At 66.0% G+C, this 56,339-nt stretch carries 54 protein-coding genes; 28 read left to right on the forward strand and 26 right to left on the reverse strand.

The window, feature by feature from the left end; genetic code table 11:
- Window positions 1-178 precede the first annotated feature (178 nt).
- The 9 genes from parE to VGI62_RS01865 all read left to right on the forward strand — a co-directional run bounded on the left by parE (window position 179) and on the right by VGI62_RS01865 (window position 10,943).
- Window positions 179-2,227, forward strand: coding sequence for a DNA topoisomerase IV subunit B (gene parE / locus VGI62_RS01825; protein WP_331502682.1), 2,049 nt, complete (start codon window positions 179-181; stop codon window positions 2,225-2,227).
- Window positions 2,228-2,414: 187 nt separating this feature from the next.
- Entirely contained in the window at window positions 2,415-2,579 is a 165-nt protein-coding gene (locus tag VGI62_RS01830) for a Flp family type IVb pilin (protein ID WP_331502683.1), read from the forward strand.
- Between the two features lie 195 nt (window positions 2,580-2,774).
- Window positions 2,775-4,088 (forward strand): pilus assembly protein TadG-related protein, encoded by a 1,314-nt coding sequence (locus tag VGI62_RS01835; protein WP_331502684.1) that lies wholly within the window; start codon window positions 2,775-2,777, stop codon window positions 4,086-4,088.
- Window positions 4,085-4,612, forward strand: a complete 528-nt coding sequence (locus VGI62_RS01840) for a hypothetical protein (RefSeq protein ID WP_331502685.1) — start codon at window positions 4,085-4,087, stop codon at window positions 4,610-4,612. The genes VGI62_RS01835 and VGI62_RS01840 overlap by 4 nt, the downstream gene beginning before the upstream one ends.
- Window positions 4,612-4,992 carry a TadE/TadG family type IV pilus assembly protein gene (locus tag VGI62_RS01845; protein WP_331502686.1) on the forward strand — a complete coding sequence of 127 codons (381 nt, stop codon included), beginning with the start codon at window positions 4,612-4,614 and terminating at the stop codon, window positions 4,990-4,992. Before VGI62_RS01840 ends, VGI62_RS01845 begins: the two co-directional genes overlap by 1 nt.
- A 122-nt stretch (window positions 4,993-5,114) precedes the next feature.
- Window positions 5,115-7,028: a PQQ-binding-like beta-propeller repeat protein gene (locus VGI62_RS01850; protein WP_331502687.1), complete on the forward strand. Its 1,914-nt coding sequence runs from the start codon at window positions 5,115-5,117 to the stop codon at window positions 7,026-7,028.
- Window positions 7,029-7,204: 176 nt separating this feature from the next.
- Window positions 7,205-8,896 carry a DEAD/DEAH box helicase gene (locus VGI62_RS01855; protein WP_331502688.1) on the forward strand — a complete coding sequence of 564 codons (1,692 nt, stop codon included), beginning with the start codon at window positions 7,205-7,207 and terminating at the stop codon, window positions 8,894-8,896.
- Between the two features lie 115 nt (window positions 8,897-9,011).
- Window positions 9,012-10,070, forward strand: coding sequence for a GGDEF domain-containing protein (locus VGI62_RS01860; RefSeq protein ID WP_331502689.1), 1,059 nt, complete (start codon window positions 9,012-9,014; stop codon window positions 10,068-10,070).
- Window positions 10,071-10,142: 72 nt separating this feature from the next.
- Window positions 10,143-10,943, forward strand: a complete 801-nt coding sequence (locus VGI62_RS01865) for an enoyl-CoA hydratase/isomerase (RefSeq protein ID WP_331502690.1) — start codon at window positions 10,143-10,145, stop codon at window positions 10,941-10,943.
- A gap of 145 nt (window positions 10,944-11,088) precedes the next feature.
- Here VGI62_RS01865 and VGI62_RS01870 read toward each other — a convergent pair whose 3' ends face one another.
- Window positions 11,089-11,265, reverse strand: a complete 177-nt coding sequence (locus VGI62_RS01870) for a hypothetical protein (protein WP_331502691.1) — start codon at window positions 11,263-11,265, stop codon at window positions 11,089-11,091.
- 165 nt (window positions 11,266-11,430) lie between these two features.
- Between VGI62_RS01870 and VGI62_RS01875 the strand changes: the two genes are divergently transcribed.
- The 3 genes from VGI62_RS01875 (at window position 11,431) to VGI62_RS01885 (ending at window position 14,651) form a co-directional block, all read left to right on the forward strand.
- Window positions 11,431-11,796 (forward strand): response regulator, encoded by a 366-nt coding sequence (locus VGI62_RS01875; RefSeq protein ID WP_331502692.1) that lies wholly within the window; start codon window positions 11,431-11,433, stop codon window positions 11,794-11,796.
- A gap of 67 nt (window positions 11,797-11,863) precedes the next feature.
- The gene (locus tag VGI62_RS01880) at window positions 11,864-12,274 is read left to right on the forward strand and encodes a GFA family protein (protein ID WP_331502693.1); all 411 of its coding nucleotides are present in this window, start codon (window positions 11,864-11,866) and stop codon (window positions 12,272-12,274) included.
- Between the two features lie 199 nt (window positions 12,275-12,473).
- The gene (locus tag VGI62_RS01885; RefSeq protein WP_331502694.1) at window positions 12,474-14,651 is read left to right on the forward strand and encodes a PAS domain-containing protein; all 2,178 of its coding nucleotides are present in this window, start codon (window positions 12,474-12,476) and stop codon (window positions 14,649-14,651) included.
- Window positions 14,652-14,663: 12 nt separating this feature from the next.
- Here the strand turns inward: VGI62_RS01885 and gmk are convergent, their stop codons facing one another.
- From gmk to fabD, 7 genes are all read right to left on the reverse strand, one after another.
- Window positions 14,664-15,317, reverse strand: coding sequence for a guanylate kinase (gmk, locus tag VGI62_RS01890; protein WP_331502734.1), 654 nt, complete (start codon window positions 15,315-15,317; stop codon window positions 14,664-14,666).
- Window positions 15,318-15,329: 12 nt separating this feature from the next.
- Window positions 15,330-16,211, reverse strand: coding sequence for a YicC/YloC family endoribonuclease (locus VGI62_RS01895; RefSeq protein WP_331502695.1), 882 nt, complete (start codon window positions 16,209-16,211; stop codon window positions 15,330-15,332).
- On the reverse strand, window positions 16,208-17,266 hold the full coding sequence (gene mltG / locus VGI62_RS01900) for an endolytic transglycosylase MltG (RefSeq protein ID WP_331502696.1): 1,059 nt from the start codon (window positions 17,264-17,266) through the stop codon (window positions 16,208-16,210). The genes VGI62_RS01895 and mltG overlap by 4 nt, the downstream gene beginning before the upstream one ends.
- Entirely contained in the window at window positions 17,263-18,546 is a 1,284-nt protein-coding gene (gene fabF, locus VGI62_RS01905) for a beta-ketoacyl-ACP synthase II (RefSeq protein WP_331502697.1), read from the reverse strand. The genes mltG and fabF overlap by 4 nt, the downstream gene beginning before the upstream one ends.
- A 95-nt stretch (window positions 18,547-18,641) precedes the next feature.
- The gene (locus VGI62_RS01910) at window positions 18,642-18,881 is read right to left on the reverse strand and encodes an acyl carrier protein (RefSeq protein WP_012522113.1); all 240 of its coding nucleotides are present in this window, start codon (window positions 18,879-18,881) and stop codon (window positions 18,642-18,644) included.
- Window positions 18,882-19,006: 125 nt separating this feature from the next.
- Window positions 19,007-19,747, reverse strand: a complete 741-nt coding sequence (gene fabG / locus VGI62_RS01915; RefSeq protein WP_331502698.1) for a 3-oxoacyl-[acyl-carrier-protein] reductase — start codon at window positions 19,745-19,747, stop codon at window positions 19,007-19,009.
- An 11-nt stretch (window positions 19,748-19,758) separates the two neighbouring features.
- A complete protein-coding gene (gene fabD / locus VGI62_RS01920; RefSeq protein WP_331502699.1) occupies window positions 19,759-20,703 on the reverse strand; it encodes an ACP S-malonyltransferase in 945 nt (314 codons plus the stop codon).
- A 98-nt stretch (window positions 20,704-20,801) separates the two neighbouring features.
- Between fabD and VGI62_RS01925 the strand changes: the two genes are divergently transcribed.
- Entirely contained in the window at window positions 20,802-21,884 is a 1,083-nt protein-coding gene (locus VGI62_RS01925) for a zinc-binding dehydrogenase (protein WP_331502700.1), read from the forward strand.
- A gap of 107 nt (window positions 21,885-21,991) precedes the next feature.
- Complete coding sequence (locus tag VGI62_RS01930; RefSeq protein ID WP_331502701.1) at window positions 21,992-22,537, forward strand: peroxiredoxin; 546 nt, start codon at window positions 21,992-21,994, stop codon at window positions 22,535-22,537.
- 39 nt (window positions 22,538-22,576) lie between these two features.
- Here the strand turns inward: VGI62_RS01930 and VGI62_RS01935 are convergent, their stop codons facing one another.
- Window positions 22,577-23,107: a DUF2059 domain-containing protein gene (locus VGI62_RS01935; protein ID WP_331502702.1), complete on the reverse strand. Its 531-nt coding sequence runs from the start codon at window positions 23,105-23,107 to the stop codon at window positions 22,577-22,579.
- 239 nt (window positions 23,108-23,346) lie between these two features.
- On the opposite strand from VGI62_RS01935, the gene rpsF reads away from it, so the two are divergent.
- The 7 genes from rpsF to alr all read left to right on the forward strand — a co-directional run bounded on the left by rpsF (window position 23,347) and on the right by alr (window position 32,850).
- A complete protein-coding gene (gene rpsF / locus VGI62_RS01940) occupies window positions 23,347-23,721 on the forward strand; it encodes a 30S ribosomal protein S6 (RefSeq protein ID WP_331502703.1) in 375 nt (124 codons plus the stop codon).
- Window positions 23,721-23,999, forward strand: coding sequence for a 30S ribosomal protein S18 (rpsR, locus tag VGI62_RS01945; RefSeq protein ID WP_331502704.1), 279 nt, complete (start codon window positions 23,721-23,723; stop codon window positions 23,997-23,999). The genes rpsF and rpsR overlap by 1 nt, the downstream gene beginning before the upstream one ends.
- 14 nt (window positions 24,000-24,013) lie before the next feature.
- Window positions 24,014-24,601 (forward strand): 50S ribosomal protein L9, encoded by a 588-nt coding sequence (gene rplI, locus VGI62_RS01950; protein WP_331502705.1) that lies wholly within the window; start codon window positions 24,014-24,016, stop codon window positions 24,599-24,601.
- Window positions 24,602-24,766: 165 nt separating this feature from the next.
- Window positions 24,767-27,199: a TonB-dependent receptor gene (locus tag VGI62_RS01955; protein ID WP_331502706.1), complete on the forward strand. Its 2,433-nt coding sequence runs from the start codon at window positions 24,767-24,769 to the stop codon at window positions 27,197-27,199.
- A gap of 422 nt (window positions 27,200-27,621) precedes the next feature.
- Window positions 27,622-30,117 (forward strand): TonB-dependent receptor, encoded by a 2,496-nt coding sequence (locus VGI62_RS01960; RefSeq protein ID WP_331502707.1) that lies wholly within the window; start codon window positions 27,622-27,624, stop codon window positions 30,115-30,117.
- A 142-nt stretch (window positions 30,118-30,259) separates the two neighbouring features.
- Window positions 30,260-31,753 carry a replicative DNA helicase gene (locus tag VGI62_RS01965; RefSeq protein ID WP_331502708.1) on the forward strand — a complete coding sequence of 498 codons (1,494 nt, stop codon included), beginning with the start codon at window positions 30,260-30,262 and terminating at the stop codon, window positions 31,751-31,753.
- A gap of 2 nt (window positions 31,754-31,755) precedes the next feature.
- A complete protein-coding gene (gene alr / locus VGI62_RS01970; RefSeq protein WP_331502709.1) occupies window positions 31,756-32,850 on the forward strand; it encodes an alanine racemase in 1,095 nt (364 codons plus the stop codon).
- Window positions 32,851-32,993: 143 nt separating this feature from the next.
- On the opposite strand, the gene VGI62_RS01975 is transcribed toward alr, so the two are convergent.
- Window positions 32,994-36,038 (reverse strand): TonB-dependent receptor domain-containing protein, encoded by a 3,045-nt coding sequence (locus VGI62_RS01975; protein ID WP_331502710.1) that lies wholly within the window; start codon window positions 36,036-36,038, stop codon window positions 32,994-32,996.
- A 610-nt stretch (window positions 36,039-36,648) separates the two neighbouring features.
- The gene (locus VGI62_RS01980; RefSeq protein WP_331502711.1) at window positions 36,649-37,365 is read right to left on the reverse strand and encodes a Yip1 family protein; all 717 of its coding nucleotides are present in this window, start codon (window positions 37,363-37,365) and stop codon (window positions 36,649-36,651) included.
- A gap of 134 nt (window positions 37,366-37,499) precedes the next feature.
- Between VGI62_RS01980 and radA the strand changes: the two genes are divergently transcribed.
- The 5 genes from radA to VGI62_RS02005 are packed head-to-tail and all read left to right on the forward strand — an operon-like array spanning window position 37,500 to window position 42,739.
- Window positions 37,500-38,870, forward strand: coding sequence for a DNA repair protein RadA (gene radA, locus VGI62_RS01985; protein WP_331502712.1), 1,371 nt, complete (start codon window positions 37,500-37,502; stop codon window positions 38,868-38,870).
- Window positions 38,867-39,487 (forward strand): CvpA family protein, encoded by a 621-nt coding sequence (locus VGI62_RS01990; protein WP_331502713.1) that lies wholly within the window; start codon window positions 38,867-38,869, stop codon window positions 39,485-39,487. The genes radA and VGI62_RS01990 overlap by 4 nt, the downstream gene beginning before the upstream one ends.
- Window positions 39,484-40,968, forward strand: a complete 1,485-nt coding sequence (gene purF, locus VGI62_RS01995; protein ID WP_331502714.1) for an amidophosphoribosyltransferase — start codon at window positions 39,484-39,486, stop codon at window positions 40,966-40,968. Before VGI62_RS01990 ends, purF begins: the two co-directional genes overlap by 4 nt.
- On the forward strand, window positions 40,965-41,963 hold the full coding sequence (locus VGI62_RS02000) for a bile acid:sodium symporter family protein (RefSeq protein WP_331502715.1): 999 nt from the start codon (window positions 40,965-40,967) through the stop codon (window positions 41,961-41,963). Before purF ends, VGI62_RS02000 begins: the two co-directional genes overlap by 4 nt.
- Before the next feature lie 11 nt (window positions 41,964-41,974).
- Window positions 41,975-42,739, forward strand: coding sequence for an SDR family NAD(P)-dependent oxidoreductase (locus tag VGI62_RS02005; RefSeq protein ID WP_331502716.1), 765 nt, complete (start codon window positions 41,975-41,977; stop codon window positions 42,737-42,739).
- Here the strand turns inward: VGI62_RS02005 and der are convergent.
- The 14 genes from der to VGI62_RS02075 form a co-directional block, all read right to left on the reverse strand.
- The gene (gene der, locus VGI62_RS02010; protein ID WP_331502717.1) at window positions 42,687-44,276 is read right to left on the reverse strand and encodes a ribosome biogenesis GTPase Der; all 1,590 of its coding nucleotides are present in this window, start codon (window positions 44,274-44,276) and stop codon (window positions 42,687-42,689) included. The two genes, VGI62_RS02005 and der, sit on opposite strands and share 53 nt — an antisense overlap.
- Before the next feature lie 22 nt (window positions 44,277-44,298).
- The gene (locus tag VGI62_RS02015) at window positions 44,299-45,684 is read right to left on the reverse strand and encodes a PQQ-like beta-propeller repeat protein (protein WP_331502718.1); all 1,386 of its coding nucleotides are present in this window, start codon (window positions 45,682-45,684) and stop codon (window positions 44,299-44,301) included.
- Window positions 45,681-46,460, reverse strand: a complete 780-nt coding sequence (locus VGI62_RS02020) for a tetratricopeptide repeat protein (protein ID WP_331502719.1) — start codon at window positions 46,458-46,460, stop codon at window positions 45,681-45,683. The genes VGI62_RS02015 and VGI62_RS02020 overlap by 4 nt, the downstream gene beginning before the upstream one ends.
- A 124-nt stretch (window positions 46,461-46,584) precedes the next feature.
- The gene (locus tag VGI62_RS02025; protein WP_331502720.1) at window positions 46,585-46,962 is read right to left on the reverse strand and encodes a hypothetical protein; all 378 of its coding nucleotides are present in this window, start codon (window positions 46,960-46,962) and stop codon (window positions 46,585-46,587) included.
- The gene (locus VGI62_RS02030; RefSeq protein ID WP_331502721.1) at window positions 46,955-47,536 is read right to left on the reverse strand and encodes an RNA polymerase sigma factor; all 582 of its coding nucleotides are present in this window, start codon (window positions 47,534-47,536) and stop codon (window positions 46,955-46,957) included. The genes VGI62_RS02025 and VGI62_RS02030 overlap by 8 nt, the downstream gene beginning before the upstream one ends.
- A gap of 27 nt (window positions 47,537-47,563) precedes the next feature.
- Window positions 47,564-47,932, reverse strand: a complete 369-nt coding sequence (locus VGI62_RS02035; protein ID WP_331502735.1) for a DUF6249 domain-containing protein — start codon at window positions 47,930-47,932, stop codon at window positions 47,564-47,566.
- A 125-nt stretch (window positions 47,933-48,057) separates the two neighbouring features.
- The gene (locus VGI62_RS02040; RefSeq protein WP_331502722.1) at window positions 48,058-48,366 is read right to left on the reverse strand and encodes a hypothetical protein; all 309 of its coding nucleotides are present in this window, start codon (window positions 48,364-48,366) and stop codon (window positions 48,058-48,060) included.
- The gene (locus VGI62_RS02045) at window positions 48,353-48,892 is read right to left on the reverse strand and encodes an RNA polymerase sigma factor (RefSeq protein WP_331502723.1); all 540 of its coding nucleotides are present in this window, start codon (window positions 48,890-48,892) and stop codon (window positions 48,353-48,355) included. Before VGI62_RS02045 ends, VGI62_RS02040 begins: the two co-directional genes overlap by 14 nt.
- Complete coding sequence (locus VGI62_RS02050) at window positions 48,889-49,359, reverse strand: hypothetical protein (protein WP_331502724.1); 471 nt, start codon at window positions 49,357-49,359, stop codon at window positions 48,889-48,891. The genes VGI62_RS02045 and VGI62_RS02050 overlap by 4 nt, the downstream gene beginning before the upstream one ends.
- 115 nt (window positions 49,360-49,474) lie before the next feature.
- Window positions 49,475-49,693, reverse strand: a complete 219-nt coding sequence (locus tag VGI62_RS02055; RefSeq protein WP_331502725.1) for a hypothetical protein — start codon at window positions 49,691-49,693, stop codon at window positions 49,475-49,477.
- A 134-nt stretch (window positions 49,694-49,827) separates the two neighbouring features.
- Window positions 49,828-50,688: a PEPxxWA-CTERM sorting domain-containing protein gene (locus VGI62_RS02060; protein ID WP_331502726.1), complete on the reverse strand. Its 861-nt coding sequence runs from the start codon at window positions 50,686-50,688 to the stop codon at window positions 49,828-49,830.
- Between the two features lie 313 nt (window positions 50,689-51,001).
- The gene (locus tag VGI62_RS02065) at window positions 51,002-51,349 is read right to left on the reverse strand and encodes an ArsC family reductase (RefSeq protein WP_331502727.1); all 348 of its coding nucleotides are present in this window, start codon (window positions 51,347-51,349) and stop codon (window positions 51,002-51,004) included.
- A gap of 30 nt (window positions 51,350-51,379) precedes the next feature.
- A complete protein-coding gene (locus tag VGI62_RS02070; RefSeq protein ID WP_331502728.1) occupies window positions 51,380-52,330 on the reverse strand; it encodes an alpha/beta hydrolase in 951 nt (316 codons plus the stop codon).
- Window positions 52,331-52,536: 206 nt separating this feature from the next.
- Window positions 52,537-53,838 (reverse strand): dipeptidase, encoded by a 1,302-nt coding sequence (locus tag VGI62_RS02075; protein ID WP_331502729.1) that lies wholly within the window; start codon window positions 53,836-53,838, stop codon window positions 52,537-52,539.
- A 520-nt stretch (window positions 53,839-54,358) separates the two neighbouring features.
- On the opposite strand from VGI62_RS02075, the gene VGI62_RS02080 reads away from it, so the two are divergent.
- The gene (locus tag VGI62_RS02080; protein WP_331502730.1) at window positions 54,359-54,694 is read left to right on the forward strand and encodes a hypothetical protein; all 336 of its coding nucleotides are present in this window, start codon (window positions 54,359-54,361) and stop codon (window positions 54,692-54,694) included.
- Entirely contained in the window at window positions 54,687-54,956 is a 270-nt protein-coding gene (locus VGI62_RS02085) for a hypothetical protein (protein WP_331502731.1), read from the forward strand. Before VGI62_RS02080 ends, VGI62_RS02085 begins: the two co-directional genes overlap by 8 nt.
- Here VGI62_RS02085 and VGI62_RS02090 read toward each other — a convergent pair.
- Window positions 54,945-56,111 carry a serine hydrolase domain-containing protein gene (locus tag VGI62_RS02090; protein WP_331502732.1) on the reverse strand — a complete coding sequence of 389 codons (1,167 nt, stop codon included), beginning with the start codon at window positions 56,109-56,111 and terminating at the stop codon, window positions 54,945-54,947. The genes VGI62_RS02085 and VGI62_RS02090 overlap by 12 nt on opposite strands.
- Window positions 56,112-56,339: the final 228 nt, after the last annotated feature.

Below are 56,339 nucleotides of genomic sequence, written 5' to 3' on the forward strand. Positions count from 1 at the left end.
ACGCCGGGACCGGCGTCCGGCGGTGGAACACACCGTCGCTGCGCGTGGAGGGTGGCCGTCAGGCGCCCGATGAAGCGCGAACTCCTCAGTGGATTTCCTCCCTGGGAAATCCCCCGGCTTCAGCCGGGGGAAGATGTTAAATCGGGCGCAGGCAGAATCGCCCCACCCTTGCCGGTCCATGTCCAAGTCCGCCGCCCAACCCTTGCCCGACCTCTTCGACAGCGCGCTGAACCCGGCGCCGGCTGCGCCGCTGGCTGAGCCACACGAGCCACGGCCCGAGCGCCCGGCCGTGGGGGGCGGCTATTCCGCCAAGGACATCGAGGTCCTCGAAGGCCTCGAGCCCGTGCGCAAGCGGCCAGGCATGTACATCGGCGGCACCGACGAGCGCGCCTTGCACCACCTCTTCGCCGAGGTGCTGGACAACGCCATGGACGAGGCGGTGGCCGGCCACGCCAAGGTGATCTCGGTGCGCCTCGACGCCGACGGCCAGCTTATCGTCACCGACGACGGCCGCGGCATCCCCGTCGACCCGCACCCCAAGCACCCCGGCAAGTCGGCGCTGGAGGTCATCATGACCGTCCTGCACTCCGGCGGGAAATTCTCCGGCAAGGCCTACGAGACCTCCGGCGGCCTGCACGGCGTCGGCGTCAGCGTCGTCAACGCCCTCTCCGAACGCGTCGAGGTCACGGCCTGGAAGGACGGCTTTGAGTGGCGTCAGGCCTTCACGCGCGGCAAGCCCCTGGGCGGCATCGAAAAACTCGGCCCGACCCGCAAGCACGGCACGGCCATCGCCTTTACGCCCGACCCGGTGATCTTCGGGGAGGCTGCGAGCTTCAAGCCGGCGCGGCTCTATCGCATGGCCCGCTCGAAGGCCTACCTGTTCGGCGGCGTCGAGATCCGCTGGTCGTGCGATCCGTCACGTATCCACGACCAGACCCCGGCCGAGGCCACCTTCCGCTTTCCTAACGGCCTTGCCGACTTCCTCGCCGAGCGGGTGAAGGATATCGAGACCGTGACACCGGAGCCCTTTGCCGGCCGCTATTCCCGTCCGGGCGAGAGCGGCAAGGTGGAGTGGGCCATCGCCTGGACGCCGGCAGGATTCGGCGAGGCGGACGGCTTCCTGCAGTCCTACTGCAACACCGTCCCGACGCCTGAGGGCGGCACCCACGAGGCGGGCCTGCGCGCAGCCCTCACCCGCGGCCTGAAGGCCTATGCCGAACTCACCGGCGAGAAACGCGGGACGATCCTCACCGCCGATGATGTCATCGCCCAGGCGGGTTCGTTGGTCAGCGTCTTCATCCGGGACCCTGAATTCCAGGGCCAGACAAAGGAGCGCCTGTCGTCCGCCGACGCACAGCGCCTCGTCGAGACGGCTATTCGCGATCCCTTCGACCACTGGCTGACCGCCCAGCCGAAGGCCGCCACGGCCCTGCTCGAGTTCGTCATCGAGCGGGCCGAGGAGCGGCTGAAGCGCCGCAAGGACAAGGAGGTCGCCCGCGCATCGGCGACCCGCAAGCTGCGCTTGCCCGGCAAACTCGCCGACTGTTCGGGCAACGCGATCGACGGCACCGAGATCTTCCTCGTCGAAGGCGACAGCGCGGGCGGCTCGGCCAAGCAGGCCCGCGACCGCAAGAGCCAGGCGATCCTGCCGCTGCGCGGCAAGATCCTGAACGTGGCTTCGGCGACCCTCGACAAGCTCGGCGCCAACAAGGAACTCACCGATCTCCTCCTGGCCCTCGGCGTTCAGGGCGGCTCGAAGTTCAAGGAAGAGGACCTGCGCTACGACCGCGTGGTCATCATGACGGACGCCGACGTCGACGGCGCCCACATCGCAAGCCTGCTGATCACCTTCTTCTACCGGACCATGCCGCAGATGATCCGCTCCGGCCGACTCTATTTGGCGCTGCCACCGCTCTACCGTCTGAGCCACGGGACCAAGGTGGTCTATGCGCGCGATGACGCCCATCGCGACGAACTGCTGTCCGGTGAGTTCAAGGGCAAGAAACCGGAGATCAGCCGGTTCAAGGGCCTTGGCGAAATGATGCCGGCGCAGCTGAAGGAGACGACCATGGATCCTTCGAAAAGAACCCTCGCCCGTGTCACCCTGCCGCGCGCAGAGGAACTGGTCGAGGCGCTCGTGGAACAACTCATGGGCCGCAAGCCCGAGCTGCGCTTCCAGTTCATCCAGGAGAACGCCGAGTTCGCCGCTGCCGATCTCGACGTCTAACCGTCTCGGCTGAAAGTCTTTCTCTAGGCGCTTGGCGATATGGTGAACGCCTTGTCAGTATTAACGCGAAATCTTGAATAGCTTTACTCGGCGTTATTCGCGTTGTGACACACTCGCTTCGAAATTGGCTCAATCGGAGACGCGCCCCTCGCTCGCGCCCGCCGGCCAGATTTGGAGGAGCTGAACCATGCCTGGGTTTCTGACGCGTTTTGCAAAAGACGAGTCCGGCGCCACCGCCATCGAATACGGGCTCATCGCCGCGCTTTGCGCCGCCATCCTGGTCACCGCGCTGACCAGTCTCGGCAACAAGATGGTCGGGACCTATTCAACGATCAGCAACGCCATCCCCTAGGCGCGAGGCGCACGCCTCGTTGAGAGCCACCTCGACCGAGGCGTTCGCCGCCCTCACCCCGTCCGCCCGGTCGTTATGGCAAATCGAAATAAACCAACGATTTCAGGACGGGCTTAACCGAAGCCGTGTGAACGTCTTACCAAAGCATGCAACCCAGGTGATTTCGCTATGACCTTCAGTCTGCGAGCCTCTCTTTTGAGATTCCTGCGTAGCAAACGCGGCAATGTCGCGATCATCGCCGCACTTTCCTTGCCGGCCCTGGCGGGATCCTTGGGTCTCGGCGCCGAGACCGCCACTTGGTACGTCAACACCAAGCAGATGCAGAACGCCGCCGACGCCGCCGCCATAGCCGCGGCGACCAACGCGGCTTCCAGCTATGTCGCCGAGGCGCGAGCGATCACGGCCCACTACGGTTTCACCGACGGTGTCGGGCTGGTCAGCGTCGCGGTGTCGAATACGGCCACCTGCCCCGCCGGCGGCTCCAACTGCTACAGCGTCACCATCAGCAGGCCCCAACCCCTGCTGCTGGCGCAGATCGTCGGCTACCACGGCGACACGACCATCGGAAAAGCGCCCGCGAAGCTCATCACAGCCACCGCGGTCGCGCTCCAGTCGATGGTGGCCCGCCCCTACTGCCTCCTGGCGCTCGGCGACAACGGCGTTAACACCGCGCTGGTCGCCAACGGCGGCCCGAAGGCGGACCTCTCCGGCTGCAACGTGATGTCCAACACCGGCGCCATCTGCAACGGCCACGACCTTGGCGCCGACAATGGCGACGCCCACACCACCAACAACGGCTGCGGCGTCGTCGAGCATTCAAACGTCGCGGTCGTACCCGATCCCTACGCGGCCCTCGCGGTGAATATCCCGCCGGACCCCTGCAACGGAAACTATCCGCAGGAGCCCCAGCAGAAGAAAGACCCCTCCCTTCCGTCGCAGAACCAGCTTGCCGGGATAGAAAACTGGAGCGGCCCCATCCAGATGTGTGGAGACGTCCAGTTGGCCGGCCCGGTTACGGTCAACACCAGCGGCCCGACGACCCTGATCATCTACAACGGCCAGCTCGACACCAATAATCAGATCCTGCAGACCACCTCCGGCTCGGCGCTGACCATCATCTACGCCGGGACCAACGGTTCGGGGCCGAACGGGCCTTACATTCACGCCCCCACCGGTGGCGGCACGCTCGACGTGGCTGCGCCCACGAGCGGTCCCTGGTCAGGCGTGGTCATGTACCAGGATCCGGGCCTGACGTCGGGGGTCGATATCTCGGCGGCCGGCAACTCGCCGACCTGGGACCTGACGGGCGCAGTCTACCTCCCTCATTCCTCGGTCACCTTCTCAGGGATCGTGAACAAGGCGAGCAATGGGAAGTCCTGCTTCGCCATGGTGGTCGACAACATCACCATCAACGGCACCGCCAGCATCCTGGAGCACGGCCAGTGCGCGCAGGCCGGCCTGGCGATGCCGACCGGCCAGGTGCCCAGCCGCGGGAAGCTCGTGCTATGATCGGGATCGCAAGCAAGCTCGCAGCCTGGCGCGCAGAGCGCAGCGGCAGCGCCGCAATCGAGTTGGCGGTCATCGGCAGCATACTGGCGGTCGCGGCCATGAACGCCGCCGAGGTCGGTCGCTACGCGGTCTATTCCAACGCCGTCGGCTCGGCGACACAGGCCGGCGCGGAGGCCGCTCTCGTGACCTGTGATCCCGCACATACGCCGGCGACGACCAACTGTCCGACCCTGACCACTGCGGTCACCACGGCCATTCAGGGCACTGCGCTGGGCACGCAGGTGAGCCTGTCTGGTATCACCGAGGGCTTTTACTGCCTGAACGGCTCCAACCAGCTCATCTACATGGCCGACGTCAACAACCAGCCGGCCGACTGCTCGTCCGTCGGCCAGCCCACCTTGCGCTCGGTGCTCTATCTCCAGGTCAGCACGACCTACGCCTACCAGGCGATGTTCCCCCAACTGACAATGGTGAGAGCGTTTCCCCAGGCGATCACGCGCACGTCCTGGATGAGGATGCTGTGATGGGCGCGTTCCCAATCAGGCGCTTCGGGGGCCATCGCTCGGGCGCAAGTGCGGTCGAATTCGCGCTCGTCATGCCTGCCTTCATCGCCATGCTGGCCGGCGCCATCTGGGCGGGGCAGCTCGCATTCGCCTCCAACAGCATGCACTACGCGGTCGAGGCCGGTGCGCGGTGCGCGGCAGTCAACGCCGTAACCTGTCCTGACGCGACGACCACGCTCGCCTATACCCGCAGCCACTATTCCGGCCCGCAGATCTCACCGGTCTTCACCTATGGGGCGACCGGATGCGGCCATACGGTCAGCGCCAGCGCGACCTTCAACCTCAACATTGTGCCCGGCATCAAAAGCGTCCCGCTTACGGCTGCGGCTTGCTACCCCTGAGCGCTCGAAGGCGAACATCCCGCCTCGAGACGTGAGACGGCCCGAAGCGGAGATTCGGGTCTTGCGTCCGTCCGTGACGCGCCTCACAAGCAAAGAAAAACGCTCGGGGATACGGACCCAGGATGAAACTGCGTATCTGGATGGCGGCGGTCGCCGCGATGTTTTTTGCCGCCCCGATCGCGGCTCAGGCCCAGACGCCCGACGGGGGCGAAGCGGTGTTCAACACCCGCTGCAAGGCTTGCCATGACCCCGCCATAGAGCGCGCCCCGAACCGCGCGACCCTGGCGACGATGCCGGCGGACACGATTATCGAGGCCCTGACCAGCGGCGTCATGAAGCCGATGGCTTCGGGCCTGTCGGAGACCGACAAGCAGGCGGTCGCCGCCTACCTCACCGCCGCCCGCCCCGGCCAGACCGCGCGGGGACGTAGCCCCGCCGGTCCCATCGGGATCGACGTGAAGTGTCAGGTCAATCCGCCGATCAAGCCGACGGCTTCCGATTGGACCAGCGTTGGCCTTGAGACCTCCCATCGCTTCCAGGCCAACCCGGGCCTTAAGGCCGCCGATGTCCCGAAGCTGCAGGTGAAGTGGGCCTTCTCCATGACGGGCGGCTCGATGCCGACGGTCATCGGAGAGTGGCTGTTCATCACCAACCGCTCGGGCAAATTCTATGCGCTCGATCCTGCGACGGGTTGCGTCCGCTGGGTCATCGAGGGCGTCGTCTCGCGCACCACCCCGGTGATCGTGAAGTCTGAAATCTCCCCAAGCGGTTGGGCGACATTCGTCGGCGAACGCAATCGCACCGTGCGGGCCTTCGACGCCCAGAACGGCAAGGAGATCTGGCGTTCGGCTCAGCTTGACGCCAATCCGATCGCCGGCATCACCGGCGCCCCAGTGGTCGCCGGCGACCAGCTTTTCGTGCCGCTCACCTCAGGAGAAGAGGGCGCAGCCCACCAGCCTACCTATCGGTGCTGCAGTTTCCAGGGCGCGCTAGTTGCGCTCGACCTGAAGAGCGGCAAGACGCTTTGGAAGACAGTGATTATCCCCGAGCCGCTGCACGACACCCACAAGAACTCCGCAGGCATTATGCAGCAGGGCCCGGCCGGGGGCGCGATCTGGTCGGCCCCGACGGTCGATTTGAAGCGCGGGCTGGTCTACGTCGCCACCGGCGACAGCTACACCGATGTCGACACCAAGGGCGCCGACGCAATTGTCGCCATTGAGACCAAGACGGGCAGGATCCGCTGGTCTAACCAGGTCACCGAAAAGGACAATTTCATCGTCGGCTGCGAGGACGTCCAAAAGCCGGCCAACTGCCCCAGCCCCTATGGCCCGGACTACGATTTCGGCGCCTCGCCGATCATCTTCAAGCTGGCGAACGGCAAAGACATTCTGCTGGCCGGCCAGAAGTCCGGATCGGTCTACGGCATGGACCCGGATACCGGTCGCTTGCTCTGGACAACAAAGGTCGGCGGCGGCTCGGCCCTGGGCGGTATCGAATGGGGTATGGCGGCCGACCTGAAGCGGCTCTATGTCGCCAACGCCGACACGATGAACCTGATGGACGATGTCCTTCGGCCGCTCGGCAAATCGACTTTCGAAAAACTGCCGCCCGCCGCGCCCGGCCTCTACGCGCTGGATCCGGCTACCGGAAAGGTGCTTTGGCGCACGCCTGCGCCTGTCGCGCCCTGCCACTACGCCGGCGACCGCTCCCGCGACCGCACCGGCGGCGCCTGCCTCCGCGCCCAGTCGGCCGCGCCCTCGGTAATGCCGGGCGTGGTGTTCTCCGGCACCATGGACGGCTGGCTGCGCGCCTATGACGCGGCCACCGGAAAGATCCTTTGGGCCAACTCCACGACCGAGCGGACCTATGACACCGTCAATCAGGTCAAGGGGCAACCGGGCGGCAGTCTCGACGGCCTCGGTGCGGCCATCGCCGGCGGACGGGTCTTCGTGATGAGTGGCTTCAACGGCGCCGCGGGCACCGGCGGAAACGGCGTGAACGTGCTCCTGGCGTTCACGGTGGACGGAAAATAGCCTCGGAAAACGGCGCCGCCGGCGGTCACGCCAACCCGCTGAGCCGCCAGCGCGTTGACTTGCCGCTGGCGGGCCGTATCTTCCGCCGCGCGCAACGATCTCCGTCCGCGCCGCCGCGGCCCGCCGGCCCAGGTCCTTTCAAGGTCCCGGGCGGCCTCCCGCACCTATCGTAACGAATGACCGAATTTTCCGACCTTGGACTCTCGCCTGCCACGCTGCAGGCCGTCGCCGACACCGGCTACACCACCGCGACCCCCATCCAGGCCGAGGCGATTCCACACGCCTTGCATGGTCAGGACGTGCTGGGCATCGCCCAGACCGGCACCGGCAAGACCGCGGCCTTTACGCTGCCCATGATCGACCGCCTGGCGGCGGGGCGCGCACGCGCCCGGATGCCGCGCGCGCTGGTCATCGAGCCTACGCGCGAGTTGGCTGATCAGGTCGCCGCCTCGTTCGAGAAATACGCCAAAGGACAGAAGCTCACCTGGGCGCTCCTGATCGGCGGCGTTTCCTTCTCCGACCAGGAACTCAAGCTCGACCGCGGCGTCGATGTCCTGATCGCCACGCCCGGCCGGTTGCTCGACCATTTCGAGCGCGGCAAACTCCTGATGACCGGCGTCCAGATGCTGGTGGTCGACGAAGCCGACCGCATGCTCGACATGGGCTTCATTCCCGACCTCGAGCGCATCTTCAAGCTGACGCCGGCCAAGAAGCAGACGCTGTTCTTCTCCGCGACCATGCCCCCGGAGATCACCCGGCTCACCAAGCAGTTCCTGAAGGACCCGGTGCGCATCGAGGCCTCGCGGCCGGCGACGACCGCAGAGACGATCACCCAGTACCTGGTCCGGATCCCGACCACCGATCAGAAGGCCAAGCGCACGGCGCTGCGCGAGTTGATCGGCCGGGCCGACGTGAAGAACGGCATCATCTTCTGCAATCGGAAGTCCGAGGTCGATATCGTCGCCAAGTCGCTGAAGACGCACGGACTCGACGCCGCGCCGATCCATGGCGACCTCGACCAGCAGACCCGCATGCGCACGCTGGAGAGCTTTCGCAACGGCTCGCTGAAGCTACTCTGCGCCTCCGATGTCGCCGCCCGCGGCCTGGACATCCCCGACGTCAGCCACGTCTTCAATTTCGATGTGCCGCACCACGCTGACGACTATGTCCACCGCATCGGCCGCACCGGCCGCGCCGGTCGCTCGGGCCAGGCCTTCATGATCGCCACGCCCGCCGACACCCGTAACCTCGACAAGGTCCTGAAGCTGATCGGCAAGGCGCCCGAAGAGATCAATCTCGACCTGGATTGGGCGAACATCAAGGACGAGCCGCGCAGCCCCCGAGGCGGCGAGCGCGGCAGGAGCGGACGTGGGACCGCCGCAGGGCGTGATCGCGACCGTCGCCCCCGCCCGGTTCCGGCGCACGGCGAAGTCGCGGCGATGGCGCCCTTTGATCCTGCAAGCGCCCCCAGCGCGCCCGAGGCGCCGCCGCGTCCTGAGCGCACCGAGCGTCCGCCCGAGCGCACGGGACGCACCCGGGGCCGCCGCGGCGCCCCGGAGGCTCGCGTCGCATCGGAGGCTCGCGTCGCATCGGAGCCGACGTCTGCGCAGCCCGCGCAGCAAGCGCCGGCTCGTGAAGCTCAACAGGCCCTGCCGGAACGCGCGGAACGCAGCCGCCAGCCCAGAAACGCGCCGGATCGCGCCAAACAGGATCGGGCTGAGCCCGGCCGGCCCCGCCAGGACCGCGCCGCAGCCGAGCGGACCCGCGGCGGCCGTGAGCGCGACGACAATGATGACGCAGTGGTGGGATTTGGCCGGGACGTCCCGGCCTTCCTATCGAAGCCCCCGCCGCCGCGCTCCAGCGGTTAGGGGACGCAGCCGGACCGTCGGCCGAACCTTAACTCGCCGTTGGTTTTGTCTGTTTAGCTTGCTGTCCCACGTAGGGTAGGTCGCATGGCGCGATCTCCCGGTGGGAGGCCTGAACATGGCCGCGGACATCCAGGCCTCGCTGCGCAGCGCCAAAGGCTACGACGTGGCTCGCCGTGCGCTGGAGCTCATGGAAACCCGGGGCGTCTGGCCGACGCCTCGCAACTTCGAACTCTGGGTGCGCTATCTCGTCGACGGCGAGGGCCCGCTGGCCAAGGAGATCGACCGCTTGGTTGCTGCGGGGCACGCGGTCACCGAGAGCGTTGGCGAGGCCTTGGCCGCCCAATACCTGCCCGACTCCCGCCTGGACGGCGGCATACGCGAGGCCGGCGAAGTGCTGTCGAAGGAATTGAAATCGGTCACGCGCGCGATCGAGACAGCCCAGAAATCCAGCGAGGAATACGGCCAGGAGCTGGCCAGCGCTTCCCAACGCCTAGGGGTGGAGGACACCGGCGCCACCAAGGAGATCGTCGAAGGGCTGGCGAGCGCCACCCGGAAGGTGCAGGGCAAGAACGCGATGTTGGAGAGCCAACTCGCCGAGACCACCGCCGAGCTCGACCGCCTGCGACAGAACCTCGAGCAGGTCCGCCGCGACGCCATGATCGACGGCCTGACCAACCTCACCAACCGCAAGGCCTTCGATGAGCGGTTGGCGGAAATCTGCCAACACGCCGACGCGGAGGGCGAGACGCTCACCCTGGCGCTGATCGACATCGATCACTTCAAGACCTTCAACGACACCTGGGGCCACCAGATCGGCGACCAGGTGTTGCGCTATGTCGCCAGCGTCATCGGTAGGCTGGGCGCCGCGCCGCGGGTCGCCGCGCGCTACGGCGGCGAAGAGTTTGCGATCATATTCCCGGCGGAGAGCGGCCTGACCGCCGTCGCCGTGCTCGAGCAGATGCGGCTCGAAATCTCCTCGCGCTCCCTGAAGCGTCGCTCCACCAACGAGGACATGGGCGCGGTCACCGTCTCTGCGGGCTACGCCGAGCGCCTGAGCGGCGAAGCGATCACGAGCCTGATTGAACGCGCCGACGCTGCGCTCTACGCCTCAAAGCATGCCGGCCGGAACCGAACCAGCGCAGCTTCGCCCATGGCCGCTGTCGCTGCCGCTTAAGCGTTTTCCACTAGGCTGACGCCGGGTAGAGTTCTTTAGATCGAGCGATAGTCTCGAACTGGAGGACATCCCATGGACGGCGCCGCTACGCCTGCGAAGGTCAAGACCGAGGTCCAAGGCAGCATCGGGATCATAACGCTCAATGATCCGGCGACACTGAACGCTGCTGGCATCGAGCTCATGGACGGACTGAACGCGAGCCTCGAGGCCTTCATCGCCGACCCGCAGGTGCGCGCCATCGTGATCACCGGCGAAGGCCGCGGCTTCTGCTCGGGAGCCAATCTGTCGGGCGGCGGTAGTCGGGTGTCCCAGGGCGCTACGGGACCCAACCAGGCCCTGCTGAAGGTCTACAACCCCTTCGTCAGCGCTGTACGCAAGTCGCCCAAGCCGCTCGTCGCTGCGGTCAACGGCGTGGCCGCCGGAGTCGGCGCCTCGATCGCGCTGGTCTGCGACCTGATCGTCGCGGGCGAGAGCGCCTATTTCTTGCAGGCTTTTCGCCGGATCGGCCTCGTCCCGGACGGAGGAGCGACCTATCTGCTGCCGCGGCTGGTCGGCAAGGCGCGCGCCATGGAGCTCACCCTGCTGGGCGAGAAATTGCCGGCCAGCACAGCCCTGGACTGGGGCATGATCAACCGCTGCGTCCCGGATGCCGAACTGATGCCCGCCGCCCTTGCGCTCGCGACCCAGCTCGCTGAGGGGCCAATCTCACTAGGCTATACCCGCAACCTGATCTGGGCCTCCCTGGACGCGGCCTGGCACGACCAGGTCGAGCATGAAGCCTACGTGCAGGGCGATGCGGGGCGCACCGAGGATGCGCGAGAAGGCATCATGGCCTTCGTCGAGAAGCGGCCGGCGGCGTTCAAGGGCCGCTAGCGCCGTTGAGTAGGCGGAGCGACCAAGTCTCCGCCCATGACGTTCGATCGGCAATTCGCCTAAGGCCGTGCTCAGCGAAATGGCCGCCCGCTCTCCCGCGCCGGCGCATGGTCGGACGCGCCGAAGGGCGCTGCTGAGCTTTCGATCACCGCCGAGCCAGAAACACGACGGCGATCAGCGCCGCGGCGATCAAAAGCAGCGCCACGACACCGGCGGCGCGCAAGGCGAGTTTCAGCAGGCTGAGCTGCAGGGCCCATCGCGGCCAGGGACCACGGATGACCCGGTACTCAACGTCGATGTCCGGCGGACGCTCGTAGTCCATGCCGCATGATGCATTTCAACCCGACGCGGGCCACAGCATCGTCAATTAAACGCCTAAGATTCGATATTCCGTTGCGAAACCTATCCGCGCCATGACAATGGCCCAGTTTTCGCAGGTCGACGCAGCTCCCCGCACCCCCTGTCCTCACCCCACGATGGTCGTGTCATGAGCCTGCCCTGCACCTGCAAGCATGCCCTCATCATTGAAGATGAGATGCTGATCGCCCTGGAAGTCGAAGCCCTGCTGAACGACTTCGGTTTTGAAACCTGCGACATCGTCGACAATCCCGACGACGCTATGAAGAGCGCCCTCGCCCGCCGTCCGGACCTGGTGACCGCCGATATCCGCATCCTGGGAGGCACCGGGATCGAAGCGATATTGGCGATCACCGCCAGGCTCGGGCCGATCCCGCATATCTATGTGACCGGCAACGCCGACATGCTCTCCGGGCTGACCGCAGCGCCGGTGGTCGACAAGCCGCTGACGCGCCGAGCCCTGGCGGACGCCTGCGAACGGGCCTGCGCGGCCTGACGACGTCCCTAGTCTCGGCCCCCGACCCGGCTTGTCCCTCGACCGGCCCCCGCCTACCGTGGCTGAGATGAGCGGAAAACGCTTCTCCGGCGGGTGCCTCTGCGGCGGGGTGCGCTACGAAGCGACGGGCGAACCGACGCTTGCGGGTTATTGCTGCTGCGTCGACTGCCGAAAGGCCTCAGGCTCCGGATTCATGCCGTTCATGGGATTTCCGGCCTCGGCCGTGCGCTTCACCGGCGAGACTGCGACCTACGCCTCAATGTCCGCCCGCGGCGGCGAGGCGTTGCGGAACTTCTGTCCGAGCTGCGGCGGGCTCGTCTTCGGAGGAAAGGTCGGCGAGGCGACCTCTCACACGATCTATGCAGGTTCGCTGGACGAGCCCTCCAGGTTTCGGCCTACTGTGGCGATCTTCAGTCGCGATCGCCCGGCCTGGGTAATTCTCCCGCCCGGCCTCACGGTGTTCGACACCCTGCCTTAGTCCCAGAGGGATCAGATACAGTCGATCTGAGCCCCAGACAGGGCTCGATGCCTTTGAATTGCACGCCTGATTCGTCCGGTCAGGCGATTTCGCCTGGCGCCCCCCCGGCTCAGGCGGCGCCCTAGCTGGCCATACGCCGAGCCTTGACCGTAGGCCGATGCCACGACCACATGATCCATCCGTCGCGTGCGAGACTAATTTGCTCAAAAAGCTGGGCCGGATCGAACTGTTTCGTCGCCCGGACGCTGCGGGGCCCGGACGGCTGCTGCAGGTTGGGGTAGCTGTGACGCTCCTGGCGGTCGCCGGCCTGCTGCAGGTGCTTGTCGACAAGCTTTCCCCCGGCGTGACGCCCTTCGCCCTCCTGTTTCCTGCGGTCCTGGTGGCGACGCTGATCGCCGGCTGGGAATGCGGCGCGATGGTGACCGGGCTGGGCGGCCTGTTCGGCTGGACCATGGCCATGCACCATCCGCTGATCTTCCCGCGGCTTGGGACGCCGGCGACACCGGCCGATGCGGTCGATCTTGGGCTCTACCTGGTCTCCGCCGCAGCGATCATCGTCCTGGCTGAGGCGCAGCGGCGCAGCGCCGGCAGCCTGGCGAAGGAAAGCGCGCGCCGCCTCGACGCACGCGAGAGGATGCTTGCCGAACAACGGGAGCTCTTCGAGCACACTCGCGGTTTCATGGCGTTGGTCAGCGGCCCAGACTACGTTTTCGAATTCGCCAACGAGTCCTATCGCCGACTGGTCGGCGGACGAAACGTCGACGGGCTCCCGCTAATGCAGGCCCTCCCCGAGTTCCCGGATTCGCTCGTAGCGTTGCTTGATGACGTGCGTGCGAACGGCCGCCCCCATGTCGGCAAAGCCGTTTCGGTCGCATTCCAGCGCAAGCGACGTGAACCGCCTGAAGAACGGTTCTTGGATTTCGTCCTGCAGCCGATCCGCGACCCGGACGGAAAGGTGGATCGCGTGTTCCTGGAGGGCGTCGACGTCACCGACGCCGTGCGCAGTCAGACCGCCCTGATGGAGAGCGAGGCGCGACTGTGGCTGGCCACCACCGCGGCCGGCATGGGCGTATTCGAATGGCGGATAAAGACCAACAAGATGATCTTTTCCGACCAAGCGAAGACAATCTGCGGTTTCCCGCTCGGTAAGCCCGTCAATCACGAGATGATGCTGTCGGTTTTGCACCCTGAAGAGAGGGAAGCGGCCGTCATGCAGGTCTACAGCGCCCTGGATCCAGCCCAGCGCCAATCAGCGCACGGCGAGCATCGCATCATCACGCCGCAAGGCGAGGAACGCTGGGTGGCGGCCAATGGCCAGGCGCTCTTCGAAGAGATCGACGGCATAGCGAGCGCAAATCGTTATGTCGGCACGTTGCAGGACATCACCGCGCGCAAGACCGCCGAAGCCGAGATGGCGACTGCGATGCGACGCCTTCGGCTGGTCAGCGAGGCAGGCGGCATGGCGGTCTGGCAGGTGCACCCGAAGCATGGGTTCGTACACGGTCCCGAACTGAATGCGATCTTTGGGCTGCCCCCCGACACCCAGCTCACGGACGACGACATGCGTGGCTTCTACATGCCAGGTGAGCTGGATCGCATCCGCTCGATCACCTATCCCGCCTTCGCGCGGGGCGAACGCAAGATGGAGTTGGAATACCGGGTCCGTCGCGCCGACGGCGCGGTGCGGTGGATCATGACCAGAGGGGAGATGGCGGCAAACGCGGAAGGTCTGCCACGCGGATCGATCGGCGTGATGATGGATATCACCGATCGCAAGGACTCCGAGGAACGGATGAAGCTCCTGGCGCGGGAGGTTGACCACCGGGCAAACAACCTTCTCGCCGTTGTCCAGGGAACGATCCAGCTTTCGCAGGCGCCATCGCCGGAGGCTCTCAGAAAGGTGTTGAGCGGGCGCATCTCGGCGCTGGGCCGTGCGCACCAATTGCTCTCGGAGGCCCGCTGGGAAGGCGCCGACCTGCGCCGCCTGGTGGAGGAGGAGCTTCTGGCTTTCAGCCTTGGCGCGGCCTCACGCGTTTCGATACGCGGAAAGCCGGTCGCGCTTCCGCCGGCAGCCGCTCAGGCGCTTGCGATGTCGCTGCACGAGCTGGCCACCAACGCGGCGAAGTACGGGGCGCTGTCGACGCCGCAAGGCCATGTGGCGGTTTCGTGGGCGCGCGATGCGCAGGGGCTGCTGACCATCCGCTGGGTTGAGAGCAAGGGGCCCCTCGTGACGCCGCCGACCCGCCGCGGCCTGGGGACGAACATGCTCGCGCGCGCGCTCAGCGGCGCCCTCAAGGGCGAAACCCGGATGGACTGGCGACCCACAGGCCTGATCTGCGAACTGAAGCTGCCCGCTGAGACCGTCCCCCAGACCTGAGCGACCGCGGTGCTATTCCTCTCTCAGAGCCTGCACGAACTGTGGAAGCCACGGGTTTCGGCCGGGCTTCATCCGCTCCGAGCGATAGATGTGAATCAGGTCTGCGTAGGCGCGGTCGAAGTCCTTGTTGACGATCACGTAGTCGTATTCGTTCCAGTGCTGGATCTCGCGCTGTCCAAGCGCCAGCCGCTGGCGGATGATCTCCTCACTGTCCTGGGCGCGGGCGTGCAGCCGGCGTGAAAGATCCGGCCAGGACGGCGGCAGGACAAATACCCGGACGCTGTCATCCGGCGCCTTTTGGGCCACCTGGCGGGCTCCCTGCCAGTCGATGTCGAAGAGCACGTCCTTGCCCGCCTCCATCGCCGCCATCACCGGCGCCTTGGGCGTGCCATAGCAATTGCCATTGACCTCCGCCCATTCGAGCAATTCGCCTGCCTCGACCATCGCGTGGAACTGCGCCCGTTCCTTGAAGAAGTATTCTCGCCCTTCCTCCTCACCCGGCCGAGGCGCGCGCGTCGTCGCAGAGATGGACAGGATCAAGTCCGCGTAGTCGGCCACCAATCGACGAGAAAGCGACGTCTTGCCGGCCCCTGCCGGGCTGGAGACCAGCAGGAGCAACCCGCGGCGGGTCGTCTCCCACGGTTTGGCGGGATCGGCGGCAGCGATGCTCAAGTTCGCTCACTCGACATTCTGTACCTGTTCGCGGAACTGTTCGATGACGGCTTTGAGGTCCAGGCCCACAGAGGTCAAGGCGCCCGACGCAGACTTGGAGCAAAGCGTGTTGGCTTCGCGCATGAATTCCTGGGTCAGGAAGTCGAGCTTGCGCCCGACGCCCCCCTCCGCCGCGAGAAGGCTGCGCGCGGCCTCCACGTGCCCCCTCAATCGGTCCAATTCCTCCTGCACATCGGCCTTGATCGCCATGGCCGCAGCCTCCTGAAGGATGCGCTCCTCGGTGGCGGCCTCGCCCGCAAGCTCTGAGAGCCGCTTCTCGAAGCGGGCCTTGATGATCACGGGCTGACCGCCGGCAAGGGCGGAGGCTTTGCGGGTCAGCTCGCCAATCCGCAAAACCAGACCATCAAGGACGCTGCCGAGCGCCCGCCCCTCTTCGCCGCGTGCGACGGCAAGGCCATCAAGCGCGGTCACGATCGATGTCGCCATCGCCGCCTCGAGCGCGGCCTGCGCCTGTGGATCCTCGATCGCGTCGGCAGCCTCGATCACTCCGCGCAGCGCCAGGAGGCCATCCAAGCTGGGCGCTGTCGCCTGGCCCGAAGCGACATATGGCGCGCCGGCCGCCAGATATCTCTCCAACTGGTCGAGATTGAGCCGAACCGAGCCTGCGCCTTCGCTCCGCTTGGCCTGCAGACCAATGGTGAGTTGACCACGTTGGAACCGTGCCTGCGCCGCCTCCCTCGCGACCCGCTCCAGTCCCTCGAAGCCGGGCGGACCGCGAAAGCGGACGTCCAGGTTGCGGCCGTTCACCGAGCGGGCTTCCACCGCCCAACTCCACGCTCCCGCCGCAGCTTCCGCGCGGCCGAATCCCGTCATGCCCGAAAGACTCATCTGCCCCCTCCCGCCGCCGCCCGCTGGCGCTCGATCGCACGCCACTTGGCCACGTTGGCCTGATGCTCGGCGAAGGTCGAGGCGAAGACGTGCCCACCGGTGCCGTCCGCCACAAAGAACAGCTCGTCGGATTTGGGCGGATTGAGCACCGCGGCCAGCGCGGCTCGGCCGGGGTTTGCGATCGGCGTCGGCGGTAAACCGGGGATTCGATAGGTGTTGAAGGGCGTAGCGGTGACGAGTTCCTTCATCGTGATGCCACGGCCCAGCGGCCGGCCTTTGGTTATGCCGTAGATGGTCGTGGGATCGCTCTCCAACTTCATCCCGGCCCGCAGACGGTTCTCGAACACCGCCGCGATCCGCGGACGCTCCGCCGGAAGGGCGGTCTCCTTCTCTACAATGGATGCGAGGGTCACCGCGTCTTCAGGTGTCTGCAGCGGCAAGTCGGGCGCGCGCGACGCCCAGAGCTCGGCCAGAAGCTTGTCGCGGGCCGCGCGCATCTTCTCCACGACCTCGGTGCGATCCTCGCCACGGGCGACCTGGTAGCTGTCGGGCAATATCGAACCCTCCGGCGGCGCATCCACCGTCCCGGTGAGCACCGGCTCGGCGCGCACCGCGTCGGTCGCCATGTCGCTTGTCCAGCCCTCGGGCACCGCCACGAAGTGCTTCACCATCCTGCCCTGCTCGATGTCCGACAGCACCTGGGCCATGGGAGCGCCGCTTGCGAATTCGTACTCGCCGGCCTTCAGATGACGCGCGGCGCCGCCCAACTTGGCCGCCAGCAGGAACACCTCGCGCGAAGAGATCACGCCTGCGGCCTTCAGCTCGCCGGCGATCTGGCCGACGCCGGAGCCCCGCGACAGGATCACGGTGGTTGTCTGCCCTTGGCGAGCCGCAGGACCGGGCCCGCGGTAAGTCCAGCCAATCCAGGCGGCGACCAAGGCCAGAAAGATCAGGAGAACCGCAGCCGCGCGGCGCGCCATCTTCAGCAGGCCGTGATCCCTAGGGACCGGCCGACGACGGCCATTTCTCTTGGGCGGAGCGTTCCGTCGGCTCACGAGACCTTCTTGAACACCACCGAGGCATTGGTCCCGCCAAAGCCGAAGGAATTGGAGAGCGCGATCTTGATCTCCATGGGCTTGGCCTTGTTGGGCACCAGGTCGATCGGCGTATCCACCGATGGGTTGTCGAGGTTGATGGTCGGGGGCGCGATCTGGTCACGGATGGCCAGGCAGCTGAACGCCGCCTCGATGGCGCCGGCTGCGCCCAAGAGATGCCCCGTGGCGGATTTGGTCGAGCTCATCGTCGCCTTCGCCGCGGCATTGCCCAGCAAACGCTGCACCGCAGCCAGTTCGATCTCGTCGCCGAGCGGCGTCGAGGTTCCATGGGCGTTGATGTAGTCGATGTCGCTGGGATCGATGCCGCTATCCTTGATCGCGGCCTTCATGGCGCGGAAGCCGCCGTCGCCATCTTCGGCCGGTGCGGTGATGTGATAGGCATCGCCCGCCAAGCCGTAGCCTGCGACCTCGGCGTAGATTTTTGCGCCGCGCGCCTTGGCGTGTTCGTACTCTTCCAGCACCAGCACGCCGGCCCCTTCGCCCATGACGAAGCCGTCGCGGTCCTTGTCATATGGGCGGCTGGCCTTTTCCGGCGCGTCATTGAAGCCGGTCGACATGGCCCGCGCAGCGATGAACCCGGCCATGCCCACCGGGCAAATCGCGGCCTCCGCGCCACCGGCCAACATCACATCGGCGTCGCCATACTTGATCAGTCGCGCCGCATCGCCCACGGCGTGGGCGCCCGTCGCGCAAGCCGTGACCACCGAGTGATTCGGGCCCTTCAAACCGTGCCGGATCGAGACCTGACCACTCGCGAGGTTGATCAGCGCTGAGGGGATAAAGAACGGGCTCACGCGCCGCGGCCCCTTCTCGAACAGTTCAATCGAGGTTCGTTCGATGGTGGCGAGGCCGCCGATGCCCGAGCCGATCATGACGCCGGTCCGCTCGCGGTCGGCTTCGCTCTCCGGCTCCCAGCCCGAGTCCTTGATAGCTTCATCGGCCGCAGCGATCGCGTAGAGGATGAAGTCGTCGACGCGACGCTGGTCTCGAGGCGAAAGTGTCTGGTCGGGGTCGAAAGAGCCCTCGACATCTGGACCGCCACCTCCACGGCCGTCCACACGCGGCACCTCGCCGGCGATCTGGCAGCCGTAGTCTGTAGGGTCGAACGTTGTGACGCGCCCGATGCCGGACTTGCCGGCCAGGATGGAGGCCCAAGTGATCTCAGTCCCCTGACCCAAGGGTGTGATCAGGCCGATACCAGTGACAACGACTCGACGCATTTGGGCCTCGAAGGGGCGTTCCTCAAAGGAAGACCGCCGAGGCCAGGGTAGGGCCCCGACCCGGCGGTCCTGAAACCTTAAGCCGAATCAGGCGCTTAGGCGCCTAGTCGCTCTTGGATGAACTTCACGGCGTCGCCAACCGTCTGGATGTGCTCCGCCGCGTCGTCCGGGATTTCGATGTCAAATTCTTCCTCGAAGGCCATTACCAGCTCGACGTTGTCGAGGCTGTCGGCGCCCAGGTCATCGATGAAGCTGGCCTTTTCGGTCACCTTCTCCGGATCAGCGTCCAGGTGCTCAATGACGATCTTGCGGACGCGCTCTAGGACGTCGGACATTAGGTAGGTCCCTCTCGAAGTTCAGGCTTTGCATCGGCGAGCCCGGCCATGAAGTCAACCACAACGGCCCGGCCAGCTCAAAGTCGTTGGCGCGTTAGCATGTTACCATGGGTGAAAGCGAGGCTTCAGATCATCGCCATACCGCCATTCACGTGGACCGTTTGCCCCGTGACGTAGGCGGCCTCGTCACTCGCAAGGTATGCACAGGCGGCGGCGACCTCAGCACCGAGGCCCAGGCGGGCCATGGGAATCGTCGCCAGGATCTGCGCCTTCTGCTGCTCGGTGAGACCGTCGGTCATCGGGCTTTCGATGAAACCAGGTGCGACGCAATTGATCGTGATTCCCCTGGTGGCGACCTCCTGGGCCAATGCCTTGGAGAAGCCGATCATGCCGGCCTTCGAGGCCGCGTAGTTGGTCTGCCCCGGGTTACCGGTCACGCCGACGACCGAAGTGATGCCGATAATTCGGCCCGCCCGGCGGCGCATCATGCCTTTGACTGCTGCCCGGCTGAGGCGGAAATAGCTCTCGAGGTTGACCCTAAGGACCTCGGCCCAGTCCTCGTCCTTCATCCTCACCAGCAGGCCATCCCTGGTGATGCCCGCGTTGGCGACCAGGACGTCGATGGGCGCGCCGGCCGCGGCCTCAGCGGCCTCTATCAGGCCATCGACGGCTGCGGGATCGGAGAGATTCGCCGCAACTGTCGATGTCCGCCCGCCCAGTCCGGCCGCCCGCTCCTGCAAAACGGCCTCTCGCGTGCCGGAGAGCACGACGTGGGCCCCCTGAGCATGCAGCGCGGTGGCGATTTCGGCTCCAATGCCGCCCGTTGCGCCGGTCACGAGCGCGGTCTTGCCGGTAAGGTCGAACATGAGGGTGTCTTTCAGAGGCTCTTGGCGAAGGCTTCGAGGTCGGCGGGCGCGTTCAGCGGCACGGCTTCGGCGTCAGGCGCGATGCGCTTGGCCATGCCGGACAAGACCTTGCCGGCGCCCGCCTCGGCGAAGCGGGTCACCCCACCCTGCTCCACCATCCAGAGCATGCTTTCGCGCCACCGGACGCGACCGGTCACCTGCTCCACGAGCATTCGGCGGATCGCTTCGGGATCGAGCGTCGGCCGGGCGGTGACATTGGCCACCAGCGGGGCTCGCGGGGCGAGGATCGTCGCGGCGGCCAGGGCCTCGGCCATCTCGTCGGCCGCCGGCTGCATGAGGGGGCAGTGGAAGGGCGCTGAGACGTTCAACGGGATGGCGCGCGCGCCAAGCTCCTTGGCTTTCTCTATGGCGAGGTCGACCGCCGCTTTCGCGCCGGAGATCACGACATTGCCGGCGTTGTTGTCGTTGGCGACGACGCAGACGCCCACCGCCGAGCCGGCCGCGGCAGCTGCCTCGGCCAGGGCGACGTCGCTCTTGGGCCCGATCAGGGACGCCATGGCCCCCTCACCCACCGGCACGGCCCGCTGCATGGCCTGACCGCGCAGCTTCAGGAGACGTGCGGTGTCGGCAAGGCTGATCGCGCCGGCCGCGGCCAGGGCCGAGTATTCGCCAAGGCTATGGCCGGCGACAAACGCCGCCTTGTCCACCGCGACGCCAAACTCCTTCTCCAGGGTGCGCATCACCGCCAGGCTGACCGCCATCAGGGCGGGCTGGGCGTTCTCGGTAAGCGTCAGCTGGTCCTCCGGGCCCTCGCGCATCAGCTTCGAGAGCTTTTGACCGAGCGCGTCGTCCACCTCCTGGAAAACTTCGCGCGCCGCGCCGAAAGCGTCGGCGAGGTCGGCGCCCATGCCCACAGCTTGGCTACCCTGGCCGGGAAAAAGGAAAGCGAGGCTCATCGGTTGGCTCCGGGCTCTATGGATTCAGCGGCGCGAGGGTTACGGAATAAGGCAAGCCGCGGCAAGGCGGCATCAGGGACGTGAGCAGGAGACGCGACATGCGCGCAGTGGTTCGGCGCAACAAGCAACTGGTCTGCGACGAGATCGCCGAATTAGAGCCCGCCGAGGGCCAGGTGCTGGTCAGGACCCTTGCCTGCGGGATCTGCGGCTCGGATCTGCATGCCCTTCACCACATGGAGCACATGATCGACCTGTCGCGGCGGGCCGGCGGCGCCGACAACGGCTTCGACCCCAGCGCCGACACCGTCTTCGGTCACGAGTTCTGCGCCGAGATCCTCGACCATGGCCCGGGCTCGGCCAAGACGCTGAAGTCCGGGACGCGGGTCGTCAGCGTGCCGGCGACCCTGACGCCGGGCGGCGGCCTGGAATTGCTGGGCTTCTCCAATCGCCTGCCCGGGGGCTTCGCCGAGCGCATGCTTCTGAGCGAGGCCTTGGTGCTTGAAGTCCCCAACGGCCTCGCGACCGACCAGGCCGCGCTCACCGAGCCCTTCGCCGTGGGCCTGCACGCCGTCGCCAAGGCGCGAATGGACGCCAATTCCGTCGTCCTCGTGGTCGGCTGCGGGCCGGTCGGACTGGCCGTGATCGCTGCGCTCAAAGCGGGGGGCCACGGCCCGGTGATCGCCGCGGACTTTTCGCCTCGCAGGCGCGCAGCCGCCGAACGGCTGGGCGCCGATGTGGTCATCGATCCGGCGCAGGAGTCGCCACACGATCGGTGGGAGGCGCTGGGGGTGCCCAGGGCTCGCGCGGCGCAGAACATGATCCGGATGATGGGCGGCGGTTTCGGCCGGCCGGTTGTGTTCGAGTGCGTCGGCGCGCCTGGCGTCGTGCAGGCCCTGATCGAGGCCGCGCCCGCCGGCGCCCAGATCATCGTCGCCGGCGTCTGCATGGAGACCGACCGTATCGAGCCGTCGATCGCCATCACCAAGGAGATCGAGCTGACTTTCGTCTTCGGCTATTCGCCCGAGGAGTTCGCCGCCACCTTGCACAACATCGCGGAAGGGAAGATCGACGTCTCCGGGCTGGTCACTTCGAAGGTCGGGCTGGACGGCGTCGCGGACGCCTTCGTCGCCCTGGCCGATCCTGAGGCGCAGGTCAAAATCCTGGTCGAGCCGGGTCGATGAAAATTTGACGATGTAAACCGAGAACGACGTTTCACCTCTGCGAAGACAACCGCTGAATGCGGGTGTAGAGCGACTTGCGACTCGTCAAGAACTAGGGGAAGTCCGCCATGAAACGTCTCGCCGTCCTGACTGCGCTCGCCGCCCTCGGAGCCACTGCGCTGGCCACATCGGCGGCCGCCGAACTGAAGGCCGGAACCAAGGCGCCTGACTTCACCGCGCCCGCCTACCTCGCTGGCCAGCCGTTCACTTACAAGCTCTCCGATGCGCTCAAGAAGGGGCCGGTCGTGGTCTATTTCTTCCCCGCCGCCCACACCAAGGGCTGCAACCTCGAAGCGCACCTGTTCTCCGAGGCTATCGATCAGTTCAAGGCCGAGCACGCCACGGTGATCGGGGTGACTGCCGGCAACGTTGACCAACTCGCCGACTTCTCCAAGGAGACCGAACATTGCGGCGGCAAGTTCCCAGTCGCCTCGGACCCCGGCGCCAAGATCGCCAAGGATTATGACTCGATCCTCAGCGCCAAGCCGGACTGGTCGAGCCGAACGTCCTACGTCATCGCCAAGGACGGCACGGTCGCCGACGTCTATTCGGCCATGGATCCCTCGGATCACGTGAACAAGACGCTGGCCGCAGTGAAGGCGCTGAAAAAGTAGCCATCAACCTGCTGACACGCGGAACGGCGAGGCGACGGCTCAGGTCTTCGGCGCTGAGGGTTGCGAGTTCAGCTTCGTGCAGTCGATCTTGGCGCAGACACGCTTGGTGATGTCCGTCTGAATCTGCGGCATCATCTCGCTCATCGTTGGTCCCAACTTGCCCATCAGGACCGGCATCTTCGCCAGGACCGCCTTGCCGCTGGTGGTGTCGTAGAAGGCGACGATGTCACTCAGTTCCTGCTCGGTAAATGTCGAGGCGTAGAGCGGGATCATCCGCTCCTGCATCTTGGACATCACGTCGTTCATGGACTCGGCCACCGCATCGGTCACCGCCCTGGCCTGCTCATCGGTAAGTTTCGGGTTGGCCTTACGGGCCTGCGCCTCCAGCATCGGCCCCATCTGGCGCATCATGCCGGCCATCAGCTGGTCCATATGCATCTCGCTGAAGAGACGGCGCGACAGCTCCATGCTGCGCGCGCTGGGCTGGGCCTCGGCGCCGAGCGCCGGCGCGCCCGCCAAGATGACGGCCGCGGCCGCAAAGGCAGCCACGCCGCGACGGATGAATGCCATGAGATTTCCCCCTACACTTGCGTTTCGCGGGCAAGGCTGCGCCGCCGCGGCGCCCGGCGCAACAGCCGAACCTTGCCTCGGCGGCCTTTTTCCCCTATCAGCCCGCCTCTTCACGGAGAGCGGTCTCTCGCGGAACACCAATGGGTCGGGACCATCCCGGCCGCCGCGCCAGGGATCCATCGCGACCAGCGGAACTTCCGCCGCCGGCCGCGCCGCCCTCCCAACGGAAGAAGGAACCTATGGCGCTCTACGAGCACGTCGTCATTTCGCGGCAGGATATCTCGCCGCAACAGGCTGAAGCCCTCAACGACACCCTGAAGCATCTGATCGAAGAAGGCGGCGGCAGCGTCGCCAAGATCGAGTACTGGGGTCTTCGCAACCTGACCTACCGGATCAAGAAAAACCGGAAGGGGCACTACTCCCTGCTGGCCATCGACGCCCCCGCCGCGGCGGTGAAGGAGATGGAACGTCAGCTCTCCATCAATGAAGACGTCCTGCGGTACCTGACCGTGCGCGTCGAAGAGCTGGAGCTGGAGCTCTCGCCGATCCTCGCCCGCCGCGATCGCGACCGCGAACGCCGCGATGACTTCCCGGCCAAGGAAGGAGCCTTCTGATGACCGACGAAACCACCATCGACGCCCCGGCTTCAGGCGGCTCCGCGGGCGGCGCACGCCGTCCGTTCTTCCGCCGCCGCAAGGTGTGTCCGTTCTCCGGCTCCAACGCGCCGAAGATCGACTACAAGGACGTGAAGCTCCTGCAGCGCTACGTCTCCGAGCGCGGCAAGATCGTGCCGTCACGGATCACCGCGGTGTCGGCCAAGAAGCAGCGTGAACTCGCCAAGGCGATTAAGCGCGCCCGCTTCCTGGCGCTCCTCCCCTACGTCGTGAAGTAAGGGAGCGCACGCAAATGAAAGTCATTCTACTCGAACGCGTTGAAGGCAAGGGCGGCCTCGGCGACGTCGTCAATGTCAAAGACGGCTACGCTCGCAACTTCCTTCTGCCGCGCTCCAAGGCGCTCCGTGCCAACGCGGCCAACCTGAAGGTCTTCGAAGGCCAACGGGCCGACATCGAGGCGCGCAACGCCAAGGCCAAGGACACCGCCGGCAAATCCGGCGAGAAGCTGGACGCGACGTCCTACATCCTGATCCGTCAGGCTGGCGAAAGCGGCCAACTCTACGGCTCCGTGGCCGGTCGCGACGTGGCCGACGCGGTCAACGCCGAGGGCGTCTCCAAGATCGACCGCGCAATGGTCGTTCTGGACAAGCCGATCAAGACGCTTGGCCTGCATGAGGTGAAGGTTCGCCTGCACCCGGAGGTGACCGTCACCGTCACGCTCAACATCGCCCGCAGCGTGGACGAGGCCGAGCGTCAGGCGCGTGGCGAGAACGTCATCGACTCGCAGTTCCAAGAAGACCGGATGGCCGACGAACAAGCGCAGGCCGACCTTCTGGAAGGCGGCGCAGGATCGCACGATACGGGCTACGGCGAAGCCTGAGCCGACACGTTCGCAATGCCCAAGGCGCGGGAGTCCTCTCCCGCGCCTTTTGCATGTCGGCTGTTGCAAATCTGTCATTCCCCCCGCGCCGACGCACACTAAGTAATCGGCGATAAGTATCACCGCCTCACAGCCAAAAACGGCGGAGGCCCCGAGGGGATTTACATGAGATCGCGTACCGTGCTTTTCGCGGCCGTTTCGGCTGCGAGTTTGCTTGCCACCGGGGCCATCGCCCAGACCAAGGCCACATCGGCCGCCGCATCAACCGCAACCAACCTCGATGAAGTGGTCGTCACCGGCAGCCGCGCCGACCCGCGTTCGCGGCTCGAGTCGCTTTCGCCCGTCGACGTGGTGACCGCCAAGTCCCTGCAAAAGCAGGGAACGACCGAGCTTGCCAGCGCGCTGGCCGCCACAGTGCCTTCGATCGATTTCCCGCGTCCTTCCAACACCGACGGCACGGACTCGGTCCGTCCCGCCACGCTGCGCGGCCAAGGGCCGGACCAGACCCTGGTGCTGATCAACGGCGTTCGCGCCCACTCCTCGGCGCTCGTGAACCTGAACGGCTCGGTGGGCCGCGGGTCGGCATCGGTCGACCTCAACACAATTCCGGAAATCGCCATCGACCGCATCGAGGTCCTCCGGGACGGCGCCTCGGCGCTCTACGGCTCTGACGCCATCGCCGGCGTAATCAACATCGGCCTGCGGCGGGCCGACCAAGGCGGCGGCGCCACGGTGACGTATGGCGAGCACGTCACCCGTGTCCCGTACTTCAACGCCGGTCCGACGCACATCACCGATGGGGCGGCCACGACCGCTTCGGCCTGGCAGGGCTTCAAACTCGGATCGGACGGTTTCTTGACCCTTTCGGCTGAGTATCGCCAACAGGACCACACCAACCGCAGCGACCTCGATCCGCGGTTTACCCCCGCCGAGGTCCGCTCGCGCTTCGGTGACGGCGATGTGGAATCGAAGACCATCTACCTGAACGGCGGCAAGCCGCTCGGCGACGGCTGGGACCTGAGCTTCTGGGGCGGCGGCCAAGAGCGCCATTCCGAGACGGCGGCGACCTATCGTGCGCCCAACGACGCCAGCCAGAACATCCCGTCAGTCTATCCGAACGGCTACCTGCCGCTGATCAACACCCAGTCCGACGACTATAGCGTCGGCACGGCGCTGAAGGGTGACATCGGCGGCTGGAAATCCGACTTCAGCCTCGGGTACGGCTGGAACCGTATCAAGTACGGCGTTGAACACACCCTGAACCCGTCGCTGGGCCCGACGTCTCCCCAGTCGTTCTACGCCGGCGACATGACCTACGATCAAGCTGTCGCCAACGCTGACTTCAACCGTGATTTCGACGTGGGCCTGGCCGGTCCGCTGAACGTCGCATTTGGCCTGGAAGCTCGCAACGAGCGCTACCAGATCGGCGCCGGTGAGCCCAATTCCTACGCCCGGGGCACTGTGGCTCCGACGCTCTCCTTCGGCTCACGTGGGTTCACCGGTTTCACGCCGGAGAATGTCATCGACACGAGCCGAACCAATGTCGGCGGCTATGTGGCCCTGGAAGGCAAGCTCACCGATCGCCTGACCGCCTCCGCAGCGGTCCGCCAGGAGCACTACTCCGACTTCGGCGACAACACCTCCGGCAAGATCTCCGGCCGCTTCGAGGTGACGTCATCGCTGGCGTTCCGCGGTTCTGCCGAGAGCGGCTTCCGTGCGCCCAGCCTCCAGCAGGAATACTTCACCTCCACGTCGATCCTGTTCATCAACGGGGTGCCGTTCGACACCGGCACGTTCCCGGCGACCAGCCCGGTCGGCAAGGCGCTGGGCGGCGTGCCGCTCCAGCCGGAGAAATCACGCAACTACTCGCTGGGCGCGGTCCTTCACCAGGGCAACCTGGAGGTCACGCTCGACGGCTATGAGATCGATGTCGACAACCGTATCGTTCTTACCGAGACCCTGACCGGCAGCGCCACCGCGGCGACGGGCACCAATGCGGCGGTGATCTTCAACCTCTTGCAACCCTACGGCGCATCTGCCGCCCGCTTCTTCACCAACGGCGTCGACATGCGCACCAAGGGCCTCGACTTCGTGGCGAGCTATCACCTGCCCACCGACGATCTTGGCGACTTCGTCTTCCAGCTGGCGGGCAACGTCAACGACGTCCGGGTCACCGCCACGCCGGTGACCAAGCAGACGATCCTGCCGACGCAGACCTCGCTGTTCGCCCGGCAGGCCGTCCTGCGCTTCACCGACGGCACGCCGAAATACAAGGTCACCGCCCAGACCGACTGGTCGCAGAACAACTGGGGCGCCACGCTACGGTCCACCTTCTACGGTGACGTCCTGTCGCCCGGCACGCTCGCCGACGGCAGCGCCGACGTTCACACCGGCCAGCGCACCATCTGGGACTTGGAAGGCCGCTATACCTTCCCCCACCAGGTGACCGTGGCGGTGGGCGCCGACAACCTGTTCGACCAGTACCCGAGGCAGATCGGCCAAGCGCTCGACACAACAGGCGCCGCGCCCTTCACCTCCTTCTCGCCGTTCGGCTTCAATGGCCGCTTCGTCTATGGCCGCGTGAGCGTCAATTGGTGATCTGAGCCCCCACGACGGGGCTTAGGCGAAAGGCGGGCTGGTTCTCCAGCCCGCCTTTTCGTCAGTTCACGCCCGATAGCCGGAGCTTTTCCACGGCCTTGGGCGAAGGTGTGGACGGCGCTGATGTCGCACGGATGGCAGACGTAGCAGTGGGCTAACGATAGGCTATGGCCCTCGTTCCGGCTCTCGACCTGCGCAACGCCTCCAACGACTCCGCCATATACCGGCTACGCCGAACCCTGAGCCTTATCGCTCATCGAAAATGCAAAAGGCGCGGAAGTCCCTCCCGCGCCTTTTGTGACTCTCGTGTGGCAATTCTGTCATTCCCCCCGACACCCCTCCCCCCCAGGTAAACCTGGCAACGGCCGCAACGGCCGGGTTGTCCTTACTTCGGCTGACGCTGTCCAGGGGGACCAAATGCCATGACAAAACGTGCCATTTTCTGCGCGGCCGCTTCGGCTGCGACCTTGTTAGCCGGATCTGCAGCGGGGCAGACGACATCCGGCGCTCAAATCGAGGAACTGGTTGTTACGGGGTTGCGCGCCGAGCCGCGCTCGCGCTTGGAAACCATCGCGCCGGTCGACGTGGTCAGCGCCACCCAGCTGTCGCGCGGCGGAACCACTGAAATGGCGCAGGCCCTGGCCTTCGCCCTTCCGTCCCTCAACTTCACCCGCCCCGCGGTGACCGACGGGACCGACACGGTAAGGCCGGCGACCCTTCGCGGCCTGGCTCCTGACGAAACACTCGTGCTCATCAATTCCAAGCGGGCGCACCAGGCTGCGCTGGTCAACCTGAACGGGTCTATCGGCTACGGATCCGGCGCGGTCGACCTCAACACGATCCCTACGGTCGCGGTCAGTGCGGTGGAGGTGCTGCGCGACGGCGCTTCGGCGCAATACGGGTCCGACGCCATCGCCGGCGTGATCAACCTGCGACTGCGCGAAGCCAGCTCCGGCGGCTACGCCAGCGTGACCTACGGCCAGTACAACACCGAGGTGAAGACCCGGCCGAGCCCGACCCCGATTCCCGGCCTCGTCCTGCAACCCGACAAGTACCGCAAGGACGGGGAGACCACGACCATCACCGGCTGGCAGGGCTTGCCGCTGTTCGGGTCGGGCTTCCTGACGATCTCCGCCGAAGCCAAGATCCAGCAGCACACGACCCGCGCCGGTCCCGATCCACGCCAGCAATATCCCCTGATCGGCGGCGCCTTCGACCCGCGGGAGCTGACCTATGATCGCTACAACAACTGGTACGGCGACCCACGGCTGGATCAGTACACATTCTATGCCAATGCGGGCCACGACCTCTCGAACGGCGTGCATCTGTACGGCTGGGGCAGCTACCAGTTCCGCGACGCCTTCTCTGCGGCCAACGTGCGCCGCGCTCTGCAGGACAACGCCGGTTCCAACATCAGGTCTGTCTATCCTGACGGATTCCTCCCCAAGATCGAAGGTAAGGTCTATGACGCCAGCCTGGCCGGCGGCGCGAATGGCAAGGCGGGCGAGTGGGCGTGGGACGCCAGCGTCGTCTACGGTCGCAATGAATTCCACTTCGGCGTCACGGACTCGCTCAACGCCTCGCTCGGTCCGACCACCCCGACCGAGTTCGACGCGGGTCGGCTGATCTATCAGCAGACGGTGGGCAACCTTGGCCTCAATCGCTCCGTCGAGATGGGGGGACACGCGGTGAACCTGGCCGGCGGAGTGGAAGTCCGCGGCGAGAACTATCAGATCAAGGCCGGCGAACCGGCTTCCTACATAAACGGCGGGTTCTTCACCCAGCCGGGCGTGCTGGGCGGCTCGGGCGCCCAATCCTTCTCAGGATTCAGCCCGGCCAACGCCACGGACAAGAGCCGCACGGCGGTGTCCGTCTATGCGGAGGCGGAGAGCAAGTTCGGCGCGCTCGACCTCAACGGCGCCGTTCGCTACGAGCACTATTCCGACTTCGGCGATGTGGTGACAGGCAAGCTGGGCGGCCGCTACGACATCACCGAGGCATTTGCGCTGCGCGCCAGCGTGTCGAACGGCTTCCGCGCGCCCTCCCTGCAGCAATCCTTCATCACCACGACCTCGACGAACTTCGTCGGCGGCCTGCCGGTGCAGACCATCCTGCTGCCACCTGGCGATCCGCGCGCGAAATTGATCGGCGCGGCCCCGCTCGATCCCGAAAAATCCACCAACGTCTCCGGCGGCGGCGTCTTCCGCACCGGGGCTTTCTCGCTGACCGTCGATGCCTACTACATCAAGATCAAGGACCGGATCGTCCTGTCCGACATCCTGCAGCAGGCCAATGTCATCGCGCTCTTCCAGGCCGGCGGGGTCAACGACATCGGCGGCGTGCGCTTCTTCACCAACGGCGTCGACAGCGAGACCAAGGGCGTCGAGGCGGTGGCGACCTACCTCTGGAACCCCGATCCGAGGTGGGGCGCGTTCAACTTCAGCGCCAGCGTTTCGCACAACGACACCAGCCTGACGCGCATCCAATCAACACCGGTGCTTTCAGCCCTCAACCCAGCGCCGGTCTTCCTGCCGCATTATCGGACCGCGACGCTCACCGACGGACAGCCCAAGTGGAAGGGAAACCTGGTGGCGGACTGGACGCTGGGATCGTTCGGCGTGACCGCCAAGGCGCTCTACTACGGCGAACTGCTCTCGCCCTCGAACACCAGCAACCCGCTGGGAGACTACAAGCTGTCGCCGAAGACGCTCATCGACCTCGAAGGCCGCTGGAACATCACCGACAAGCTGCAGGCCGCGGTTGGGGCGGACAACCTGCTCGACACCTACCCGACGACACCCCCCTACATTCTGAACGGGGTGACGATCAGCTCCAACGGGGTGGGCGCCTTCCCGGAGTATTCGCCTTTCGGGTTCCAGGGCAGGTTCCTCTACGCTCGGCTGAGCTACACTTGGTGAAAGGGCGGGCTGGATCTCCAGCCCGCCTTTTTCGTGAGGCGGCGGCCGACAGCAGAGGCTTTTCCACAGGCCTTGGCGCGAAGGTGTGGACGGCGCTGATGTCGCACTGATGGCAGACGTAGCATTGGGCTAACGATAGCCCATGGCCCTCGTTCCCGCTCTCGATCTGCGCACATCCTCCAACGACCCGGCCATCTCGCATGCGCCCGCCAATGTGGAGGCGGAGCAGGCTCTGCTCGGTGCGCTGCTCTATGATAACGCCGCGTTCGAACGCATCGGCGACTACCTCCAAGCGCGCCATTTTTTCGAGCCGTTCCATGAGCGCCTGTTCACCGCGATCGAGGGCCACATCCGCAAGGGCCAGCTCGCCGAACCGATCTTGATGGCCGAGCAGTTCTCTCGCGACATCGGCTTCGAGGAACTGGGCGGAGTGCGCTATCTCGCCGATCTCGTAGACCGCGCCCCGCCGGCGGCCAATGCGCCGGACTATGCCCGCGCCATCTACGATCTGGCGCTGCGCCGCGACCTGATCCGCATCGGCGGTGATATCGCTGCGGCCGCCACCCAGGGCGATCCTGATCTCTCCGCCCGTGACCAGATCGAACGGGCCGAGCAGCAGCTCTTCGCCCTGGCCGAAACCGGCGGTGTCTCGCAAGGCTTCGTGACCTTCGCCGATGCGCTGCATGGCGCAGTGACCATGGCCGCCGAAGCGCACAGCCGCGACGGGGGGCTGGCCGGCGTCTCGACCGGACTTATCGACCTCGACTCCAAGATCGGCGGGCTGCACCCCTCCGACCTGGTCATCCTCGCCGCGCGGCCTTCGATGGGAAAGTCGTCGCTCGCCTGCAACATCGCCTTCGACGTCGCGCGCAACTACGCCTGGGAGCCGCAACCCGACGGCTCGAAGAAGACGGTACGCGGCGGGGTCGTGGCCTTTTTCTCACTGGAAATGGCCGCTGAGCAGCTCGCCATGCGACTGCTGGCGGAGGCTTCCGGCGTTTCCGGCGACCGGCTGCGCAAGGGCGAGATAGACGCTTCGGAGTTCGGCCGGGTGCGTGACGCGGCGCTCGAGATCCAGGAGGCGCCCCTCTACATCGACGCCACCGGCGGCATCAGCATGGCCAAGCTCGCCGCCCGGGCCCGGCGCCTGAAGCGGATGGTCGGGCTCGACCTACTGATCGTCGACTACCTGCAGCTGATCACGGGCGGCGAAGGCAGCCGTAACGACAACCGGGTGCAGGAAGTCAGCATGATCACCCAGAGCCTCAAGGCGCTCGCCAAGGAGCTCTCGATCCCCGTCGTGGCCCTGGCTCAGCTCTCGCGTCAGGTCGAGAACCGCGAGGACAAGAAGCCCCAGCTCTCCGACCTGCGGGAATCCGGCTCTATCGAGCAGGACGCCGACATGGTGATGTTCATCTATCGCGAGGCTTACTACCTCAGCCGCCTCGAGCCACGCGAAGGGACCGAAGAGCACTTCAAGTGGCAGGAGAGCATGGACCAGGTCCGAGGCCTGGCCGAAATCATCATCGGCAAGCAGCGCCACGGCCCGATCGGCAACGTTAAGCTCTCCTACAACGAGGACCTGACCAAGTTCGGCAACCTCGCCCGCGACGCCAACCGCTACGACCCGCACTGACGATGGCGGAGCCCGCCGTCGCACGGCTGACGATCGACCTGGACGCGCTCGCGCACAATTACGCCGTGCTTTGCAAGCAAGCGGCCGGCGCGCAGGTCGCCCCGGTCCTGAAATCCGACGGCTATGGCCTGGGCGTCGGACCTCTCGCGCGGCGGCTTTGGGCCGAAGGCGCACGGAGTTTCTTCGTGGCGCGGCTGACGGAGGGCGAGGCGCTGCGCTCGGCGTTGTCGCCCCAGCAGGGGGCCAGGATCTATGTCCTGGATGGTCTGGTCGACGGCGCTGAAGAGCGCATGGACGCCGCCGGCCTCACGCCGGTTTTGTGCAACCTCTCGCAGATCTCCGCGGCGGGGACACATGCCGCGCGGACTCGCCGGCCGTGGCCTGTCGCGCTCAACATCGATACCGGGATGAGCCGCCAAGGACTGACGCCGGACGAAGCACGCGCCGTGGTCCTGTCCGACAACCGCCTGCAGGGATTGGATGTTGGCTTGGTGATAAGTCACCTGGGCTCGGCCGCAGAACCAGAAAATCCCCGCAATTCCCGGCAGTTATCAGAGTTTCTTGAAATCCGCTCACTGTTTCCCCAAGCCCAGGCAAGCTTGGCGGCGTCGGCCGGCATATTCCTCGGCGAAGACTACCGCTTCGATCTGGTCCGGCCCGGCATCAGCCTGTTCGGCGGCGGCCCGCTCGCCCGGCCAGACGACCGCCTGCGGGCGGTCGCCACCCTCTCCGCCCCGATCCTCGACATCCGAAACCTGAAGCCCGGCGACGTGGTGGGCTACGGCGAAAGCGTGCGAGTGGAGGCGCCCACCCGCGTGGCCGTCGTCGCCGCAGGCTACTCCGATGGCGTGATCCGGGCTGCGAGATCCGGGGGACAGGCGTGGTTCGCCGGCGCGGCGCGCAACCTCCTTGTCGTCAACATGGATCTCCTGGTGATCGAGATCGGCGACGCCTCCGCGATGATCGGGGCGCCTGTCGAGCTCCTGGGGTCAAACGCCCAGTTGGACAACCTCGCCACCGCCGCCGACACGGTGGCCCACGAGGTCTTGGTTCGCCTTAGCCGGCGCGCCGAAAGGATTTACGTCGGCGAAGCCTAGGTCGCGTGCGCTCATTAAGCCAGCGCCAGCTTGGGGCCGCTTCCGGGCAGAGGGTCAGGGCCGACGGTGGCCCGCCACAGCGGGGCAGGCGCCGTGGCCGAAGCCGCGACGCCCTCCCAACTCGCCCTGGAAACATCCCCGACTCAGAACGTCTTCTCCAGACCCAACTTGACCGTGCGGCCGAGCGGATCACCCGTCAGCGCATCATAGTTGATGTCAGTCCGGGCGAAGGGCGGAGCCTTGTCGAAGACGTTGTTGATCCCGAGCGTAACCTTCGTGCCGTACGGCGCATCCCACAGCAGCGTCACATCATGCAGAATCTGCGCCTTGATCTTCTGCCCGGCCGTGACGATCCCCGAGGGGTTCGTCGGCGTCACATAGATCGGATTGAAGGTGAATAGCGCCGTGCGCTGGTCGACATAATGATCGATGTAGCGGAGCTGATAGTGCACGTTGAACGGCCCGTGCGCGTAGTTGAGCGCGAATGTCCCTTTCCACCGCGGGATCGGATAGGCGATCTGGCCGGAGTTGAAAAAGCCGGCCGCCTGGAACGCCGGGATCGTCACCGTGCCGATCTGCAAGGCCCCGACCTGGTACTTGTTGACGTGGGTAAAGAGGGCGCTGGCGATCAGATCCCCACCGAAGACCTCGGTCCAGTCGTAGGTGAGGTCGAAGTCGAGTCCGTCGGTCTTCACGTCCGGCCCATTGATCGCCTGCAGATTCACGGCGACGACGCCGGGTCCGCACGGCCCGTTGAAGACGAGGTGCGCGGCGATGAAGCCGGCAAGCGCCGGGTTGTTGCAGTTGTTCGCGCCGCTCGCCCCATTCGGGAAGACGGCGTTGATCACCGGCGTGAGCGGCTCTGAGGTGAGCACCTTCTTGAAGTCGTAGTTCCAGTAGTCGATCGTCGCGCGAAGACCGCCATTCTGGACGATGGAGCCGACGCTGTAGACGAGCGCCGTCTCCGGCTCGAGCTTTGGATTGCCGATGGTGGAAACCGGTATGAAGGTCCCCAACACCTGCTGCAGATTGGTGGTCGGATTGGGGATCAGCGAGCCCTGCGGCGGCGCCCGGAATGTGGTTCCGACAGAGCCGCGGAAGGCCAGCCATTCGTTCGCCTGCCACCGCAGGCGGGCCTGGGGATTGAAAGTGTCGCCCCCGTTGCTGCCGTAGTCTTCGTATCGGCCGGCCAGCTCGAGGTTGAGAGCGCTGGTGATCGGCACGTTGAGTTCGCCGAAGCCGGCGTAGATGTCCTGGCTGATGTCCACGGGAATCGAAACGGGACCGAACACGTTCGGGCCGGTGCCTGTGGTGACCGCCGGGTTGGGGTTTGACGGGAAGATGCAGTCATTGGTCCCGACCGGCGGGACCGAGTTCGAGCAGGGCGAGATGATCTCGTTGCCGAACTGGCTGTAGTTGGTGACGTAGCTGTTGTGCCGCCACTGGAAGCCGGCGGCCCATTTGATGTCGCCGCCGGGCAGCGTCCACCAGGGGATCTTGCCCGACAGTACGGCATTGAACTCGTACTCCTGGAAATTCGTCGTGGCCGACTGAATGGGCATGATCCAGTCGGCGAGCGCGGCGGTGTTCGCGAGCGAGGACACGAAGCCAGGATTGGTCAGCCCGCGGTTCGGCGCCCCGGGGATGCCGTTGGAGAACGGATTGAGGTACTGGCAGCCGCCGACGCCCGGCGTGCCCGTCTTGAAATTGCAGTTGGGACCGCCGAGGCCGCGCAGGGCGAGCTCCAGCCGGTCGGTCAGGCTGTCGCGCCCTTCGCCGTATGACTTGTAGCGGCCGTAGCTGAAGTTGACGTCGTAGGTGGTGTTCGAGGTGACATCGCCCTTCACACCGGCGTCGAACAGAATCTGGTCGTGCCAGTAGGGCCCGCCGACCCCGTGCTCGTAGTTGTAGAGCGGGTTGCCGCCGGTGAGGTATGGGCGGAAGGTCCCGATGGTCATAAGCGCGCCGGCCGCGCCGGCCGGGAACTGTCCCGGGTTGGCGGCGATGTAGGCGGCGAATCCCGGGTTGGTCACCGGCACGAAATAGGCCAGCGAGGAAACCGGCGGTCCCCCGACGGTCAGCGCGGGTATGGTGGCAAAGCCCGCGGGCATGACGGCAAGGGGCACCGGCCGCGTTGTCACATACGAGGGCGACGACTTGAAGAACGGCAAGTCAGTGTAGCCGTACGCAGCGTCGAGATGGAGTTCGTGGTGCTCGGCGAACTTCCAGTTGAACTGGGCGAAGGCCTGGTAGCGGTTCTCCTCCTCCTCGAGGTTGTCCCAGATCGAGTACTGCCCGCGGCAGCTCGTCCAGGGCAGCAGGGGCGCGGCGTTCGCATTCTTGGTCGTGAGCTGGCCGCCAAGCGCCGCGCAGCCGAGGTCGACACGTCCGCCGGCGATTGGAATGCCCGTCGCCGTCGACGGCGTGAACGCTTCGGGATTACCGCCGCCGGTCCAGCCGCCCTCAGGGTTCAGATCATAGATCTTGTGGGCCCAGTCCTTCCCCAGCACCGGCAGCTCCGAGCGGTGCTGATAGCCGCCCGAGACTAGCACGTCCCAGTTGTCCCCGACCTTCCCCCACGTGAGATTGGCCGTGTAGTCGTTGCCCTTGGATCCGTCGATCCAGCGATAGTCGCCTCCAATCTCCAGGCCCTCGAAGGACCTCCTGGTGATGAAGTTCACCACCCCGCCGATGGCGTCCGATCCGTAGGTGGCGGCCGCACCGTCCTTTAGAACTTCCACCCGGCCGATGGCGGCGAGCGGCAGCATGTTGGGGTCCGGCGCGATCGCGAACGCGAGCGGTAGGCGGTGCCCATTAAACAGCGTCAACGTCCGTTCCGGCCCGAGGCCCCGCAGGTTCACGGTGGAGGTGCCGTACTGGCCCTGACCGCGTCCGCCGGCGACGAACTGGTTCGACTCGCCGATCACCCCGGAGGATTCCGGAAGTTGCTTGATGACTTCGATTACGGTCGGCGCGCCCTGTTTCTTCAGCATGTCTTGAGTCACCACGTCGACCGGCAGCGCGGCGGTCTTCGGCGTGCCGCTGATCAGAGAGCCTGTGACGACGACTTCGCTGACATTAGCCGGGCCGGTCGCCGCGGGGGCTGCGGCGGCTGCGAAGGCTTGGGATGAGCCCACGGCCATGACGAAGGTCAGCGCCGAGCCGGCGCAGAGGTGGCTGCGATTCATTTCTTCCTCCCGTATCCGGAGCCCCGCCCTTGTGGGAGGCGGTGAATCTCACGGATGACGGATCGAAATCTGCGCGCATCTGCTCAGCTTCGAAAGCCTGAATTTTGCAGTTCTGCAATCTTGAAGGTGAATGCGGCTCCGTTGTTCTCCTTGAATTTTCCCAGCTTATTGAAATAATGACGTTATTGTAGAATTGTTTGTGTCGATTTGGTTACCTTCGCACCGGGGGTCCCGAGGCGCTAAGGCCGTCTAAAAGATGGAGCGTGGCGCAGGTAGCGCGTGAAACCCAGGAGAGTGGCTCCACGTGATGGTTCGCACCGGACACGGTGCGTCAGACCGTCCCTGAAGCTCGTACTGGAGCAGGGCGACGAAGGTCCGATCCCCACCACCAGGAAGGAACCTTCGGAACGGCCCTCGTCGGACGGACGGCTGCCGCAAGGCCGAAGCCGGCCTTCCTTGGGGTCGGTCCCTTTGGCCTTCGAGCTCTGCATGGCGACTACCCGTCACTCCTGGCGCTGACCCGGTTGCGGGCATAGCCGGCGACGTTGTCGCAGCTAAGCCTTCAAATCCTCGGGCTCGCTCGCCGGGGCCGCTTTGCCGATTGCAGCGGCTAAGCCGCGACGTCGGCCCGCTTCGAAGCTTTCTGCAATTCGCTCAGCTCGAGGCTCACGCCAGGCACGCTTAGGCTCGTGCTTCCAGTCACGTCACTTAGGTGCAGCGGACCGCCGATCGAGGCAATGCGCCCGGCGATCGATGAGATAACGATCCCAGCCACGAGGCCCACGACCAGCACGACGGCGAAATAGGGCGTCGCTCGTTCCTGCGGAACCCGCATCAGCTTCGGAAGGCCAAGATAGAGCAGGTAGAGGCTGTAGAGCGCCCCGAGCAGCCCCACGACGCCAAGTGTAGGCGCCAGGCCGAATACGCCGAACACCCATGAGGCGGTCATCGCGTAGCAGCAGACCTTGAAGGCCTGCACCCGGTCCTTAGTCCCGCCAAACGTTGGAGCCAGGGCTTCGACGATGAGCGCCAAGACATAAACCATGGCCAAGCTCAGCGCGTAGCTGGTGATCGCCTGTACGATCAGCCAGACCGGCGAGAGCCGGAACGACAGGCCGAAAATACCCCCGATCCCAAACCTCAGCATGCCGACGAGGGTGCAAACCGCGGGTATCGCGGCCAGGGGCGCGACGTAGCTTCGATAGAGCCCGCCGATCGTCGCCGGCTCGGGGTCGATGAGGTCCCACGTCGCCTCGGGACGCAAAAGGATTCCCTTGACCCGCCCAAGTAGGCTCGATCCAGCCGAACCCGGTTCCACAACGCTCATCGCTGTTCCCCCGTTTGAATCCGCCGTTATGCCAGCCTACCTCAAGCCGGAGGCGCGGCAAGCGGCTGCACAGACGACCCCGGCCTCGGTCGGCTAGACTGCGTCACACCCCGAATCAGGAGCTCATCTGACGAATGGCCCGCGACGGCGCCGTATACGCCTGCCAGTCCTGTGGAGCTGTCCAAACCAAGTGGGCGGGCCAATGCCCGGCTTGCGGCGCATGGAACACCCTGGTCGAGGAGCTGCAGAGCCGTCCGCCGGGCGCGCTCGCGCCTTCCAAGGTCAGCCGCGGTCGCGGCCTCGCCTTCGAGGGGCTGGAGGATGAGACCCCCGCTCCTCTCCGGATTCAGACCGGCGTCGAGGAGTTCGATCGCGTCTGCGGCGGCGGGGTTGTCCCTGGCTCCGCCATCCTGCTGGGCGGCGACCCGGGCGTCGGCAAGTCAACGCTGCTCTTGCAAGTGGCCGCTGAGGCCGCGCGACGCGGGGCCGCCTGCGCCTACATTTCCGGAGAGGAGGCCGTCGAGCAGGTGCGCTCGAGGGCCCAGCGGATGGGCCTCGCAGACGCACCGGTGAAACTCGCCGCCGAAACCTCTCTGCGCGAGATCGTCGACGCGTTGAAACGCGACGCCTTCGATCTTGTGGTGATCGACTCCATCCAGACGATGTGGAGCGACGCCCACGAAGCGGGCCCGGGATCGGTCACGCAGGTCCGCGCCGCGGCGGGCGAACTCGTCCGGCTCGCCAAGAAGCGCGGCGTCGCCATCGTCCTGGTGGGCCATGTCACCAAGGAGGGCACGATAGCCGGGCCCAGGGTCATCGAGCACATGGTCGATGCGGTGCTCTCGTTCGAGGGCGAGCGCGGCTATCCATTCCGCATCCTGCGCGGCGCCAAGAACCGGTTCGGCGCCACGGACGAGATCGGCGTCTTCGAGATGGGCGATGCGGGCTTGGCCGAGGTGAAGAATCCATCGGCTCTGTTCCTCAACACCTCGGGCGAGCGGGCGGCCGGCGCGGCGGTTTTTGCGGGCATCGAGGGCTCGCGCCCGGTGCTTGTCGAGTTCCAGGCGTTGGTTGCGCCGTCGGCCTACGGCACCCCGCGCCGGGCAGTCGTCGGCTGGGATTCAGGGCGCCTGGCCATGGTGCTGGCAGTGCTCGAGGCGCGCTGCGGCCTTTCGTTCGGCGACCGTGACGTCTATCTCAACGTGGCCGGCGGCCTTCGGATCACCGAGCCAGCGGCCGACCTTGCAGCCGCCGCCGCCCTGGCCTCCTCGGCCCTGGATCAGGCTCTGCCGCAGGACTGTGTGGTATTCGGTGAGATCAGCCTCTCGGGCGAGGTCCGATCGGTGAGCCGTATGGAATCCCGTCTGAAGGAGGCCGCCAAGCTGGGCTTCCGCCGCGCGCTTGCTCCCGCCGATCTCGACGGCGGCGCCATGGCGGTGATCGGCGCAGGGCGGCTCGCAGACGCCGTCCGTCGCATCGGCGAGGCAGGCTGGGATCAGCCATGACCCAGTTCGATGTCCTGATCCTGGTCATGCTGGCGATCTCCGCCGCGATCGGCTTCTTCCGCGGCGCGGTGCTGGAGATCGCTTCCGTGGTCGCGCTTGTCGCCGCCGCCGTTCTGGCGATCTACTGCGTACCGATGACCGCGCCCCTGGCGCGCCGGCTCTTCCATCCAGACTGGCTTGGCGGCGTCGTGGCGCTGGTTGGGGTGTTCATATTAGCCTACCTGGTGCTGCGACTGATTGGCGCGGCCATTGCGCGCCGTATCCAGGAAACCCAGTTCCTTGGCGCGCTGGATCGCAGCGTGGGACTGGCGATCGGCCTCGCTCGGGGCCTTATCGTACTGGGCGCGCTCAACCTGATGTTCAACGCCGCCACGCCGACCGACCTGCGACCGCATTGGATTGTGGGCGCGACCACATGGCCGTTGGCCCAGAACATGGGCCGATTGTTGAGCGCCGTGGCGCCGCGGGGGCTCGATGTCGCCTTGCGCATCAAGCCGGCCTTCGACCGGGCCATGCACAGCAGCACGCGCGATGCTCTTGATGACAGATTGAAGTCAGAAGGCTACGACGCGCGCCAACGCGACGAGATCGAAGACCTGGTGGAGAAGTCCCGATGAGCACTCACGAGTGGTCACCTCCCCAACGGGACCCGCTCGACGATTCCCCTCGGCTGGAATGCGGGGTGTTCGGCGTCTTCGACACGGCCGAGGCCGCAGGTCTTACGGCCATCGGGCTCCACGCACTGCAGCATCGCGGCCAGGAAGCCTGCGGCATCGCCTGCTTCGATGGCCAGCGCTTCCATACCGAACGGCACATGGGCCACGTGGGCGAAGCTTTCGGCGGCGTCGACCTGACCGAGCGCCTGCCGGGCCGCTTCGCCATCGGCCATACACGGTATTCCACCGCCGGTGGGTCGTTCATCCGCAATGTGCAGCCGATGTTCGCCGACATGGAAGCCGGCGGCGTGGCCCTCGCGCACAACGGCAACCTGACGAACTTCCTGACACTGCGCGATCAGCTGGTCGCCAACGGCGTGATCTTCCAGTCGACCTCGGATTCCGAGGTGATCCTTCATCTGATCGCACGGTCGCGGAAGATCCGCTTCGTCGACCGCTTTATCGACGCCTTGTCTCAGATCGAGGGCGGCTATGCGCTGGTGGCCCTGACGAACAAGAAACTGATCGGCGTGCGCGACCCACTGGGCATCCGGCCCCTGGTGCTGGGCGATCTCGATGGAAAGCCGATCCTGGCCTCAGAGACCTGCGCCCTCGACATCATCGGGGCGAAGTTCGTACGCGATATCGAACACGGCGAGATGGTCGTGATCGATGCCGGAGGCGTTCAGAGCGTGAAGCCGTTCCCGGCCAAGCAAGCCCGCCCCTGCATCTTCGAATACGTCTACTTCGCGCGGCCGGATTCCGTGGTGAACGGCCGCTCGGTCTATGACGTGCGCAAACGCATGGGCCAACGCCTGGCGCAGGAAAGCGGCGTCGAGGCCGATGTGGTGGTCCCGGTGCCGGACTCCGGTGTGCCCGCCGCGCTTGGCTTCGCCCAGGAGGCCGGCCTCCCCTTCGAAATGGGGATCATCCGCAATCACTATGTGGGGCGCACCTTCATCCAGCCGACCCAGGCGACACGCGAAAGCAGCGTTCGCATGAAGCTTTCGCCCAACCGCTCGGTGCTCGCCGGCAAGCGGGTCATGCTGATCGACGACTCCATTGTACGCGGCACAAACTCCGTGCGGGTGGTGCGCATGGTGCGTGAAGCCGGGGCCGCGGAGGTGCACCTGCGCTCGGCTTCGCCGCCGATCAAGTGGCCGGACTTCTACGGAATCGACATGCCGGATCGCGAAAAGCTGCTCGCCGCCAACCACTCTGTCGAGGAGATCGCCAAGATCCTCGATGTGGATTCGATGGGCTACCTGTCGGTCGAAGGCCTCTATTGGGCGATGGACGCCGCACCTCGCGACCCCGCCTGCCCGCAATTCACCGACCACTACTTCACGGGCGATTATCCGACGCGCCTCCTGGACCGGGAGATCGCCGAGGGCCGCAATGAGGCCTCCGAGCGCCAGCTGTCGTTTCTGGTCGACGCGTGAAGCCAAAGGCTTCCGGCGGGCTCCTGGGCCGCCTGAAGGTCGACAAATACCTCCTGCTGATCATCGCCATGGTGGTCGTCGCCTCGTTCCTGCCGGCCCGAGGCGAGGTGGGGATCTGGTTCGGCTGGGCCACCAAGGTCGCCATCGGCCTGGTCTTCTTCCTTCACGGAGCGCGGCTGTCACGCGAGGCGGTGATCCGAGGGCTGACCCACTGGCGGCTGCATCTGCTGGTGCTGGCCATGACCTTCGCGCTCTTCCCCGTGCTCTGTCTGGGCCTGGCCGCCCTGCCTGCATGGATCACCCCTCCAGCGCTGGCCGGCGGCATTGTCTTCCTGGGCTGCTTGCCCTCGACCATTCAGTCCTCCATCGGCTTCACTGTTATCGCCAGGGGCAACGTCGCGGCCGCCGTCGCAGCTGCGTCGGCCTCGAACTTGTTGGGCATTGTGCTGACTCCGGTCCTGGTAGGGGCGCTGATGCACGCCAACGGCGCGATCTCGGCCAACTCGGCCTGGACAATCGTGCTCCAGTTGCTTGCGCCCTTCCTGGCGGGTCAGGTCCTGCGGCGTTGGATCGGCCGCTGGGTGTCGGCCCATGCAAAACTGGTGCAGGTCGTCGACCGCGGATCGATCCTGCTGGTCGTATACACCGCCTTCTCCGGCGCGGTTGTCGGCGGAGTCTGGTCGCGGATCGGCGCGCTGGACCTTGCGCGTCTGCTTGTGCTCTGCGTCGTGCTGCTGGGCGCGGTCCTCACGGCAACCTTCTTCACCGCGCGCGCCCTGGGGTTCGCCAAGCCTGACGAGATCGCCATCCTGTTCTGCGGCTCGAAGAAGAGCCTGGCGAGCGGCGTACCGATGGCGGGCGTCCTATTCCCCGCCGCCACCGCCGGCCTGGTGCTGCTGCCGCTGATGCTGTTCCACCAGATCCAGCTGATGGCCTGTGCAGTGATCGCCCAGCACTACGCAAAGCGGGCAGACTTGGAACCCGTGAGCGGCTAGGAAGCGGCCCCATGTCGACTTCGAATCCTCCCTCCGCCCAATCCCTGTCCGGCAAGATCGCCCTCGTCACCGGCGCGAGCCGCGGAATCGGCCGGGCCTCTGCGCTCGCCCTGGCGAGGGCCGGCGCACATGTCGTAGCCGTCGCTCGCACCGAAGGCGGGCTGACTGAGCTCGACGATGAGATCCGCGCCGCCACCGGCCAACCCGCGACCCTCGTCCCACTCGACATCGCCGACGGTGACGCCCTCGACCAACTGGGCCTTGCGCTGCACCAGCGGTTCGGCCGCCTGGATGTCCTGGTCCACGCCGCCGCCACCCTCGGCCCGATGACGCCGGTGAGCCATATCGAGCCGAAGCATTGGGATCGGGTCGTGGCCGTGAACCTGACCGCGACCTACCGCCTGATCCGCACCACGGAGCCATTGCTGCGCGCTTCCGACGCCGCTCGGGCGATCTTCCTCACCTCCGGCCGCGTCGCGCGCCCGAAGGCCTTCTGGGGTCCCTACGGGGTCACCAAGGCCGGGATGGAACACATGGTTCGCACGTGGGCCGATGAGCTTGAGCAGACGAGGATCCGGGCCGTCCTGCTCGACCCGAACACCATGCGCACCAAGATGCGGGCCGAGGCCATGCCCGGTGAGGATCCCGCGACCGTCACCGACCCGGCGGAGATCGGACCGCTGATCGTCGAACTGGCGCAGGCCGACCTCGGCCAACCCACCTCTAGCGTGGTCTTCGCCCGCTGGAAGGCGGACGGGACGCTCGTTTCGGTTTGACCCCAGGTCGGGCGAGCTTCGCCGCCCGACCGCGCGGGGCGCCGGCCTTGGCCGATTTCGGACCCTTGGGCTTGCCGAACGGCTTGGGCTTGCCCGCAGCGCCCGCCTTGGCCCGGGTGGCCGCCGCGATCCTGGTCTTTGCCTTGAGCCCGGTCGTCGGCAGGCCGAACGGGGCGCTGGGCGAGCCCTGGCCGGCCTTCTCCTCGCCCTCGGCGTAGGGGTTCTTGTTCGACTTCACCGTCACCCTGATCGGCACGCCCGGGAGGTCGAAACTCTCGCGGATCGAGTTGATCAGATAGCGCCGGTAACTCTCCGGAAGCTGGTCGGCGCGGCTCGCGAACAGGACGAACGTCGGCGGACGCGACTTAGTCTGGGCCATGTACTTAGGCTTGATCCGGCGGCCGTTCACTGCCGGCGGCGGATGGCGCTCAGTGGCCATCTTCAGCCAGTCGTTGAGGTCGCGGGTCTTGACCTTGGTCGACCAGTCGCCATGGGTCTTGAAGACCGCCGGCATCAGCTTCTCGAGGCCGCGCCCGGTTTCGGCCGACAGTGCGATGATCGGGGCGCCGCGCACTTGCGGCAACTGGCGCTGGGCCTCATCGATGATCTCCGCAAGCCGGGCCTGCGGATCCTCCACCAGGTCCCATTTGGCCAGCACGAAGACCAGGCCCCGGCCCTCGCGCTCGACCAGGTCGGCGATCTGCAAGTCCTGAATCTCGAAGGGGTGAGTGGCGTCCATCACCACGATCACGATCTCTGCGAAGGTGATGGCCCGGATGGAATCATGGGTGGAGAGCTTTTCCAGCTTCTCCTGGACCTTGGCCTTGCGCCGAAGGCCTGCGGTGTCGACCAGGCGCACGGCCCGATCGTCCCAGGTCCAGTCCACGGGGATCGCGTCGCGGGTGATGCCGGCCTCCGGGCCGGTCAGCATGCGATCCTCGCCGATCAGCTTGTTGACCAGCGTTGATTTGCCCGCATTCGGCCGTCCGACGATCGCGATCTTCACCGACTTGTCGCCGTCGTGTTCGGCATGATCGCTCTGATCGGGGGCGACGGAGATCAGCGCCGCATAGAGGTCGGCCATGCCCTCCCCATGCTCGGCGGAGATCGGAACCGGTTCCCCCAGCCCCAGGCCAAAGGCTTCCAGTATGCCCTGATCGCCGGCCTTGCCCTCGGCCTTGTTGGCGGCCAGCACGACAGGCATGTCTCGCCGGCGCAGGATCTCGGCAAAGATCTCGTCGATGGGCGTCACGCCGTCGCGGCTGTCGATGACGAAGAGGGCGACGTCGGCCTCGTCGATGGCAAGCTCGGTCTGGGCGCGCATCCGAGCCTCGAGGCTCTCGTCTGTGAGGTCCTCGAAGCCCGCGGTGTCGATCAGCTCAAGGTCGAGGTCGCCGATTCGGCCGGTGCCGAAACGGCGGTCGCGGGTCACGCCCGGCTGGTCGTCGACGATGGCGAGCTTGCGCCCGGCCAGCCGATTGAACAGCGTGGACTTGCCGACGTTGGGACGCCCGACGATCGCGAGTTTCAGCGCCATGGCGTCAGCATAGGCCCAAAGCTCAGCGGAGTGCGATCAGCTGGGCGTTGTCCAGGACCACAAAGATGGTGTTATCGGCCTCGATGGGGCCGATCAGGGCGGGAGCGCCAAGATCCATCTTGTGTTCGACCTCTCCGGTCTTTGCGTTGAGCGCGAGCAACTGACCGGTCGAGCTGACCACGATCAGGCGGTTGTCCACCAGGATAGGACCCGACCAGATAGGCTTGGTCACCTTCTTCCCGCCAATGCCCCAGAAGCCGCCCTTGCGCTTAACGACGTACCCCGTGTTCAGGTCGTGCATCCAATAGATCTGACCGCTTTCACGAGCGACACAGATCAAATGGCCATCGACCGAGGTGACATACACCACGTCGCCGATCGGCAGCGGTGAGGTGATGCCCACAACGGGCAGACTCCAGCGAGCCTGGCCGGTGCGCAGGTCGGTCGCCGCGAACACGCCGGAGTGGCTGACCGCGAAGACGTCGCCCTGGTAGATCACCGGCCGACCAGCGATGTCGCGAATCTCGGAGAGCGCGCTCGTTCGGCTGGCGCGGGAAAGCGCCTCGTTCCAGAGGTCGTTGCCGTTTGCGGCGCGCAGCGCCACCAGTTCGCCGGAGCCGAAGGAGGCCACGACTGTGTCACCAGACACCGCCGGGCTCGAAGACGACAGGATGCGCGCCGATTCCGACAGCGCCTGATAGGTCCAGCCGGGCGCGCCGGTGGCGGCGTCAAACGTCAGCAGGGTGTTGTCCAGCGCAACCGCCATCACCCGGCCGCCGTAAACGGTCGGCGCGCCATGGATCGGCTGTTCGGTACGGGCGCGCCAGCCGACATGGCCGGTGGCGGCGTCGATCTGCGCAACCAGCCTGAAGCCTGAGGTCATGTAAAGCTTGCCGCCGGCATAGGCCAAGCCGCCGCCAAAGCCCTCGCGGTCGCGCTTGTTGTCGGTCGGGCGCATGTTCACGCGCCAGACCTCGGCGCCTGTCCGCGCGTCATGGGCCGTCACCGTGGCCATGGCGTCCATCGTGAACACCCTGTCGCCCGCGGCGACCGGCGGCGCAGTGATCAGCTCGCCCGCTTTCGAGGCCATGCCGATGCTACGTCGCCAGGCGATGGTGAGGTTCGGCGAAGCGTTGATGTTGCCCGTCGACTGCTCGGCGGTGCCCCCTGGCAACGGCCAGTCCTTCATCTCCGACGGCGGCGGCAGGGCGAAGTCCACGCCCTTCAACGCCTCGGCCGGCTCCAGTTTCTGGTCAGAGGCGAGAATGGAGATGCGTTCGCCCTCGGAGGCGACCTCCTTCGGGCTGTTGCCTTTGAACGGGTTGAACCGATCGATCGTCGAACAGCCGCTCGCGCCAAGCGCGGCGACCAAAAGGACGGCGAGTACAGTCGTGCGGCTGGATGTCATTGCGGGGCAGGCGCCTGCATTTGGCTCTGGGGCGCAAGGCCCATGGGCACGCCACCAGGCGCGACGATCATCGGCGGAGGCAGGCTGAGCGCCGCCTTCACTGCGGCGGGCACGGCCTTGGCCGAGCCGGTGTCGATCAGGTCGACCGCCGCCTTGGCCCGCTGGCGAGCGGTGTCAGGTGCGTCCAGGGATTGGGAGATCACCACGAAGTCGCCGCGGGCGCCTGCGGTGTCGCCCTTCATCAGCTTAGCGAACGCCAGCGCCTCGCGCGCCTGCACCCGATAGGGATGGCCGTCTTTCATTAGCGGCGACAAACGCCCCTCCACTTCCGAGAAGGGAGCGGTGTCGAGGATCGCGAAGGCAGATTTGAGGCGTGCGGCGTCGCCCAGCAGATCGTCGGGCGAGGCGGCGGCGGCCTGGTCGAAGAGCGCGACCGCGGCCTTGACGTCCTCTGGTTTGGAGCTGGCGATCTTCAGTCCGCCGAGTTGCATCAGCGCCAGCGACTTATAGGCCTTGGACCCAGACTTGGCGGTCTCACCCCACAACTTCTCCGCCGCGGCGCTGTCGCCTTGCGCCTGCGCGCTCAGCGCGGCGGCGTACTGTTCCGAGGCCTTGTCGGTGATCTGCTGTTGGTATTGCTGCCAGGCCCACACGCCGAGCGCGATAGCCAGCGCAGCGGCCGCCAGGGCGAGCACCCACGGCCAGGCCCGGCGCGCAAGCGTCCGGTATCGGTCAGAGCGAAGCTGCTCCTCGACCTCTTCAAACAGATCGGTCAATCGGGGACTCCGGACAGAATTCAAGCGCCGCGCTTCAGAGGCGGGGAACCTATAGCGCGCCGTCGCGCGCCGCAACCGATCCTCCCGCCTGGCGACGCCCCCGCCAGGTGTGGCAAAATAGGCCTCAGATCTCGCCGATCACCCGGGTCAGCACGAAGCCCATCATGACGACAGCCATCGCCGCGGCCACCCAAACGACGACACCAGCGCTCGAGACCGCCGCCATCCAATCGGTCCCTGTCGAGATGTGATTGATGCTGGTCGACAGCAGGCGAGCGGAGTCTCCGGCGGTCTCCACGCGCTGGAAGACATTGGACAACATCAGCTGGCTTGCACCGATCACCCCACCGACAACGCCGGCGGCCCCGATCAACCAGCGCCTTGCCGTCCAGCCGGCATCCAGTCGACGCTCCACACGCTCGGCGAAAGCCCCTGCATCTGGAAGCTCCGGAGCCTCGGAGAAGAGGCGCTCCAGGCGGCGCTCGAACTCGAGATCAACCATTGCCGCGCCTCCCTTCAAGAACAGCGCCGTCGTCCGGCGCCAGTCGCGTCCTGAGTTTATCCAGACCACGTTTGACATGGGATTTGACCGTTCCAAGCGGCAGGTTCAAGGCCTCCGCCGCTTCACTGTGAGAAAGGCCTGCGCCAAAGCACATTGTCACGCAGAGCCGCTCCGCCGGGGCTATGGCCTGCAAAGCCCCCTCCAGATCAATGACCGCATCAGCGTCGCCGCGGCGCGGAGCCTCGTCCTCCGCGGCCTCGGCCGTCATCGCGCCCAGCCGACGCTCGCGTTGCAGCCGGCGAAGATAAAGCCTGGCCGCGATCTTTTTCACCCAGCCCGCGAAGGTGCCCTCCCCGCGAAACTCCGCGATCCGTTCGAAAGCGGCGAGGAAGGCGTCTTGGGCCGTATCGTCAGCTTCCGCGCCCTGCGCGCCCATGCGGCGTAGGACGCCCCGGACGGCCGATCCATGACGGCGCACAAGCTCCCCGAAGGCGCTGCGTTCACCTGTCGCCGCGAGGCTGCAAAGCTCCACGTCGTGCAGACTGGCGAACCTTGAATGATCTGAGCCCGGCATGGGCGGTTTCCCCGGCCTTTGTCAGTCTCAGGCCTTGGTCCGATTGATGAGGCCGAGCACGATGAAGGCCAGGCCGATGAAACCCGGGAAGGCTGCGCAGGCCACGAGCGGGAACACCGCGTCGGGTTCCTCGAAGCCAAGCGCGATGCCGAAGGCGGCGAGCCCGATGGCCACGCCCATCCAGATGATACCGATCCGCAGGTCGCGGCCCGGCGATGGCGGCATGCGCATCGTGCGAACATTGCTCGACATGGCGTCGACCACTTCCGTCGGCAGCGGCTGACCCTTTTCAATCGCAAGCCGGAGGGTTTCCTGGAGCTTCTGCCGCTCCTTGCTGCGCAGGTACGCCGGCACCAGCACCAGCGCAGCCACCAGCATGAAGGGGCTGAGCGGCACCAAGATCCATATAAAGTCCACCGGTATTCTCCGTTCTCGATCGTCGTCGGACCGTTCCAGCCCGTCTGATGGGAAAGAGGCCTAGGACACCGCCGTCAGATGCAACCTCCAGCGTGAAATCTTGGTCATGATTCCAGACCCAGCGCCGAACGGGCGCGGCCGCCGAGGATCATCGCTGCGCAAGCCGCCACGCCCAGAGCACCAAGCGCGGGCGCCAGGCCCTGGGAAAGCGCCACCAGCGCCGGCTGCAGACCTGGCCAGAGCGCCCAGAGCGCGCCGCCGCCAACGAGGCTTGCCGCCGAGAGCAGCGCCACGTCCTCCTGGAAGCGGCGGCGCATGACCTTCTCCATCACCGCTGTCGAGAACACCGGATCGCGGGCCGGCGGTTCGTCCGCGGCGAAGAGACCCTTCAAATGGTCATCAGCTTGCGTCATCGCACACTCCCAACGCCTGCAAGAGCCGCGCGCGCCCCCGCGATACATGACTTTTCACCGTGCCCAGGGGCATGTCGAGCGCCTCGGCAGCCTCAGCGTGGCTGAAGTCCGCCGCCAGGCAAAGCGCGACGCACGCCCGTTGTTCCGTCGGGAGATCGGCCATCGCCGCTTCCAGGCTGAGACGGTCCTCGGGCGCGGCATCCGACACCACGGCCCGGTCCTCTTCGTAGCGCGCGCCGCGCGCTCGTTCGCGGCCCGAGGCGCGCATCGCGCTCAGATGTTTGTTGTAGCCGATGCCGCATAGCCAGGCCCGCACGCTGGCGCCGGACCTCAACCTGCCGATCCGCGACCAGGCCGCCAGGAATGTCTCCTGCGCCAGGTCGTCGGCGGTCGCCCAGTTGCCGCAGGCGCGGCGCAGGAACGCGCGCAACGCCTGCTGGTGCCGCTCCACGAGCCGCGAAAAAGCTTCGCTCGATCCGCCCTGAGCGGCGGCGACCAATGCTTCATCGAGGCTCGCCGGGCTCATCTGTCCCGATGGCTGGACGATGAAAGGACGGCGAAGATCAGGTTGCCGAGTGCGACGATGGTCAGGATGATCGCCACCATTCGGAAGGGGCCGTACGTCCCTGGCCAGTCAGACCACTCAGAAGCCCACCAGAAGCCGGCGGCGATCGCGCCCGTCACGAACACGCTGCGCCACTGCCAATAGGGGCCCCAGCGGTAGTAGTGCCGGTAGGCGCGGCGCATGTGGCGCGGGCTCATCCAATAGTTGCCATAGCCCGGGTAATAACCGCCTGGGGCCTCGCCCGGCATGTCGTCGGCCACCCCCCTGATCAGTTCCGGCGGCGGCTCCTTGCCCTGCGCGGCATAGGACTTCAGCAGGTCAAGATGATCGCGGCTGCGCCTGTAGGCCAGCCATCTGTCCCAGGCCCCGAAGACGAAGGCGCCGATCGGAAAGAGCAGCCACCAGTAGCTGCGGAAGATGTCTTCCATGAGCACAAGCTCCCTGAACCCTTAGCGGGCGGATGCCACGAGTTCCGCCTTGCCCCTAGTCGCCGCGGACCTTGCGATCGGATGCAGGCGAGAAGCCTAGTCCCCGGCTGTCCCCCTATCCACGCTCCCGATCGACGACGTAGCGGGCGAAGACGTACGTCGCGGCGACCTGGCCGGGATCGGCCGGTCGACGGATCGGGCCGCCTTCGCCCTTGCGCAGGCCCACCGCGCGCCGCTTCGGGTCGAGCGCCGCCCGCATCCACGCCGTGCCGGATCTTTTGAAGGCCGCCCCGGCCGCAAGCACATGCGACATCCGGCGGAAGAGGCGACCCAAATGGCCTGCCGTGCGACGAAATCCCGGCCGGCCTACACACTCAACCGAGTCATGCTGGTCATTGCCTCTCCGAAGGAGGCCTGGTTTTGGAGGCCCGCCAAGGCGCCTGCAATTCGCCGACGACGGCGGATGGCTTAGGCGACCTGGCCCGCCCCCCGACGCCGGCGCAGGACCGCGCCCATCGCGCCGAAGCCCATGATCAACATCGCCCAGCTGCTCGGCTCGGGCACCGTACCGATCAGCGAGAAGGCGGCGTTGAACGGGCCCTGGTGAGTGATGTCGGTTCCGACCCGCAGCCAGTTGGGCTGCAGCGCTTCATTGCGGATCCAGGTCTGAAGATCGGCGTTGAATGGCGTTCCAGGCGCAACGATCGGCTTAGGGGCCGAAAGCCAAAGGAAGTTATCGACTGGATCTGACAATTCCACCTGCGGGACGAAGAAATATTGCCCGGCAAGCAGGTCCTGGGGAACACTGAACGAGAAGCTGAACTGCACCTCTTCGCCAGTCCCCGGCCCCTCCCCGCCGGTGAACACACCCGGCAGCGGGTGGATGCCGGTGACGACGGTGTTCGCTACCGTAAACGACGTCGCCGGAATGCTTATAGAGGCGGTCAGGGTGTGGGCCGCGGTGCTGAATTCCGAGAAGGCGACATCGGCAGGTGAGTTCGCCCGCGCGGGCACGGCTCCCGATGGGGGCACGGTCGAGTCAAGCGGGAACACTCGGTAAAACTCGACGCTGATGTTCGTGATTTCGCTCAGCGGTACGGCCGTCCCGGTGAGGATGCCGGTGAACGAGCCTCCGATCAGCCGGGTATTGTTGGCGAGCACGAAGTCGTCGCCGGTTTCCGGTTCGCCGGGTCCGCCAGACGCCGTCGCGATCCTGCCGTCCGGATTGCCGGTGCTGAAAAAGAAGGGCGACGCGGCGGAGGCTGAGTTCGACAAGCCGACGACCGCGGCCGCCATCATCCCCGGGAACACAAAACGCCAGACACGCATAGGCCTCGCCCTTTCGTGGTCTGCTCAATCTCAACGGGGGTACAAGCGGCGCAATCCAATCGCCGTCGCCCTCATCGACCCTGGGTACGCGAGATACGCTCTTGGTGTCCGAATTACCCTATGACTTCATGTATTATTGAGTCAAACAGCTTTTCCGAATTTGAACTTTACTATAACCGCGCCATAACAATAGGACCGCATAGGCCGGAAGCGAGACTATACGTGGGTATCGTACCGCAGCTTCACGCTCCAGCTAAGCTTGAAATCTAGCTGATTGCTGAAGATGCGATCCCCAAGGCTATTGATTTCCGCCTCAAACGAAGTTGGCGGCGTAAAGTTCCGGCTTGAAACCGACGATCAGCTTGCCGCCAACCTCGAGCACGGGCCGCTTGATCATCGAAGGCTGAGCCAGCATCAGGTCGGTGGCCTTAGCCTGATCGAGGCACTGTTTCTCGGCGTCAGGCAATTTCTTGAAGGTCGTGCCGGCGCGATTGAGCAGGACTTCCCAACCAACTTCCCGCGCCCAGCCCTCAAGCATCGCGCGTGACACGCCCTCCTTCTTGTAGTCGTGGAACCCGTAGGCGACGCCGTGCTGGTCCAGCCAGCTCCACGCCTTCTTCATCGTGTCGCAATTGCGAATGCCATGGAGGGTCACCGCCACTGTCGTTCTCCTTACCGAGGCGCCTGGCCCCTACGGATGCCCCAAGAAGCGGTTGATCTCCGCAGCGACGCCCGGCGCGTCCTCCCAGAACGGGTTGTGGCCGAGTTGTTCGAAGACCTTCACCGTGGCGGCGGGCAAGCCTTCACGTAGGGTTTCGCGCCCTTCCATGTCGATGATCTGGTCCTTGCCGCCCCAGATCAGGAGCGTCGGAGCCTTGAGTTTGGGGAGGGTCGCTTGCAGGTCCACGCCCTCCAGGCCCTGATCGAGGACCGCCAGCCATACCTTCACCGGGATCTTCGCGGCGTCCTGACGTTGGCGTTGAATGAACGCCTCATCCACCGGCGTCGGCGACGACCACCAGGCGACCATGAACGGCGAATCCGGGTCGATCGGGTCCCTCAGCTTCACAATTGCGGAGCGGAAGTCGAAGGCAGGCGGCGCCGGGGCGGTAGAAACTCCCGTCTTCGCCGCCTTTCGCGGGCCTCCGGTCGAGGATACCAGCACCACGCGGGCGGTCCGTTCGGGCCACAGCTCGGCGAACGTCTGGGTAATGATGCTTCCCAGTGAATGGCCGACGATGTCCGCCTTGTCGATTTTCAGGGCGTCGAGCAGAAGCTTGATGTCGTAGGCGAAATCGACGCGCGTGTAACAGCACTCCGGCTTGCCCGATCCTCCATGCCCGCGGATGTCGACGATGATCAGGCGAAACGACTTGTCGAGGTAGGGCGTTAGCGGCCACCAGTCGCGTGCGTTGTCGGTATAGCCGTGGATCAGCACGACGGGCCGACCTTTGGGGTTTCCCATCTCGACATAGGCCAGCCGCAGACCGTTCGGCAGCACCACCGATTTCTTCTGCGCATCGAAGGCGTCCAGGCTGGCGATCGTCGCAGCCGGCGTGGCCGGCGCGGCGCGGGATGGGGCGGCCGCCGCCATGGCCAGCGCCGCAAGAGCGCCGCATCCCAAAAGCCTCAAGCCACGCATCAACACGCCCCAACCCCTACCGCATAGATTCCGGCGGCGACTTTGCCGTCGGCGCCCGTGCTAATCAACGCGTCTTGCGGGCAGCGCAGCTCGGGCATCATGACCACCGACCCGAGCCCGTGCGGAGAGCTGCCGAGTGACCATGTCTCGCACTGGCACGACGGCTTGCGGGATCGACGGTCGGCGGCTGACCGGAGTTTGGGAGACTACTTTTTCGTCCCATCAAGCTCTGCGATCGTGGCCTCAGACGGCTGCGTCGCCTGCAGACGCTTCGCCGTCGCCTCGGTCTCTCGCAGCGCGCGCAACAGGTTGCCGCCGGCCAGTTTGCCCAGGTCCTCGTCCGACCACCCGCGGCGGGCAAGCTCGGCCAGCAGCGCCGGGTATTTGTCGACACCTTCCAGGCCCTCCACCGTGTCGCCGATGCCATCGAAGTCGGAGCCTATGCCCACGCAGTCCGCGCCGCAGATCTTGCGAATGTGCTCGATGTGGTCGGCGACCATAGGAATGGTCACGCGGGGCATGGGATGGGCGGCTTCCCAGGCGGTCATTGCGGCCTTGCGGTTACCCGGCTGGCCCGTCCACAGGTTGGCCATGCGCGCCGTCTCCGCGGCCTGATCAGCGTTCCAACGACGCCGGGCGTCGGAGACATACCCGGTGGCGAAGTTGGCCATCACCACCCCCCGGTTCTTGGCCACCATGGCCAGGATATCGTCGGGCACGTTGCGGGGATGGTCACTCACCGCCCGAGCGCCGGAATGTGAGAAGATCACCGGCGCCTGGCTGGTCTCCAGGGCCGCGCGCATGGTCTCGGTCGAGACATGGCTCAGGTCCACCAGCATCCCCAACCGGTTCATCTCGCCCACCACGGCCTTGCCGTAGGCCGTCAGCCCGTGGTGTTTCGGATCATCAGTGGCCGAGTCAGCGAAGTCGTTGTTGGTGAAGTGGGCCAGCGTCATGTAGCGCGCGCCGAGCGCATAGTAGGCGCGCAGCACCGCCATGGAATCGTCGATCTGGTGGCCGCCTTCGACGCCGATCAGGGAGGCGATGCGGCCCTCCTGGTGCAGACGCACGATGTCGTCGGCGGTGTAGGCCATGCCGAGATCGGCCGGATAGCGGGCGGCCAGCCGCTTGACGATGTCGATCTGCTCGATGGTGGTCTCGACCGCCGCCGGGCCGGTGATAGTGACCGGGATGTAGACCGACCAGAATTGGCCGCCGACCCCGCCGGCGTGCAGGCGCGGGATATCGGTCATCAGCCCGAACGGCCCTTCGCCGCCCGGCGCCTGCGGCTGGCGGCTGAGGTCGGACTTGAAGTCAAAGGTTCCGGTCTTCTGGGCGAAGCGCTCACGCACCTCCCACGGGAAATCGTTGTGGCCGTCGATCAGCGGCGTGGCCTTCAGAACCCGGGCGACGCGGGCCTTGATTTCGGAGTCGGAGGGCGCCGCCGAGGCTGTGGCCGCCGTCAGGGCGAAAATGCTCGCCGCCGCGGCAAGAAGAATCGCGCGCATATAAGGCCCCCCTTGGCTTCGCCGTCAGCCTGCGACGGGGATCACCCCGGTGTCCACCCCAAGCGCCCTCGAGCGCCGCCTATTCGCCGAGCCCCGGCGGCAATCGAAGCCGCTTGGTCAAATCCGCAGACCTTTGCTCCACCATCAAGACTTGCGACCTGAAGGTGAGAAGTGATCCATGCAGGACGTCGCTCTTGAACCTGGGGCGCGATTTGCACCGCCTACCATGAAGGCGGTTGCCCAAGAGATCCTCAGCGGCTAGAGCGAGCGCGTCAGCAGAGATCCTTCGTCGCCATGCGCAACTGCGTCAAACGTCTCGCCTCCGCCGCCGCCGGGTCACCCGCGGTCGCGGGCGTGTGCGCGACGATGATGGCCATTATTACCCCCCCCTCAGAAGCGGGGCGAACCAGCGCGAGTTAACACCTCCGGCGGATCGCAAGATCAGAACCCCGCTTCCGAAAGGCAGCGGGGTTTTTTCATGCGCGCACCGCCGGTTCTCATTTCAACAGAGGACCGATCCATGCCCCCTACGAACTGTGACCCCTGTTCGCCGGCGATCCGAAGGACCGCCCGCCGATTCGTTGCGGATCTGGCCGCCGAGGCCGTTCTGACTGTCGTCGCCAGGACGGAAGCGGTGCTCAGCGCCGACGACGAGGCCTCGCCGTTCGAGGTGGATGAAGCCCTCGCGCGAGCCTGGCCGGCTGTCGGGATCTGCCCTCGGCAAGAGGTGATCTGGGCGACCGCGGGAAACGATCCCGGGGGCGTGAGGCTCAGAGCCTTCGATGCAGCCGGGCGGGTGTTGCTGAGCCGCACCTACCGCGCGGCCGTCGAGCGTAAAGGCGAGCGCCGTGTATGAGCCAAGCCGCCGCTACGCCTTTTTGATCGAGGCCCAAGACGCCCCGGATGTCCTCGTGCGCGTGTTGACCCTGTTCGCCGTCCAGCCCCTCACCCTGGCGCAGGTGGCCATGACCACCAGGGACGGTGACTGCACCATCCGCGTCGAGGCCGACGGCCTAAGCGCGCAGCGGGCCGAGGTCCTGCTGCAGCGCCTCCAGGGCCTGGCGATCGTGCGGAGCGTTGGCCTGGCCTGGCGCGGCCTGGCGGCCCTAGCCGGCTAGGCCAGCAGTCCGCAACGCCTTTTGGATATCGCCAGGCGCCGCCATGAACCCCGCGGGAGGCTTGGTTCCACCATCGGCGTTGATGATCATGGCGATCGTCAATCCGTCGTCGGTCAGCGTCTCCAGGTTGGAGGCAAAACCCTGGATGTTGCCGCCGTGGGAAACCGCCTTGTGGCCATCGATCGGATTGAGGCTGATCCCGAAGCCGTAGCGCACGGCCACCTTTTCGCCCTTGCGGTTCTGCTGCATCGGCAGGGAGCCGTCGTTGAGCGTGGCAGGTGTCAGCATCTGAGTCAGCATGGCGGGCTGCAAGAGCTTGCCGCCGAGCAGGCCGGCGTGCCAGGCACAGAGGTCTTCACACGTCGAACGGATCGCCCCGGCGCCGCCCGGGTAGGTCATCGACGTGAACGAGGCGTTGACGAAGCCGCTCGGGGCGCTTTGGTCGTTGCTGTACCCGTTGGCGCGATTGGGGACGACGTCGGCGGCGGAATCCACGGCGGTGCGCGTAAGGCCTAGCGGACCGAAGATGCGGGTCTGCAGAATCTCGCGGTAGGGCCGGTCTGCGGCCTTCTCCATCACCAGGCCCAGCAGTACGAAACCGTTGTTGGAATAGCGGTAGCTCGTACCCGGTTCGAACACGAGCTTGGTGCTGGAGGCGCGCATCGCGTCCAGCATCTCAGCCGAATTCCGATCGGTACGGGCATCCTGCCAGACTCGCTCAGGCGGGGTCGTGGCGGTGTAGTTCCCCAGACCCGCAGTGTGGCTGAGCATCCGCCGCATCGTCAGCTGATCGGCGTTGGGAAAGTCGGGAAAGTACCGCGACAGCTTGTCGTCCAACGAAACCTTGCCGTCCTGCACCAGAAGGAGAAAGCCGGCGGCGGTGAACTGTTTGCTCACCGAGCCGATCCTCAAGATCGTGGTGGGGGTCATGGGGCTGGCCCACTCAAGGTTCGCCTTGCCGAACCCCTCGGAGAAGACCACCGCGCCCTTGCGCCGAACTGCGACCTGAACGCCCGGCACGAAGCGGTCGGCGACCATCTTCCGCGCGGTGGTCCGGACATTGGACCAGGCGCCGCCCGGCTTTGCCGCGGCGACTGCCGATCCGGCGGTCAAGGCCAACAGGGCCCCCAGCGATGCGCGTCGACTCAATTCCATCTGCCGTCCCCTGCCCTCTTGGTCGGGGCAGTTTCACGCAACCGGACATGTCGCGCAACAATGCGTTTCAGATCGGGAAAAACTTGGAAAATGCGCGCCGTCACTATAGAGACGCCGACTGCCCGCGGAGACGGAAGAACGGGCTCACCCCTGGCGGCGCCGACGTCACAGCCCCCTCGAATCAAGCGTCGACGCCCCCGAATCGGCGCAGACCGGAAAGTGGCCGAG

The sequence above is a fragment of the Phenylobacterium sp. genome (assembly GCF_036495085.1).
Lineage (GTDB): Bacteria > Pseudomonadota > Alphaproteobacteria > Caulobacterales > Caulobacteraceae > Phenylobacterium.

Excerpts from the sequence above, each read along its gene's own strand:
- parE (WP_331502682.1), top strand. The coding sequence starts at position 179 with ATGTCCAAGTCCGCCGCCCAACCCTTGCCCGACCTCTTCGACAGCGCG.
- VGI62_RS01830 (WP_331502683.1), top strand. The coding sequence starts at position 2,415 with ATGCCTGGGTTTCTGACGCGTTTTGCAAAAGACGAGTCCGGCGCCACC.
- VGI62_RS01840 (WP_331502685.1), top strand. The coding sequence starts at position 4,085 with ATGATCGGGATCGCAAGCAAGCTCGCAGCCTGGCGCGCAGAGCGCAGC.
- VGI62_RS01845 (WP_331502686.1), top strand. The coding sequence starts at position 4,612 with ATGGGCGCGTTCCCAATCAGGCGCTTCGGGGGCCATCGCTCGGGCGCA.
- VGI62_RS01850 (WP_331502687.1), top strand. The coding sequence starts at position 5,115 with ATGAAACTGCGTATCTGGATGGCGGCGGTCGCCGCGATGTTTTTTGCC.
- VGI62_RS01855 (WP_331502688.1), top strand. The coding sequence starts at position 7,205 with ATGACCGAATTTTCCGACCTTGGACTCTCGCCTGCCACGCTGCAGGCC.
- VGI62_RS01860 (WP_331502689.1), top strand. The coding sequence starts at position 9,012 with ATGGCCGCGGACATCCAGGCCTCGCTGCGCAGCGCCAAAGGCTACGAC.
- VGI62_RS01865 (WP_331502690.1), top strand. The coding sequence starts at position 10,143 with ATGGACGGCGCCGCTACGCCTGCGAAGGTCAAGACCGAGGTCCAAGGC.
- VGI62_RS01870 (WP_331502691.1), bottom strand. The coding sequence starts at position 11,265 with ATGGACTACGAGCGTCCGCCGGACATCGACGTTGAGTACCGGGTCATC.
- VGI62_RS01875 (WP_331502692.1), top strand. The coding sequence starts at position 11,431 with ATGAGCCTGCCCTGCACCTGCAAGCATGCCCTCATCATTGAAGATGAG.
- VGI62_RS01880 (WP_331502693.1), top strand. The coding sequence starts at position 11,864 with ATGAGCGGAAAACGCTTCTCCGGCGGGTGCCTCTGCGGCGGGGTGCGC.
- VGI62_RS01895 (WP_331502695.1), bottom strand. The coding sequence starts at position 16,211 with ATGAGTCTTTCGGGCATGACGGGATTCGGCCGCGCGGAAGCTGCGGCG.
- fabF (WP_331502697.1), bottom strand. The coding sequence starts at position 18,546 with ATGCGTCGAGTCGTTGTCACTGGTATCGGCCTGATCACACCCTTGGGT.
- VGI62_RS01910 (WP_012522113.1), bottom strand. The coding sequence starts at position 18,881 with ATGTCCGACGTCCTAGAGCGCGTCCGCAAGATCGTCATTGAGCACCTG.
- fabG (WP_331502698.1), bottom strand. The coding sequence starts at position 19,747 with ATGTTCGACCTTACCGGCAAGACCGCGCTCGTGACCGGCGCAACGGGC.
- fabD (WP_331502699.1), bottom strand. The coding sequence starts at position 20,703 with ATGAGCCTCGCTTTCCTTTTTCCCGGCCAGGGTAGCCAAGCTGTGGGC.
- VGI62_RS01925 (WP_331502700.1), top strand. The coding sequence starts at position 20,802 with ATGCGCGCAGTGGTTCGGCGCAACAAGCAACTGGTCTGCGACGAGATC.
- VGI62_RS01930 (WP_331502701.1), top strand. The coding sequence starts at position 21,992 with ATGAAACGTCTCGCCGTCCTGACTGCGCTCGCCGCCCTCGGAGCCACT.
- VGI62_RS01935 (WP_331502702.1), bottom strand. The coding sequence starts at position 23,107 with ATGGCATTCATCCGTCGCGGCGTGGCTGCCTTTGCGGCCGCGGCCGTC.
- rpsF (WP_331502703.1), top strand. The coding sequence starts at position 23,347 with ATGGCGCTCTACGAGCACGTCGTCATTTCGCGGCAGGATATCTCGCCG.
- rpsR (WP_331502704.1), top strand. The coding sequence starts at position 23,721 with ATGACCGACGAAACCACCATCGACGCCCCGGCTTCAGGCGGCTCCGCG.
- rplI (WP_331502705.1), top strand. The coding sequence starts at position 24,014 with ATGAAAGTCATTCTACTCGAACGCGTTGAAGGCAAGGGCGGCCTCGGC.
- VGI62_RS01955 (WP_331502706.1), top strand. The coding sequence starts at position 24,767 with ATGAGATCGCGTACCGTGCTTTTCGCGGCCGTTTCGGCTGCGAGTTTG.
- VGI62_RS01960 (WP_331502707.1), top strand. The coding sequence starts at position 27,622 with ATGACAAAACGTGCCATTTTCTGCGCGGCCGCTTCGGCTGCGACCTTG.
- VGI62_RS01965 (WP_331502708.1), top strand. The coding sequence starts at position 30,260 with ATGGCCCTCGTTCCCGCTCTCGATCTGCGCACATCCTCCAACGACCCG.
- alr (WP_331502709.1), top strand. The coding sequence starts at position 31,756 with ATGGCGGAGCCCGCCGTCGCACGGCTGACGATCGACCTGGACGCGCTC.
- VGI62_RS01975 (WP_331502710.1), bottom strand. The coding sequence starts at position 36,038 with ATGAATCGCAGCCACCTCTGCGCCGGCTCGGCGCTGACCTTCGTCATG.
- VGI62_RS01980 (WP_331502711.1), bottom strand. The coding sequence starts at position 37,365 with ATGAGCGTTGTGGAACCGGGTTCGGCTGGATCGAGCCTACTTGGGCGG.
- radA (WP_331502712.1), top strand. The coding sequence starts at position 37,500 with ATGGCCCGCGACGGCGCCGTATACGCCTGCCAGTCCTGTGGAGCTGTC.
- VGI62_RS01990 (WP_331502713.1), top strand. The coding sequence starts at position 38,867 with ATGACCCAGTTCGATGTCCTGATCCTGGTCATGCTGGCGATCTCCGCC.
- purF (WP_331502714.1), top strand. The coding sequence starts at position 39,484 with ATGAGCACTCACGAGTGGTCACCTCCCCAACGGGACCCGCTCGACGAT.
- VGI62_RS02005 (WP_331502716.1), top strand. The coding sequence starts at position 41,975 with ATGTCGACTTCGAATCCTCCCTCCGCCCAATCCCTGTCCGGCAAGATC.
- der (WP_331502717.1), bottom strand. The coding sequence starts at position 44,276 with ATGGCGCTGAAACTCGCGATCGTCGGGCGTCCCAACGTCGGCAAGTCC.
- VGI62_RS02015 (WP_331502718.1), bottom strand. The coding sequence starts at position 45,684 with ATGACATCCAGCCGCACGACTGTACTCGCCGTCCTTTTGGTCGCCGCG.
- VGI62_RS02025 (WP_331502720.1), bottom strand. The coding sequence starts at position 46,962 with ATGGTTGATCTCGAGTTCGAGCGCCGCCTGGAGCGCCTCTTCTCCGAG.
- VGI62_RS02030 (WP_331502721.1), bottom strand. The coding sequence starts at position 47,536 with ATGCCGGGCTCAGATCATTCAAGGTTCGCCAGTCTGCACGACGTGGAG.
- VGI62_RS02040 (WP_331502722.1), bottom strand. The coding sequence starts at position 48,366 with ATGACGCAAGCTGATGACCATTTGAAGGGTCTCTTCGCCGCGGACGAA.
- VGI62_RS02045 (WP_331502723.1), bottom strand. The coding sequence starts at position 48,892 with ATGAGCCCGGCGAGCCTCGATGAAGCATTGGTCGCCGCCGCTCAGGGC.
- VGI62_RS02050 (WP_331502724.1), bottom strand. The coding sequence starts at position 49,359 with ATGGAAGACATCTTCCGCAGCTACTGGTGGCTGCTCTTTCCGATCGGC.
- VGI62_RS02060 (WP_331502726.1), bottom strand. The coding sequence starts at position 50,688 with ATGCGTGTCTGGCGTTTTGTGTTCCCGGGGATGATGGCGGCCGCGGTC.
- VGI62_RS02070 (WP_331502728.1), bottom strand. The coding sequence starts at position 52,330 with ATGCGTGGCTTGAGGCTTTTGGGATGCGGCGCTCTTGCGGCGCTGGCC.
- VGI62_RS02075 (WP_331502729.1), bottom strand. The coding sequence starts at position 53,838 with ATGCGCGCGATTCTTCTTGCCGCGGCGGCGAGCATTTTCGCCCTGACG.
- VGI62_RS02080 (WP_331502730.1), top strand. The coding sequence starts at position 54,359 with ATGCCCCCTACGAACTGTGACCCCTGTTCGCCGGCGATCCGAAGGACC.
- VGI62_RS02090 (WP_331502732.1), bottom strand. The coding sequence starts at position 56,111 with ATGGAATTGAGTCGACGCGCATCGCTGGGGGCCCTGTTGGCCTTGACC.